General features: G+C 41.3%; 59 protein-coding genes (2 of these 59 running past the window's edge). 22 read left to right on the top strand and 37 right to left on the bottom strand.

Annotated elements, in window-relative coordinates:
- Positions 1–87, top strand: partial view of a LacI family DNA-binding transcriptional regulator gene (locus ACSLUK_RS07135; protein ID WP_448547853.1) — the 3' portion only. 936 nt of this gene lie to the left of the window's left edge; the window shows 87 of its 1,023 coding nt (coding positions 937–1,023); its start codon lies off the left edge, out of view; it ends in the stop codon at positions 85–87.
- A gap of 18 nt (positions 88–105) precedes the next feature.
- On the opposite strand, the gene ACSLUK_RS07130 is transcribed toward ACSLUK_RS07135, so the two are convergent.
- A complete protein-coding gene (locus tag ACSLUK_RS07130; RefSeq protein WP_448547852.1) occupies positions 106–1,293 on the bottom strand; it encodes a GGDEF domain-containing protein in 1,188 nt (395 codons plus the stop codon).
- Positions 1,294–1,376: 83 nt separating this feature from the next.
- A complete protein-coding gene (locus tag ACSLUK_RS07125) occupies positions 1,377–1,550 on the bottom strand; it encodes a hypothetical protein (protein ID WP_448547851.1) in 174 nt (57 codons plus the stop codon).
- Positions 1,551–1,782: 232 nt separating this feature from the next.
- On the opposite strand from ACSLUK_RS07125, the gene ACSLUK_RS07120 reads away from it, so the two are divergent.
- Together ACSLUK_RS07120 and fghA are read left to right on the top strand one after the other, a co-directional pair.
- Positions 1,783–2,913: an S-(hydroxymethyl)glutathione dehydrogenase/class III alcohol dehydrogenase gene (locus ACSLUK_RS07120; RefSeq protein WP_448547850.1), complete on the top strand. Its 1,131-nt coding sequence runs from the start codon at positions 1,783–1,785 to the stop codon at positions 2,911–2,913.
- 20 nt (positions 2,914–2,933) lie between these two features.
- A complete protein-coding gene (fghA, locus tag ACSLUK_RS07115) occupies positions 2,934–3,764 on the top strand; it encodes an S-formylglutathione hydrolase (RefSeq protein WP_448547849.1) in 831 nt (276 codons plus the stop codon).
- Positions 3,765–3,888: 124 nt separating this feature from the next.
- Here the strand turns inward: fghA and ACSLUK_RS07110 are convergent, their stop codons facing one another.
- From ACSLUK_RS07110 to ACSLUK_RS07100, 3 genes are all read right to left on the bottom strand, one after another.
- Positions 3,889–4,653, bottom strand: a complete 765-nt coding sequence (locus ACSLUK_RS07110) for a PEP-CTERM sorting domain-containing protein (RefSeq protein ID WP_448547848.1) — start codon at positions 4,651–4,653, stop codon at positions 3,889–3,891.
- Between the two features lie 272 nt (positions 4,654–4,925).
- Positions 4,926–5,177, bottom strand: a complete 252-nt coding sequence (locus tag ACSLUK_RS07105; RefSeq protein WP_448547847.1) for a hypothetical protein — start codon at positions 5,175–5,177, stop codon at positions 4,926–4,928.
- Between the two features lie 62 nt (positions 5,178–5,239).
- Positions 5,240–5,821, bottom strand: a complete 582-nt coding sequence (locus ACSLUK_RS07100; RefSeq protein ID WP_448547846.1) for a LysE family translocator — start codon at positions 5,819–5,821, stop codon at positions 5,240–5,242.
- Between the two features lie 174 nt (positions 5,822–5,995).
- Here ACSLUK_RS07100 and ACSLUK_RS07095 point away from each other — a divergent pair, with 174 nt between their 5' ends.
- On the top strand, positions 5,996–6,901 hold the full coding sequence (locus tag ACSLUK_RS07095; RefSeq protein ID WP_448547845.1) for a LysR family transcriptional regulator: 906 nt from the start codon (positions 5,996–5,998) through the stop codon (positions 6,899–6,901).
- A 24-nt stretch (positions 6,902–6,925) separates the two neighbouring features.
- On the opposite strand, the gene ACSLUK_RS07090 is transcribed toward ACSLUK_RS07095, so the two are convergent.
- From ACSLUK_RS07090 to ACSLUK_RS07060, 7 genes are all read right to left on the bottom strand, one after another.
- On the bottom strand, positions 6,926–8,548 hold the full coding sequence (locus tag ACSLUK_RS07090) for a methyl-accepting chemotaxis protein (protein ID WP_448547844.1): 1,623 nt from the start codon (positions 8,546–8,548) through the stop codon (positions 6,926–6,928).
- Positions 8,549–8,689: 141 nt separating this feature from the next.
- Positions 8,690–9,793: a porin gene (locus ACSLUK_RS07085; RefSeq protein ID WP_448547843.1), complete on the bottom strand. Its 1,104-nt coding sequence runs from the start codon at positions 9,791–9,793 to the stop codon at positions 8,690–8,692.
- Positions 9,794–9,803: 10 nt separating this feature from the next.
- Entirely contained in the window at positions 9,804–10,244 is a 441-nt protein-coding gene (locus ACSLUK_RS07080; RefSeq protein ID WP_448547842.1) for a type 2 periplasmic-binding domain-containing protein, read from the bottom strand.
- 214 nt (positions 10,245–10,458) lie between these two features.
- Positions 10,459–11,049 (bottom strand): HD domain-containing protein, encoded by a 591-nt coding sequence (locus ACSLUK_RS07075; protein ID WP_448547841.1) that lies wholly within the window; start codon positions 11,047–11,049, stop codon positions 10,459–10,461.
- Between the two features lie 28 nt (positions 11,050–11,077).
- Positions 11,078–11,215 carry a DUF7661 family protein gene (locus tag ACSLUK_RS07070; RefSeq protein ID WP_448547967.1) on the bottom strand — a complete coding sequence of 46 codons (138 nt, stop codon included), beginning with the start codon at positions 11,213–11,215 and terminating at the stop codon, positions 11,078–11,080.
- Between the two features lie 87 nt (positions 11,216–11,302).
- Positions 11,303–12,856, bottom strand: coding sequence for an MFS transporter (locus ACSLUK_RS07065; RefSeq protein ID WP_448547840.1), 1,554 nt, complete (start codon positions 12,854–12,856; stop codon positions 11,303–11,305).
- Positions 12,857–13,052: 196 nt separating this feature from the next.
- Positions 13,053–14,315: an MFS transporter gene (locus ACSLUK_RS07060; protein ID WP_448547839.1), complete on the bottom strand. Its 1,263-nt coding sequence runs from the start codon at positions 14,313–14,315 to the stop codon at positions 13,053–13,055.
- 172 nt (positions 14,316–14,487) lie between these two features.
- Here ACSLUK_RS07060 and recR point away from each other — a divergent pair, with 172 nt between their 5' ends.
- The 5 genes from recR to ACSLUK_RS07035 all read left to right on the top strand — a co-directional run bounded on the left by recR (position 14,488) and on the right by ACSLUK_RS07035 (position 21,540).
- Entirely contained in the window at positions 14,488–15,096 is a 609-nt protein-coding gene (gene recR, locus ACSLUK_RS07055) for a recombination mediator RecR (RefSeq protein WP_448547838.1), read from the top strand.
- Between the two features lie 177 nt (positions 15,097–15,273).
- The gene (gene htpG / locus ACSLUK_RS07050; protein ID WP_448547837.1) at positions 15,274–17,235 is read left to right on the top strand and encodes a molecular chaperone HtpG; all 1,962 of its coding nucleotides are present in this window, start codon (positions 15,274–15,276) and stop codon (positions 17,233–17,235) included.
- Between the two features lie 467 nt (positions 17,236–17,702).
- Positions 17,703–18,350, top strand: a complete 648-nt coding sequence (gene adk, locus ACSLUK_RS07045) for an adenylate kinase (protein WP_448547836.1) — start codon at positions 17,703–17,705, stop codon at positions 18,348–18,350.
- Between the two features lie 163 nt (positions 18,351–18,513).
- Positions 18,514–18,915: an MAPEG family protein gene (locus tag ACSLUK_RS07040; protein WP_448547835.1), complete on the top strand. Its 402-nt coding sequence runs from the start codon at positions 18,514–18,516 to the stop codon at positions 18,913–18,915.
- A gap of 600 nt (positions 18,916–19,515) precedes the next feature.
- The gene (locus ACSLUK_RS07035) at positions 19,516–21,540 is read left to right on the top strand and encodes a methyl-accepting chemotaxis protein (protein WP_448547834.1); all 2,025 of its coding nucleotides are present in this window, start codon (positions 19,516–19,518) and stop codon (positions 21,538–21,540) included.
- Positions 21,541–21,551: 11 nt separating this feature from the next.
- Here ACSLUK_RS07035 and ACSLUK_RS07030 read toward each other — a convergent pair whose 3' ends face one another.
- Positions 21,552–22,022: a GNAT family N-acetyltransferase gene (locus ACSLUK_RS07030; protein WP_448547833.1), complete on the bottom strand. Its 471-nt coding sequence runs from the start codon at positions 22,020–22,022 to the stop codon at positions 21,552–21,554.
- 73 nt (positions 22,023–22,095) lie between these two features.
- Positions 22,096–22,398: a DUF6559 family protein gene (locus ACSLUK_RS07025; protein ID WP_448547832.1), complete on the bottom strand. Its 303-nt coding sequence runs from the start codon at positions 22,396–22,398 to the stop codon at positions 22,096–22,098.
- 319 nt (positions 22,399–22,717) lie between these two features.
- Here ACSLUK_RS07025 and ACSLUK_RS07020 point away from each other — a divergent pair, with 319 nt between their 5' ends.
- Positions 22,718–23,044, top strand: a complete 327-nt coding sequence (locus ACSLUK_RS07020) for a hypothetical protein (RefSeq protein ID WP_448547831.1) — start codon at positions 22,718–22,720, stop codon at positions 23,042–23,044.
- On the opposite strand, the gene ACSLUK_RS07015 is transcribed toward ACSLUK_RS07020, so the two are convergent.
- The 21 genes from ACSLUK_RS07015 to hisG form a co-directional block, all read right to left on the bottom strand.
- Positions 23,036–24,739 (bottom strand): Na(+)/H(+) antiporter subunit D, encoded by a 1,704-nt coding sequence (locus ACSLUK_RS07015; protein ID WP_448547965.1) that lies wholly within the window; start codon positions 24,737–24,739, stop codon positions 23,036–23,038. The genes ACSLUK_RS07020 and ACSLUK_RS07015 overlap by 9 nt on opposite strands.
- Positions 24,732–25,016, bottom strand: a complete 285-nt coding sequence (locus ACSLUK_RS07010) for a hypothetical protein (RefSeq protein WP_448547830.1) — start codon at positions 25,014–25,016, stop codon at positions 24,732–24,734. The genes ACSLUK_RS07015 and ACSLUK_RS07010 overlap by 8 nt, the downstream gene beginning before the upstream one ends.
- 14 nt (positions 25,017–25,030) lie before the next feature.
- Positions 25,031–26,515, bottom strand: a complete 1,485-nt coding sequence (locus tag ACSLUK_RS07005; protein ID WP_448547829.1) for a proton-conducting transporter transmembrane domain-containing protein — start codon at positions 26,513–26,515, stop codon at positions 25,031–25,033.
- A complete protein-coding gene (locus ACSLUK_RS07000; RefSeq protein ID WP_448547828.1) occupies positions 26,515–27,996 on the bottom strand; it encodes a monovalent cation/H+ antiporter subunit D family protein in 1,482 nt (493 codons plus the stop codon). The genes ACSLUK_RS07005 and ACSLUK_RS07000 overlap by 1 nt, the downstream gene beginning before the upstream one ends.
- Positions 27,993–28,355: a cation:proton antiporter subunit C gene (locus ACSLUK_RS06995; protein ID WP_448547827.1), complete on the bottom strand. Its 363-nt coding sequence runs from the start codon at positions 28,353–28,355 to the stop codon at positions 27,993–27,995. Before ACSLUK_RS06995 ends, ACSLUK_RS07000 begins: the two co-directional genes overlap by 4 nt.
- Positions 28,352–29,332, bottom strand: a complete 981-nt coding sequence (locus ACSLUK_RS06990; protein ID WP_448547826.1) for a DUF4040 domain-containing protein — start codon at positions 29,330–29,332, stop codon at positions 28,352–28,354. The genes ACSLUK_RS06995 and ACSLUK_RS06990 overlap by 4 nt, the downstream gene beginning before the upstream one ends.
- Before the next feature lie 5 nt (positions 29,333–29,337).
- A complete protein-coding gene (mnhG, locus tag ACSLUK_RS06985) occupies positions 29,338–29,688 on the bottom strand; it encodes a monovalent cation/H(+) antiporter subunit G (protein ID WP_448547825.1) in 351 nt (116 codons plus the stop codon).
- Positions 29,681–29,959 (bottom strand): MrpF/PhaF family protein, encoded by a 279-nt coding sequence (locus ACSLUK_RS06980; RefSeq protein ID WP_448547824.1) that lies wholly within the window; start codon positions 29,957–29,959, stop codon positions 29,681–29,683. Before ACSLUK_RS06980 ends, mnhG begins: the two co-directional genes overlap by 8 nt.
- Entirely contained in the window at positions 29,953–30,429 is a 477-nt protein-coding gene (locus tag ACSLUK_RS06975; protein ID WP_448547822.1) for a Na+/H+ antiporter subunit E, read from the bottom strand. The genes ACSLUK_RS06980 and ACSLUK_RS06975 overlap by 7 nt, the downstream gene beginning before the upstream one ends.
- Positions 30,430–30,551: 122 nt before the next feature.
- The gene (locus tag ACSLUK_RS06970; protein ID WP_448547821.1) at positions 30,552–31,427 is read right to left on the bottom strand and encodes a universal stress protein; all 876 of its coding nucleotides are present in this window, start codon (positions 31,425–31,427) and stop codon (positions 30,552–30,554) included.
- 594 nt (positions 31,428–32,021) lie between these two features.
- Entirely contained in the window at positions 32,022–32,567 is a 546-nt protein-coding gene (locus tag ACSLUK_RS06965) for a nucleoside/nucleotide kinase family protein (protein WP_448547820.1), read from the bottom strand.
- Between the two features lie 126 nt (positions 32,568–32,693).
- Positions 32,694–33,560: an alpha/beta fold hydrolase gene (locus ACSLUK_RS06960; RefSeq protein WP_448547819.1), complete on the bottom strand. Its 867-nt coding sequence runs from the start codon at positions 33,558–33,560 to the stop codon at positions 32,694–32,696.
- 316 nt (positions 33,561–33,876) lie between these two features.
- The gene (locus ACSLUK_RS06955; RefSeq protein WP_448547818.1) at positions 33,877–34,596 is read right to left on the bottom strand and encodes a hypothetical protein; all 720 of its coding nucleotides are present in this window, start codon (positions 34,594–34,596) and stop codon (positions 33,877–33,879) included.
- Between the two features lie 201 nt (positions 34,597–34,797).
- Positions 34,798–35,430: a bifunctional phosphoribosyl-AMP cyclohydrolase/phosphoribosyl-ATP diphosphatase HisIE gene (gene hisIE / locus ACSLUK_RS06950; RefSeq protein WP_448547817.1), complete on the bottom strand. Its 633-nt coding sequence runs from the start codon at positions 35,428–35,430 to the stop codon at positions 34,798–34,800.
- Positions 35,427–36,200 carry an imidazole glycerol phosphate synthase subunit HisF gene (gene hisF / locus ACSLUK_RS06945; protein WP_448547816.1) on the bottom strand — a complete coding sequence of 258 codons (774 nt, stop codon included), beginning with the start codon at positions 36,198–36,200 and terminating at the stop codon, positions 35,427–35,429. Before hisF ends, hisIE begins: the two co-directional genes overlap by 4 nt.
- Positions 36,190–36,978, bottom strand: coding sequence for a 1-(5-phosphoribosyl)-5-[(5-phosphoribosylamino)methylideneamino]imidazole-4-carboxamide isomerase (gene hisA / locus ACSLUK_RS06940; protein ID WP_448547964.1), 789 nt, complete (start codon positions 36,976–36,978; stop codon positions 36,190–36,192). The genes hisF and hisA overlap by 11 nt, the downstream gene beginning before the upstream one ends.
- Before the next feature lie 70 nt (positions 36,979–37,048).
- Positions 37,049–37,678: an imidazole glycerol phosphate synthase subunit HisH gene (hisH, locus tag ACSLUK_RS06935; protein ID WP_448547815.1), complete on the bottom strand. Its 630-nt coding sequence runs from the start codon at positions 37,676–37,678 to the stop codon at positions 37,049–37,051.
- Positions 37,675–38,745: a bifunctional histidinol-phosphatase/imidazoleglycerol-phosphate dehydratase HisB gene (gene hisB / locus ACSLUK_RS06930; protein ID WP_448547814.1), complete on the bottom strand. Its 1,071-nt coding sequence runs from the start codon at positions 38,743–38,745 to the stop codon at positions 37,675–37,677. The genes hisH and hisB overlap by 4 nt, the downstream gene beginning before the upstream one ends.
- Before the next feature lies 1 nt (position 38,746).
- On the bottom strand, positions 38,747–39,862 hold the full coding sequence (gene hisC, locus ACSLUK_RS06925) for a histidinol-phosphate transaminase (RefSeq protein ID WP_448547813.1): 1,116 nt from the start codon (positions 39,860–39,862) through the stop codon (positions 38,747–38,749).
- Positions 39,862–41,163, bottom strand: coding sequence for a histidinol dehydrogenase (gene hisD / locus ACSLUK_RS06920; protein WP_448547812.1), 1,302 nt, complete (start codon positions 41,161–41,163; stop codon positions 39,862–39,864). Before hisD ends, hisC begins: the two co-directional genes overlap by 1 nt.
- A gap of 5 nt (positions 41,164–41,168) precedes the next feature.
- Positions 41,169–42,068 (bottom strand): ATP phosphoribosyltransferase, encoded by a 900-nt coding sequence (gene hisG / locus ACSLUK_RS06915; protein ID WP_448547811.1) that lies wholly within the window; start codon positions 42,066–42,068, stop codon positions 41,169–41,171.
- A 521-nt stretch (positions 42,069–42,589) separates the two neighbouring features.
- Here hisG and ACSLUK_RS06910 point away from each other — a divergent pair.
- From ACSLUK_RS06910 to fadD, 8 genes are all read left to right on the top strand, one after another.
- Complete coding sequence (locus tag ACSLUK_RS06910; protein ID WP_448547810.1) at positions 42,590–42,907, top strand: hypothetical protein; 318 nt, start codon at positions 42,590–42,592, stop codon at positions 42,905–42,907.
- A 67-nt stretch (positions 42,908–42,974) separates the two neighbouring features.
- The gene (yoaA, locus tag ACSLUK_RS06905) at positions 42,975–44,891 is read left to right on the top strand and encodes a DNA repair helicase YoaA (protein WP_448547809.1); all 1,917 of its coding nucleotides are present in this window, start codon (positions 42,975–42,977) and stop codon (positions 44,889–44,891) included.
- Positions 44,888–45,583 (top strand): tRNA (adenosine(37)-N6)-threonylcarbamoyltransferase complex dimerization subunit type 1 TsaB, encoded by a 696-nt coding sequence (gene tsaB, locus ACSLUK_RS06900; protein ID WP_448547808.1) that lies wholly within the window; start codon positions 44,888–44,890, stop codon positions 45,581–45,583. Before yoaA ends, tsaB begins: the two co-directional genes overlap by 4 nt.
- Positions 45,584–45,666: 83 nt before the next feature.
- Positions 45,667–46,083 carry a hypothetical protein gene (locus ACSLUK_RS06895; RefSeq protein WP_448547807.1) on the top strand — a complete coding sequence of 139 codons (417 nt, stop codon included), beginning with the start codon at positions 45,667–45,669 and terminating at the stop codon, positions 46,081–46,083.
- A gap of 9 nt (positions 46,084–46,092) precedes the next feature.
- A complete protein-coding gene (locus tag ACSLUK_RS06890; RefSeq protein WP_448547806.1) occupies positions 46,093–46,773 on the top strand; it encodes a M50 family metallopeptidase in 681 nt (226 codons plus the stop codon).
- A gap of 52 nt (positions 46,774–46,825) precedes the next feature.
- Positions 46,826–47,413 (top strand): Slp family lipoprotein, encoded by a 588-nt coding sequence (locus ACSLUK_RS06885; protein ID WP_448547805.1) that lies wholly within the window; start codon positions 46,826–46,828, stop codon positions 47,411–47,413.
- Positions 47,394–48,272 (top strand): alpha/beta fold hydrolase, encoded by an 879-nt coding sequence (locus ACSLUK_RS06880; RefSeq protein ID WP_448547804.1) that lies wholly within the window; start codon positions 47,394–47,396, stop codon positions 48,270–48,272. The genes ACSLUK_RS06885 and ACSLUK_RS06880 overlap by 20 nt, the downstream gene beginning before the upstream one ends.
- A 182-nt stretch (positions 48,273–48,454) precedes the next feature.
- Complete coding sequence (gene fadD / locus ACSLUK_RS06875; RefSeq protein ID WP_448547803.1) at positions 48,455–50,110, top strand: long-chain-fatty-acid--CoA ligase FadD; 1,656 nt, start codon at positions 48,455–48,457, stop codon at positions 50,108–50,110.
- Between the two features lie 82 nt (positions 50,111–50,192).
- On the opposite strand, the gene ACSLUK_RS06870 is transcribed toward fadD, so the two are convergent.
- Positions 50,193–50,930 (bottom strand): YciK family oxidoreductase, encoded by a 738-nt coding sequence (locus ACSLUK_RS06870; RefSeq protein ID WP_448547802.1) that lies wholly within the window; start codon positions 50,928–50,930, stop codon positions 50,193–50,195.
- A 291-nt stretch (positions 50,931–51,221) separates the two neighbouring features.
- Between ACSLUK_RS06870 and ACSLUK_RS06865 the strand changes: the two genes are divergently transcribed.
- The 3 genes from ACSLUK_RS06865 to ACSLUK_RS06855 all read left to right on the top strand — a co-directional run bounded on the left by ACSLUK_RS06865 (position 51,222) and on the right by ACSLUK_RS06855 (position 55,550).
- Positions 51,222–53,672, top strand: coding sequence for a VolA/Pla-1 family phospholipase (locus tag ACSLUK_RS06865; protein WP_448547801.1), 2,451 nt, complete (start codon positions 51,222–51,224; stop codon positions 53,670–53,672).
- A gap of 145 nt (positions 53,673–53,817) precedes the next feature.
- Positions 53,818–54,849, top strand: coding sequence for a protease SohB (gene sohB, locus ACSLUK_RS06860; protein ID WP_448547800.1), 1,032 nt, complete (start codon positions 53,818–53,820; stop codon positions 54,847–54,849).
- 23 nt (positions 54,850–54,872) lie between these two features.
- Positions 54,873–55,550 carry a class I SAM-dependent methyltransferase gene (locus ACSLUK_RS06855; protein WP_448547799.1) on the top strand — a complete coding sequence of 226 codons (678 nt, stop codon included), beginning with the start codon at positions 54,873–54,875 and terminating at the stop codon, positions 55,548–55,550.
- A 57-nt stretch (positions 55,551–55,607) separates the two neighbouring features.
- On the opposite strand, the gene ACSLUK_RS06850 is transcribed toward ACSLUK_RS06855, so the two are convergent.
- Complete coding sequence (locus ACSLUK_RS06850; RefSeq protein ID WP_448547798.1) at positions 55,608–56,957, bottom strand: dicarboxylate/amino acid:cation symporter; 1,350 nt, start codon at positions 56,955–56,957, stop codon at positions 55,608–55,610.
- 170 nt (positions 56,958–57,127) lie between these two features.
- Between ACSLUK_RS06850 and ACSLUK_RS06845 the strand changes: the two genes are divergently transcribed.
- Positions 57,128–57,671, top strand: the 5' portion of a protein-coding gene (locus tag ACSLUK_RS06845) for an Ig-like domain-containing protein (protein WP_448547797.1). Its footprint extends 1,634 nt past the window's final position; only the first 544 of its 2,178 coding nucleotides appear in the window; the start codon lies at positions 57,128–57,130; the stop codon falls past the right edge of the window.

Genomic DNA, 57,671 nt, shown 5'->3' with positions numbered 1-57,671 from the left:
AAATTGCTACAGTTAATTAATGGTGAGGAATGTACCACTGAACTCATGCCAACTAGTTTAGTGATCAGACAATCATGTGGAAGCTGATTGCAAGATAAATAATCATCAGCTATCTGCTATCGCGCTTATTTTGTGTTGCGCCACTTGTACTTGATTCTTACCATTTTCCTTGGCCTGATAGAGTGCTTCATCGGCATATTTTAGGTTCTGTTCAAGATTGTCTCGGCTATTAAATGTTGCAACACCAAAACTTGCAGTAAATTGTATTGGTTGATCATCAATTTTTATATTGAGTTTAGCGGTATGGTCACACATGCGTTGCGCCAAGGTTTGTCCACCTTCGATAGATGTTTGTGGCAACAATGCAATAAATTCTTCTCCACCGAATCTCGCCAGCAGGTCGTCTTCACGTGTTAATAATTTTAAAGATTGAGCGAATTCTGTTAAGACTTTGTCACCAGTATCGTGGCCATAAGTGTCATTGATTTTCTTAAAGTCATCAATATCACACATTATCAGTGACATAGGGAACTTATGTCGTTGTGCAGATTTAATTAAACTGTTCGCTTGTTCCATAAAAAATCGGCGATTGTATAGACTGGTTAGTGCGTCAGTAACTGAGTTTTTATAATGCATTTCAATTACATCGGAAAGTAACAGCGTTAATAGCGCGCCAAGTAAAGCAATACTTTGAATAGTTAATAAAATCAACAATGAAGACGTATAAACGAACGGTGTTTGAGTTAGCGCATAAGGAATAACCATTAGGGCGTTTAACACGCCTAAAGCGATGAAAACATACTTCGCTCGCACTTCGCCTGTTGTTGGTTGTAGCTGGTTTTTCGCAACATGTGGAATACAGAGCATATAGATGATAAACGTATTGAACAGTGCGTTCATTGCTCTAAGTACGAGTGAGTCATAGAGCATAAAGAATAAGTAACAATTACTCCAAGCAAGATAGCCTAGGTGTAAATAAACCCACTTGTCGGCGTAAATATGTTTGGTAGTTGTTCGTTTACGCCACATCAAGCCATAGCGAAGACAGTGAAATGAAAATCCGTAAAAAATATTGGCAAATGCAATAGATAATAATACAGGCATAAAAGGGCGAAATAGGTAAACGGCATAGGCAATTGCCATGAATGAAAATAAAGCTACAAAGTAGCGAATGACCACACGGTAGTCTTTTTCTATGCGCAGCGGGTTAAATATGAAAAATAGCGCACTTGCCACACATGACAGTGTGATGTTTAACAGGTATATAATGCTCTGAAACGACGCATTGTCCATTGAGAATTAGCCTAAATACCATATAAAAGAAAGCAATCCTTTAAGTATAGGCACTATTTTTAAGCAGAGTAATTTCTGGGCAATTAGCTCGAAACTCGTGGCGTAGATTCCGGCTGATGTTTGAGTTGATGCACTCTAAAAATAGCGTTGGAAAGTTCTAAGAGCTGTTTATATTCTACTAATTCTTCTTGAGTGATTTCTTGTACGGCTAATTTTTCATTAAGCAATGTAAGCCGTTCATGCAAATTTGAAGTCATCGGACGCATCCTGCTTTTTTTGATATTAGTGATAATTGTAGACGAAAACGTAAATTTTGCGCCTAATTTAATGGGGATAGAACTGCGATTCAGTGACGGTTTCCTCAAAAACAAGTTACTAAGATGAAAAATTGTGCAGTTACCACAATAAATACTGTGTTCAAACTAATTTGAGTATGCAATTTCAAGGAAGTTTGTTTTAATTAATACAACAAAAAAGTTAAGGAAAATCATGACTACTCAAGCTATTAAATCGAAAGCGGCGATCGCATGGGCGGCTAATCAGCCATTATCTATTGAAGAAATTGACGTAATGCCACCGAAAGCGGGCGAAGTACTGATTCGTGTTATTGCTAGTGGCGTGTGCCACACAGATGCTTTCACCTTATCGGGTGAAGACCCAGAAGGCATTTTTCCATGCATTTTAGGGCATGAAGGTGGCGGTATTGTTGAGCAAGTGGGAGAAGGTGTAACCAGTGTTCAGGTAGGCGACCACGTTATTCCGCTATACACGCCAGAGTGTGGTGAATGTAAGTTTTGTTTATCAGGTAAAACGAACTTATGCCAAAAAATTAGAGAAACCCAAGGTAAAGGGTTAATGCCTGACGGCACTACGCGCTTTTACAAAGACGGACAGCCAATTTATCACTACATGGGGTGTTCTACATTCTCTGAATATACGGTATTGCCCGAAATCTCACTGGCAAAGGTTAACGAAAAAGCACCGTTAGAAGAGGTGTGTTTGCTTGGTTGTGGTGTTACCACAGGCATGGGCGCGGTAATGAATACAGCCAAAGTCGAAGAGGGGGCAACAGTAGCCATTTTTGGCTTAGGTGGCATCGGCCTTTCAGCGGTGATTGGTGCGACCATGGCTAAAGCGTCGCGCATTATTGCCATTGATATTAACGAAAGTAAATTTGAACTCGCGAAAAAATTAGGAGCGACGGATTGTATTAATCCTAAGTTGTTCGACAAGCCGATTCAGGAAGTGATTGTTGAAATGACCGACGGCGGTGTTGATTATTCTTTTGAATGTATCGGCAATGTTGACGTAATGCGCTCAGCATTAGAGTGTTGTCACAAAGGATGGGGAGAGTCAGTAATCATTGGTGTTGCAGGCGCTGGGCAAGAAATTTCGACGCGTCCGTTTCAACTGGTTACCGGACGAGTATGGCGAGGCACTGCGTTTGGCGGCGTGAAAGGGCGTTCAGAATTACCCGACTATGTTGAGCGTTATTTAGAGGGTGAGTTCAAGCTGGATGATTTTATTACCCACACCATGAGCTTAGAGCATATAAACGACGCATTTGACTTGATGCATAAAGGTGAAAGTATTCGTTCTGTTATCCATTTTGATAAGTAACGATCACTTTGGGAAATAGCATGATAGAAATTATTAGCCAAAATAAAAGTTTCGGTGGTTGGCATAAGCGTTATCGCCATCAATCAGCTACGGTAAACTGTGATATGACGTTTGCGGTTTATTTACCGCCACAAGTTGAAGACGGTAAGAAACTGCCTGTGTTGTACTGGTTATCTGGGCTCACGTGTACTGACGAAAACTTTATGCAGAAGTCAGGTGTACAGCGCATTGCAGCAGAGTTAGGTATAGTCGTTGTTGCGCCGGATACCAGCCCTAGGGGCGAGCATGTGGCTAACGACGAGGGATATGACTTAGGACAAGGTGCTGGGTTTTATGTGAACGCTACCCAAGCTCCTTGGCAGCCACATTACCAAATGTACGATTACATTGTAAAAGAGCTACCCGATATCATTGAAGCCAACTTCTCCGTTTCTGATAAGCGAGCTATTTCTGGACACTCAATGGGGGGACATGGTGCGCTGACAATTGCTTTGCGAAATCCTGAGCGATTTACATCTGTTTCTGCATTTAGCCCAATATGCGCCCCTACGCAATGCCCTTGGGGAAAAAAAGCATTTTCAGCGTATTTCGGAAATAATGAAGAAACCTGGCGTCAATATGACGCGGTTGAGTTAATTAAACAGTCGCAAACTCAACTTCCTATGCTTATTGAGCAAGGTGGTAACGATGAGTTTTTGCAGCAACAGCTTAAACCTGAATTATTACTCGCTGCGGCGGAATCTGTTGGTTACCCGATTACTTATAATCAACATGACGGCTACGACCATAGCTATTATTTTATCGGAAGCTTTATCGACGCGCATTGCCGTTTTCATGCGAAGTATTTATAGCTCATACTTTCTCTGTAATACACGTTGAATAAACGGCCATTTATTTTGCGTGTATTGCTCTCTGTCGTTATGAAAACGCTCAGCTAAGGTACAGTTAAGCTGAGCGTTTCTAGTTATATTGATTTTACTGAATTTTGTTTCTGCGTGTTGCTAGCCCAGCTAGACTAAGCGCAAATATAGCTAATGTCGTAGGCTCAGGCACAGTCGTAACAACATTCGCAGCATAATGAATCATATTTTGTCTTAGTTCAAAGGCATTTGGCGTTTGGAAGTTTAAAGTCGTCATACCACCAAACATTACATATCCTTCTCCAACAAACATATCCCCTACAACAGTTGCAGCAGTAATGTCATCTACGATCAATGCATTAAGTTCAGTACCTGAAACGGTTGCATGCGCAAAGTAACTACCAGAAAAATTACCACCAGTTGCACCAAAAGGTCCATTGAAAATCTCATGATTAGGATCGACAGCATGAACATCATTGTCATAATTTGGATAGAGTAACGAAACACCAAACCCCATTGACATACCATCGCCTTCATTAGGTGCTGAATTAATGATTAATCGGCCGCCGCCGAACACCCAGTTTTCCATCGCTGCTTGGTTGGCGATGAGAAAAGCTTCAAGTTCATCAGCATTGCTATCTCCACCTTCCATAAAAATAAAGTCTGTGCTATCAGAAAATAGATTTGCAGCATTTGCTGTTTCATAGTTTTGTTCATTCCACATACCAGCACCAAAAACACCATCCATTGACGCTTCGTTGTTAGTTTGACCCCAAGGATTGCCAGTCGTTGAATCCATATAAACGATTCCCGCGCTTGCAAATCCACTAAGCGTTATTGCAATACTTGCAAAAGCTGCTTTTAACATTTTGTTATTCATTGTTATTTCCTTTGATATTACCCACACATGTTGGGCAGCAGTTTTAATTTCTGTTAGCGCTAAGCAATTATTGGACCATCCTTTTTTTTGTTATTGTTTACAGGGTGTTAATGCTGCTTTGATCGTTTTTCGTCTTTGGTTTGTAAAATAAATAGACACTTTATTTGCTTAAAGATCTTTTAGTTTGAAGATGTCTACTATGGATTGAAGCACAAAAAAATTCAGACTACGGATAAATTGCACTGTTAGCCAATTATGTTTTATTGCTTCCATTATCGTCTCCTTCCGATGATTTGCGCTTTTTTTTGTTCTTGTTTGGCTTTGTCGACATTTTCATATTGCGGTGGTGGAATCGGGAATAGCGATATTAGTGGAAAAAGCATTAAGAACAATACCGCTCCCTTCGACATCCGTTTCGCCTTACCAAACAATAAATTGGCCAATAGCAGGAAAATTACGATTAACATGCAAAGTAACAGCCAAATACCAACAGGTGATTGAAGATACTGATCAAATTCTGGCATTAACCTTCCTTGTTAATCTTAGGGTTTAATATGACAAATATGACCAGATTTATAATTATCAACTAAATGAGCAAAACAATAATCGCAACAAATGATAAAACAATCGCCATTGCTTTGTTAAACAGCGCCATTCGCTGCTCTTGTTTTAACAAATGCTGCAAAAGATTTCCTGCACCTGCCCAAGCAAGAATACAAGCGAAACAAATTAACAAGTAAATACCACAGAAAATTACGAGGTTAGCGAAAATATTTAATTCAAATGCAGAAACTGCGGCTGTGCTCGCCATCCATGCTTTGGGGTTGAGCCATTGCATGATAGCTCCTTGCCAGAATGTAGCATTGTACCGATTAGACAATGATACATTGCCAGAGGCATTAAATAGTAAATAGCTGACATACAGCATGAATACGATGCCAGAAACCTTCAGAACTATCATTAGGCTAGGAAGTAATGATGCAAGCTGACCAAAGCCAACGCCAACGAGAAAGAATAGAATAATAAAGCCAACGGATGCACCGGCAACAAATGGGACGCTTTTCGGCAATCCCTGATTGATACCTGATGACAGGGCAACTAAATTAACTGGCCCAGGTGAAAGCGACATTGAGAGCGCGTACAAACTCATGGCGAAATAGATACTCATAATAGTTTCCTCATCATAATCAGCAATTGAACTAACTTGTCGTTGTAAGCTTAATTTGCTTATCTTTGTTTTATAAGATGAGGTAATTGGATTTCTTTGTTCGATTGTTTGAGGTAATGTTGGGTGCTGAAAGGAAATGATGAAGCTTTGAATTTAGGCTAGATGGAATACAAAATGATTGATGACTTAAAACCGATGGCAGTTTTTGTAGAGACTATTGAACAAGGTTCGTTTCGCGGTGCCGCGGAAAAATTGGGACTATCGCCATCTGTGATCAGTCATCACATAAGCATGTTGGAAAAACGGTTGGATTGCACATTACTTTACCGCTCTACTAGAAAGCTATCTTTAACCGATGAAGGACATGTTTTGTTTGAGCATGCCCAACAAATGATGCAGTTTGCTAAAAGCGGGCTTAGTAAAGTTTCACCTAAAACGGATAATCCATTTGGTAAATTGACGCTGTCAGTACCGACCTTACTTGCTCGCTCCATATTTTCTAGCCACTTAGCAGACTTTATGGCTAAGTTCCCTAATATTACGCTGAATATTCAATGTACAGATGAACGTATCAATATCATTGAACATGGCATTGACGTAGCAGTTCGCTTGGGAACTATGCAAGATTCTTCGTTAAAAGCGCTGAAAGTGGGCGAAATTGCGCGCGTACTGGTTTGCGCTCCTGCACTCATAAAGCAGTTTGGCTCACCTACACACCCAACAGAGCTCAGCAATTGGCCATGGTTATCACTTGCTATGCTTAAAGATAGTCGTCGATTAATACGATACAAGGGCGATAGTACTCATGTGATTGATGAGTGCGAGGTGAGTTTTGTCGGAAAGCATACAATTAACAGCGTGGATTATTTGAGCCGTTTATGTGAGTGTGGCGCAGGAGTGGCGACGCCTCCATTGTTTATGGTGGACTCTCTAATTAGAGCAGGTGAATTGGTGCAATTGTTGCCAACATGGCAAGTTGCTCCTATTGACGTTCATTTGGTATGGCCGAACAATGCTTTGCCCACTAGTTTATCTCGTTTGTTCATCGATTTTATTAAAGCGAAACCAATGAATGTATAGCGACTAACGTATAGCTACTCGGGGCTATACGTCAAACTTCGAGGTTGCATCGAGCAGGCTATCAGAGTGTTTGTGCAGATTTTCAGCAACCTCGCGAATGTCAGCAAGTGCAGCTAACGTGTTCTCGAATGATTCGTGCATGCTAGTAACGTTATCAACGACCATTGTTGCAACATTGGTTTGCTGCTCAGTTGCGGTGGCAATTTGCGCATTCATGGTATTGATCGACAGGATTTGTTCAGATACTAGACTAATCGAACTGCCGGTTTGCTCTGCAGCTTCAGCGTTGTCTTTAGCCATATCTCTTGCTTTTGTCATCGCACCAACAGACTCGTTGGCACCCGACGTGAGTGCGGTTAGCAGTTCTCTAATTTCGTTAGTTGACTTGGCCGTTCTGGAAGCAAGTTCTCTTACTTCATCAGCAACCACCGCAAAACCACGACCTTGTTCACCAGCGCGTGCAGCCTCGATCGCCGCATTCAGTGCCAGTAAGTTAGTTTGCTCAGCGATTGAGGTAATTACATTTAGAATTTGGCTCACATTCTGAGTGTCGCTGGCGAGTTGATCGATAGTATTGGCTGCACTGTCGATTTCCTGACTTAGTGTCTGAGAAGTTGTCACCGATTGTTTAATTTGATTTAGGCTCTCTTCTACCTCACGTTCGGCAGCTTGTGCTGCTTCCGATGCGTTGATAGCGCTACTTGAAATGTCGCTAGCGCTGTGGCGCATTTCTTCCATTGACTGATGAACAACCTTGGCATCATTAGATTGCTGGTTGGTGGCGCGCTCCGCTTTTTCCATCCCTTGAACTAAACGTGTGGAATTTTCCATGAGAGGTTCGACAACGGCCATCACGCCCATTACGGACTCTCTAAGTAGGCTGATAAATGCATTGAAATGAATTGCCACTTGCCCAATTTCATCATTTGAGCGTACAGCTAGCTGCGAACTCAAATTTCCTTTTCCACTTGCGAGTTTTTCCAACGAGCCGGCGGCGTCACTAGCGGCGTTACCAATTGCTTTGGCGATAACGATTGCCAAGATTATTAGTCCAACCAGCATGATTGTACTTATGGTCAACATCAACACTAACGAGTTATGAGACCTTTCTTCGGTATTATTGATTAATTCTAAATAACGATTGTCAGACTTTTGTTGAATTGCAGTAAAGCGTTCAATTAATTCATCATATTTTGCTTGTTTGGTTTGTGCATCTTGTTGAATCTTCGAAAAGTCGGCAGTGCCGTCTATCATTGATTGAGCTATTTGACCGGCAATTTTTGCATAGTCGGTGAGCTTCTCTTGATCGTTGGATGCTCTTAAGCTACTGTCCAGCTGAGTCAATTGTTTTAAATTTGACTGAATTTCTGTAAGCGTTTCATTGGCTTTGTTTAAATATTCCTCGTCACCTAACGTAACCGCCTGGCCATAGAATTCATCTAGTTTTTCTATTAAAAATCGATTAATGGTTGAGGTTTTTACCGATTGGTAGCTCTTGGTTTTGAGTTCATTAAGCGCTTGTTCATTATCAATAATCGTGTTGTAGTTAATGATGGCAGCGACAACAAACGCAAATACGGCGAGTATGGTAATACCGTGTATTTTTGTGGTTATATTTAGATCATTCAGCACATTTTTGAACGCCATGTTAACATCCTCAGCTCGGCATAGTTTTTACTATTTGTTGTCTTCTTAATTGTTGTACAAAATCAGCAATTTGCTAGTTAAATCAATTGCAAAAGGAAGTAATCACCTATAACTCTGTGCATTACTTCCTTAAGGTACCTGTTAAAAAACGAAATCAACACCTAGGCTAATCGTTTCAGAATCACCATGGAAATCCCAGCCGTTCGGGCCACCTTGATCTTCAAACACATCATATTGCACTTTAAATGCGGCGGACGGTGAGAAGTTATAGCGAACGCCATAGCTGATGAGATAATGCTGCTCAAAATCATCGCCGGAAATTCGTTCTTGATCTGCTTTGGAATAGCTAATATATGGCTGAAAGTCGTCAATGTTATACACGGCTGAAACAATAAATGTTGGCCAAGTGTCTTCAACATCATCATGCCTTTCAACATAGTTGTATTCGAAAAGTATTGTGAATGGGTTCAGGTCGAGCGAACCACCTACACCATAGAAAGTTTGAGACGTTCTTAAACCCTGACGAATTTCACCGGTATCAGTTCTAAAATCACGGTCTAGGAGATGTTGCATATAAACAAACCGAACATCGAATATATCACCGGATATATTCCAATTTATCCCTGTTATATGGCGCCAATCTTCGTTTACCGCAACCACATCGCTGCCGAAAAAACCTTGTTCGGCATAAAATCCCATTTCTTTGTTATCATCGGAATACTCATTTCCATAGTAGACGGTGATGTTGTTTGAATAGTCGCCTAGGCTAAAGTTACGAGAGACATGGATGCCGTTAAACTGAACAATTTGCCACCAGTACAAGTTTGAAGGTGGGCGCATCCAAGGATAGGCATAACCTACGTCATAAAACTCTGAATAGTAGTACATCGGAATATTACGTCGACCAAGCATAATGGTCCAATCATTATCTGTTTCATAGGTAAGATAATACCAACTAAACTCGGGTTCAAAGTCGTCAGAACCTTTGCTGGATAATTGACCTGTAAACCTGAGTTTTTCGTCAATGTCAGCTGTCATTTGAATGGCAATCATTGATTCCGGTTTAAACGTTACTTTGTCTTCGTATTGGCCTACTTCAAAAAAATCTGCAGTAAAGCGTTCACCTTCATTGAGCCCCATCCCGGCAACGATGGAACCGTACCCACTAAAATTAACCTCTGCGTTAACAGCTGGCGCAAGTGTAAGTGCTAGTGCTGACACTAACATCAAATTGGTAAGTTTCATGAGTTGACTCCTAGAATGTGGCGATGACTTTGACTGCGTCTGTTACAGCACTCGATTCGACATACCCTATGGTGTCTTTATTTTCAGAGACGGTGGAGACAATTTCTGAACTAGAATCGATTTCTTTTGGAGGGGTACCTTTGCCGGTAAACACTAATTTAGACCAGTGCGCATTCATTTGGCTGCTAGAGCGTCCGATAACGTTCTTGTTAAATTCATCCCTTACAGGAGAGCCTTTAGCGGCATTGAGCAATAACGCCGTTCTACCGTTATCGAACTTTTTAGATTTGCCCAAATACAGTTTACTTATCGCCTTTTTATCTAGGTTTGCGTTATTGTCTTTATGCACAATTACGGATACTTCGGCCAATGAGAGGAATGACCAAGACTGCAATGCGATAAATGTACACAAAGTTAAAAGTAGATTTTTCTTACTTTGAAAGTGTTTCATATGCATTACCTGTTTTTCGAATAATTTTTAGTGTGAGTTGGACTACCACTTAAATAGTAGACAAAAAATAGCAACTTACAAAAATATTACAGGCGATAGTTAGCGGTGAGGGCAATCGGGAAACTTGCAGATGGGTTCTTGTTAGTTCTTGAAGTGGGAGAGTTTTGAAAATTGATAGGTTGTTTCAAGCCTCTCCATACATTCCATACGCGAATTAAACGTCAACCAACCACTTATTTTTAGTGGCAATATCAATTTGTTCAGCAACGTAGCGCCATAAACTTTCAGACAAGCCTTTAACGTACTTATTTCGTGCGAGTACTTGAGATTTAGTAACTTTATGTTTAGCCCAGCTACCACCTTCATTCGCCATATTTTGAATCAAAGGTAAAATGCGATCAACCGCTTTGGCAAATTGGGCATCGTGTGTCTTGCATTCTTCAAATTCCAGCCACAAAGATAAAAAGTGTTGATATTGGGCGTCGGGCAGTAAACCGAAAATACGATGAGCCGCGGCAAGTTCGATTTCGTGTTGTTGCTCGAGTTGGTTTACTTCTGCAAATGCAAAGGTGTCACCAGCGTCAATTTCAACAATGTCATGAATCAGCAGCATTTTCACGGCACGATTAATATCAATGTTATGCTCGACATGCTCTACTAAAACGTGTGCCGCAAGTGCAATTTGCCAGCTGTGTTCGGCACTATTTTCAAAGCGATTATTGTCGGTTTTGATGAGAGCTTTTCGATAAACTGACTTAAGTTTGTCAAGTTCGAGAATGAAAGAGAGTTGTTTATTTAAGTCCATAATAGATAATTTTAAGCGGGCGACATTGCTAATTAATTTTGAAAACACTAGGAAACTTTTCACTGGCCCATTCGTGAAAAATATCGTCTAAGTATGACGCTAATTGATTCTCTGCTAGATCTGACGGAATGACCACATCGTAAACACGTTCAAGCTTGCCAAAAATGTTACATAGAGGTATTGGTATTTCTTAAAAGTGCTAACCTGCTATGCAGACTAGCACTAACTTTAGTTTGTTTCTATCGATAAATGTCTATGTTGCAGAAACAGGGGTTTTTGGCTGGTTTGTTTGCTCATGTTCTTTTACACGGAGTGTTAATATGCCCGCGAAAATCATGCTTACACCGCCAACAATCAAGGCGTAAATTGGCTGGTTGTCGAATACCTTAGTAATTAGTAAACCTAAAATACTTGCTGCCAGTATTTGTGGTAAAACAATAAAGAAATTAAAAATACCCACATACAAGCCCATCTTGTTTGGCGGTAGCGCATTAGCCAAAAGGGCATACGGGACAGATAGTATAGAAGCCCACGCAAAGCCAACGCCTATCATCGAAATTACTAAGTAAGTCGGATCTTTCACGAAGATAAATGAGATAAAACCAGCGCCACCAAGTAATAAGTTAATCATGTGAGCGATGCGCAAATTAAATGCCTTAACTATAATAGGGATGCAAATGGCAGCGACAATAGAAGTAAGATTGTAGGTAGAAAATAATACACCAACCCAGTCGGCACCTTGGTTGTATAGTTCAGACGTTACATCGGAGCTACCATAATGGAAATCTGTGATGGCGGCTGTTGTATAGGTCCACATGCCAAAAAACGGAAACCACGAAAAGAATTGCACAAACGCGAGCTGTTTCATGGTGTCAGGCATGGCAAACAAGTCATTGATTACTACGGCAAAGCCATGTTCGTGTTTGTTTTTTTGTTGTAGATATCCGGCGAAAAGTTGGCACAACCCGAAGGCAATTAAACCACCCGTTAAAATAAATAAACTTTGGTCGAGTTTGTCAATCAACAGATAGACAACACCTGATGTAGCCACGCCAGCGGCTAACCAAGCAAATCCATGACGAAAATATTTACTGGTTGGACGAATAGGTCTTTCTTCAGTGTGGCATGTCGGGTCTTCAAATTGGTTGAATTGTGCAAGCTCTTGTGGGGAATACTCTTTAGTGCGAAAGACTGTCCAAAGTACGGCTAACAAAAATATAACCCCACCAATATAGAACGCAAAACTGACTGAATCAGGTAATTCGCCAGGCGCAGCGGTATTGCTTATATCAAACCAATTGGTCATCATCCAAGGTAATGCAGAGGCTACCACTGAACCAACGCCTATGAAGAAACATTGCATGGCATAACCAGTCGCTCGCTGTTTAGGAGGCAACATGTCGCCTACAAAAGCGCGAAACGGCTCCATTGAAACGTTGATTGACGCATCCATAATCCATAACATACCAGCGGCAATCCACAATGTTGGTGAATTTGGCATTATAAATAAAGAAAGGCTGGCTGCGATCGCTCCCCAAAGAAAATACGGACGGCGACGGCCTAAACGATTCCATGTTTTGTCACTAAAATAGCCAATAATAGGTTGTACAACTAACCCTGTAATTGGCGCAGCAACCATGAGAATTGCCATGTTGCCATAGTCAGCACCGAGTGTTTGAAATATGCGACCTATGTTGGCATTTTGTAAGGCAAAGCCGAACTGAATACCCAGAAAGCCAAAACACATATTCCAAATTTGCCAAAAATTCAGGGTAGGCTTTTGCTTAGGTTGAAGTGAGCTTTGCATTATAGAAAGATCCTGCTGGTGATAAATGTTGTAATTTTAATTATAGTTTTGTTGTCACATGGGAAATGCCGATGTGTTATTTTGGACTTTGTCTGCTTGAAAACAGACTAAGCCAAGCATTCGATTATATTAATCATAGGTAACAGGCATTCACAACATTATGCATACGTATTCAGCTCTACCTAGCACCTAGCACCTAGCACTTAGCCACTTCGCGATTGGTGCGCCTAATGTAATACCAGGAAACCATCGACAATATCACAATAAAGGGGATGCTGGACAACACAACCCCATGCCAACCTGCTTTGAATAATACCCATCCTGCAAGCAATGAAGCGAGTGCTTGTGCGCCGAAAATAATGAAGTCATTCACTGCCTGCACTTTGTGTTTTTCGTGCGGTTCATAACTTTGCGGCAATAAAGAAGTGCCTGTCAAAAATAGGAAATTCCAACCTACGCCAAGGAATAATAGTGCCCACCAATAATGGACGACTTGCTCGCCTGAAAATGCGATTACCGCAACAATTCCGTAAACGATGGTACCGAAAATCAGTAAGAAATTCAGACCAAAACGCTTAACAAGAAAAGCGGTAAACAATGATGGAATAAACATCGCAGCAATGTGACTTTGAATGACCCATTTGGTGTCATGTAAACTGTGACCGTGAAGATGGTGCATGCTCAGCGGGGTAGCTGTCATTAGATAGCTCATCAATGCAAATCCTATTGCAGCTGAAGCAATGGCAACCAAGAAAATAGGTTGTTTCATCAAAGTGAGCAAAGGGCGTGCATTACCTGATGCTTCCTGTAAATGTGTTGCAGGGTTTTTGAACTTTAGCATGACCAGCATTGCTAAAATATTCATTGCAGCGAGTACGGCAAAAGCTCCGGTATATCCTTGAGGAGAACTTATCCAGTCTTTGGCTGTTACCGCAATTTCAGGCCCCAAAAATGCTGAAAAGATACCGCTGAGCATTAATATCGACAGTGCTTTTGGGATATCGTTTGCGTCATGCAAGCTGTCGATGGCTGCAAATCGTAATTGCTGTACAAAGGCAGTACAGGCGCCTAATAGTAAGCTCGCAATCGAAAACATAACAAAGTTCAATGTTTGCGTTGCAATACAAGCAACAATACTACCGACAAATCCAATGAAAAAACCAATTAGTGTACTGTTTTTTCGACCAAGTTTTTTGGCGGTGAGTGCTGCTGGCACCGCGGTAAGTGCTACACCCAAAATCATTGCGGTAACTGGTAGAGTTGCTAGAGACTGGTCGTCAACCATGGAGGTGCTCAAAATTCCCCCAATAAAAACGATGACGGGGCCAGCTGCCATTACAAACGGCTGTGCCAAGAATATTAGCCAAATGTTTAACGGCAGCTTAAATAACTTTGATAATACGATGGTAGCTGCGATGAGAAGGGTGAAGGTAATAATGATATTTGACAGCAATGGCATTTTCCTATTTTTCTTATTTACTCGTCGTGCGTCGAGCAGTGAGAATTGTAAAGTGTATCATGACCAATCAGTATTGTTTGTTTTTTGTCATTTAGATTAAAAACGTTCTCTTTTAACGTAATAAAATATAGTGATACACTGGCGATACCTTAGTGTAGTTAACCCAATCAAGATGAAATTTAGTCCTTTAGTACAAGAATTGATCAACGCATTCAAAGTATTGCCAGGCGTAGGCGCAAAATCTGCACAACGTATGGCATTTCATTTACTTGAGCGTAATAGGCAAGGTGGCAGTAAACTGGCAACAGCATTAAAACATGCGATGGAACACATTGGGCACTGTCAGCAATGTCGCAACTTTACTGAAGAAGACACATGTGAAGTATGTGCTAGCCCAAAACGTCAGCAAACGGCTCAGTTGTGTGTTGTTGAAAGTCCAGCGGATGTTATCGCGATAGAGCAAACGGGCGAATTTATTGGACGATATTTTGTACTCATGGGGCACTTGTCGCCAATTGACGGTATCGGTCCCAGTGAACTCGGGCTTGATATATTGGAACAGCAGCTTGCATCTCAATCGTTAAATGAGGTGATATTAGCAACCAATCCCACGGTTGAAGGTGAGGCGACTGCGCACTATATCGCAGAACTTGCACGCAAATATCAAGTAGATGTATCACGCATTGCGCATGGCGTGCCTGTTGGCGGTGAATTAGAGTTTGTTGATGGTAATACCCTTTCTCATGCACTGAGTGGTAGAAAGCATATCAGTTTTGATTGAGTTATCTCACTCAATGTAGTTGTTATTGAAATGACGGCAATGTGATTTTTTTGCAATGCTGTCTTGAAAACCTTCCGAGTACCCCCACTTAATAATCAATTAGACAGGTTAACAAACGTATTGTGTGGGTTAGCCAGTAGTTAAACAAAGTAATTAGTAAAGTAGGAGATGTTTCAGATGGCTGAGACTGGTCAAAAACAAGTTCATGGTTTTCAAACTGAAGTAAAGCAGTTACTTCAACTAATGATTCATTCTTTGTATTCCAATAAAGAAATTTTCTTACGTGAATTAGTATCTAATGCCGCTGACGCCTCAGACAAGCTTCGCTTCAAGGCATTATCAAATGCAGATTTGTATGAAGGTGATGGCGAACTACGTGTACGCATTAGCGCTGACAAAGAAAACAACACCGTAACCATTTCAGATAATGGTATAGGTATGACTCACGATCAAATCGTTGAGCACTTAGGTACTATCGCAAAATCAGGAACGGCGGAGTTTTTCTCTAAACTTTCTGGCGATCAGGCATCAGACTCTCAATTAATTGGTCAATTTGGTGTTGGCTTTTATTCAGCGTTTATCGTTGCTGATACTGTCACCGTTCGTTCGCGTGCTGCAGGTGTACCGGCGAGTGAAGGCGTTGAGTGGAGTTCAGCTGGTGAAGGTGAGTTCACGACCTCAACGATCGAAAAAGCGAATCGCGGAACTGACATTATTCTCCATCTAAAAGAAGATGAAAAAGAGTTTGCTGATGAATGGCGCTTAAAGTCTATTGTTACTAAATACTCTGATCACATTTCAGTACCTGTTGAAATGTTAACGCCTGAAGTACCTGCTGTTGAAGCTGTTGAAGAAGTTAAAGATGACGAAGGCAACGTAGTGACTCCTGCTATTGAAGCGCGAGATGCAATTCCAGCTAAATGGGAAGCCGTGAACAAAGCAACAGCACTATGGACACGTGAAAAATCTGAAGTTTCAGATGAAGAGTACAACGAATTCTACAAGCATGTGTCGCACGACTTCACAGATCCACTACTATGGGCACACAACAAAGTAGAAGGTAAAACTGAGTATACGAGTCTATTATATATTCCTTCTAAAGCACCGTTTGACATGTATAACCGTGATAAACAGCACGGCCTGAAATTATATGTGCAACGCGTATTTATTATGGATGATGCAGAACAATTCATGCCAACGTATCTTCGTTTTGTTAAGGGATTATTGGATTCGAACGATTTACCACTAAACGTTTCGCGTGAAATCTTACAAGACAACAAAGTTACACAAGCTATTCGTAAAGGTTGTACTAAGCGTGTACTTACGATGCTTGAACGTCTTGGCAAAAATGATAAAGAGAAGTATCAAATTTTCTGGAATGAGTTTGGTCAAGTACTTAAAGAAGGGCCTGCTGAAGATTTCGCCAATAAGGAACAAGTGGCTAAGCTAATGCGCTTTGCTTCAACTCATGAAGATTCTTCTGTGCAAAATGTATCGCTTGAAGAGTACATTGAGCGCATGAAAGAAGGGCAGGACAAGATTTATTATGTAGTAGCAGATAGCTTTGAAGCTGCTAAAAATAGCCCTCACTTGGAAATATTCCGTAAGAAAGGCATCGAAGTTTTACTAATGTCTGATCGTATTGATGAGTGGTTAGTGAGCCATCTAACTGAGTTTGATGGTAAACAACTTCAGTCTGTGACGCGTGGTGGCTTAGACTTAGGTGACATGGAAGATGAAGAATCTAAAGAAGCAAAAGAAAAGTTAGAGCAAGAATTTGATTCTGTGGTATCACGCATCAAAACTGCACTTGAAGGTAAAGTTAAAGATGTAAAACTTTCACAGCGCCTCACTGATTCTCCAGCTTGTATTGTGACTGATGAGCACGACATGAGCAGCCAAATGATGAAGTTGATGCAATCTGTTGGTCAGGAAGTACCTGAAACATTGCCAATTTTTGAAATTAACGCTGAACACGATCTTGTTAAGCGTGTGGCAGATGAGCAGGATGATGAGCAATTCAAACAATGGACAGAAGTCTTGTTTGAACAAGCAATGTTGGCTGAGCGCGGAAGCTTGAAAGATCCGGCGAGCTTTGTTGCTAAGTTGAATAAACTCATGTTGAATCTAACTAAGTAAAATTGATTCTAAACAATTTATGATAAAAAGGAGCCAAATGGCTCCTTTTTTCGTATTTGCATAGTTTTGCTACTTGTTTGCCCTGTTACGAAAATGTATAGTGTGGGCTTTTATACCAATCCGTATAAAGAATTACACTCTTAGAATGACATGGGCGACATTAGAATAAACGAAATAAGTGTAGATATAGTTGCTCTACATTAAGCTTATTTTGTGCAGTTATCATGTTGGCCATGCATTCCCAAAGGGCGAGTTTTAAAGGCTTATATGCTGCGTAATTGATTTTATGAAGGTTCCTACATGGATGTAGATTATTAGAGCAACGCAGGACGCAGTTGCCGAGAACAACCATTCTTTGCAATCAATGCCTTGCCTCTAAGCCTTTAAATTCTCGCTAAGTGAGCAATTTCTTATACGGATTGGTATTTCTGACATGCAATTTATTTCTTTATATAGGGTTACACTATATGCGCATTATTTTATTAGGTGCTCCGGGTGCTGGTAAGGGAACTCAAGCACAATTTTTAATGGCTAAATTCGGCATTCCTCAAATTTCTACTGGCGATATGCTGCGTGCAGCGATTAAGGCGGGTACTGAGCTAGGAAAAAAAGCAAAAGAAGTAATGGACGCTGGCCAATTAGTTTCTGATGAACTAATTATTGGTCTGGTGAAAGAGCGCATTGCACAAGATGATTGTAAAGCGGGTTTCTTGTTAGACGGTTTTCCTCGCACAATCCCACAAGCGGATGCAATGAAAGAAAATGGCGTTGATGTTGATAGCGTAATTGAATTTGATGTGCCTGATGAAGTAATTGTTGAGCGCATGGCTGGTCGTCGTGTGCACTCTGGTTCAGGCCGAGTTTACCATGTTGTATATAATCCACCTAAAGTTGAAGGTAAGGATGATGAAACAGGTGAAGATCTTTCTATCCGTCCTGATGACGAAGAAGCAACTGTTCGTAAGCGTTTAGGTATCTACCACGAACAAACCAAACCATTAGTTGATTATTACCAGGCTGAAGCTAAAGCGGGTAACTGTAACTATGTCACAATTGATGGCACACAACCAGTAGAGCAAGTAAGTCAAATCTTGGCGGATAAGCTAGAAGGCTAATTTGCTGGAACAGTATTAATAAGAGCCCGTATTATTACGGGCTTTTTTGTATGTTTTAAATTAAATTACGAAATGACACTTATACTCTTTAATCTTTCGCTTTTAACACTACAAAAGTTAGTCGCTTTAATTGAATAATGTGGTGAAGTCTTAGGGGAAGTATATGAATTCATTAAATATCACAGGTTTTTATCTCGGTCTGTTAGCGCTGCTTTATTTAGCTCTGACGGCAAACATCATTCGTTATCGTTTAAAGTTTCAGGTTGGTATTGGATCAAATGGTAACCAAACTCTCGCTAAAGCAATTAGAGTGCATGCTAATTTCATTGAATATACGCCGATAGCATTGTTGTTACTTGCTTGCTATGAATTTAACGGTGGCAGCGAAGCCATGGTTCATGCATTAGGCGCGGCTTTCTTTGTAGGTAGGGTGTTGCATGTCAAAGGGCTTTCAAGTTCAATTGGCGTCACGAAAGAACGACAACTGGGTATGTTATCAAGCTTTCTAGTGATTGCGACGCTGTCAGCACTTCTAATTTTTCAGTTTGTTTTAAGTAACTTCTAAACACAATCCTTTCTTTTTGGTATTACGCTGCGCTAGCCTCATATTTAGCGCAGCGTAATACCAAGTGAAATAAATATTTGACCAGTTCAGAGCTATGTCAGGGAAGTTAGAACAAAGCAAATTGATGCAGTTGTAGTCATTCTCCATCAAAGAAATTTGTGAAGTTATCACTTTCCTGACAAGCTCCCAAGGGCGAGTTTAAAAGGCTTATATGCGGCGTTATTGATTTTAACAAGGGAACAACCATTCTTTGCAATCAATGCCTTGCCTCTAAGCCTTTTAACTCTCGCTGAATGATCAAATATTTAATTCAATTGGTATAAATCGCAGTTTCGTTTAAAACTCACACAGAAAATTCAATTTCTATTTTCTTAGTATATTGCTATTCCGATTCGCTTAAGAGTCTTTAATTCTCGCTGAATGATCAAATATTTAATTCAATTGGTATAACCTATTGCAAAGTATCAGTTTTTGTTTATAAACTATTATTTTGTTATTGTACATTTGTTCAGAGTGTTGTTTTCAAAACACTTCCTTGAAGCAGAAAATTCGCAAAGAGCCAGATAAAAGCTATAAATATATAAGGCGGTTTAAGTAACTATGATGAAATTAAATGTAGCAAGTAAAATCATTCTGGGTTTTAGCACTGTACTGGTATTTTATATCGTCGCCAGCATTATCTCTGTAAACATACTTAGTGGGATTGATGGCGCTGCAAAGCAAGTTAATGAGTATGCCTCACCCGCTCAAGATCACAGTATTGCGATTGAAATTTCTTTATTAAAGCAAGCCAATATTTCTTCAAATATTCCCGTTACTAAAACGCTCGAACAATTAACGCTTTTGCGCACAGAGTTTGGTCAAATAGAAGCAGAATTACTTAAAAATCGTCAGGCATTGCCACCATTGCTGTCAAGTGATAATGCCGTTAATCAACTTACGCAATTTGATCAGAAATACCAAGATTATCTAACGCAGGTGCAATCAATGTTTGCTTTGAAAGAAGCATACATTGCACAAACACAACAAACGAAAAATGAACATGCGCATTTTGTAGAGGCTCTCAATGTGTTGGAAGAAGCGTTAATAGAGCTTTCTTATATAGAAGATGAAGACAATGAGTCGCTTATTGAACAAATTTCATCTGTTTCCGTACAAATTGAAGGTTATATTATTAGCTTGAGAGATTCGCTGTCAGAAGTTGTAACGTTGAGTAAATCCAGTGCTGTTGTAGAGTTGCAAGAAACTATAGGGTTGGGACTGACCAATACCGAACAGTTATTCGTTTATCTGGGAAGACTAGTTGAAGGGCATAGTAGTGAGCCGATGTTGGTGGAAATTAGACAGCAATATGAAGACATAACTAGAAGGTTGCAGACCGAAAATAATTTGTTTTCGCTGCATTTGTCGGCTCTTAATTCATTAGACCAATTATCAGATACCGCAGAGATGCAACGTACAAGCTCTATTCAGTCTGTTGAAGCCATTGAAGCATTGGCTGCCTTAGTTAAGCAGCGATATGTCAGTGAGCAAGAAAAAATTATTGAGCATGTTGCACAGGGGACTACCATTACGATTGCAGTTGTCATTGTGATCTTTATATTAGGTGGGCTTATCGCATTTTTTACTATTCGTGCAATGGTATTGCCTTTAGCGCGGGTAAATAGTGCGTTATCTAAACTTGCTAAGGGTGATTTAACAAATAAAGTTAATGTTACAACGAATGATGAATACGGACTGCTGGCCAAAAATGTTAATCAGGTGGTCGATGATTTAAAGGCATTGATTGGAGAAATTAGTCAAAATGCCCATGAACTAAATAGCAATGCCACACAATCAAATATAGAGATTTCAGAAGTTGCTTCGTCATTGAATAAACAAAAGGATCAAATTGCGAATATCGCGATGATCACGACGCAATTACGAGAAACCGCAGATAACGTGTTAACTAAAGCGCATAATGCAGAGCAAGAAACATCAACCGCTCAACATCAAAGTACTGAATTAGAATCAATAGCTAATGTTTCTAGCGAGCGTATCGATAGTTTAGCCAATATGCTCGACGATACTAACAGCCTAATGGCAACGTTAAAGGCAGAAGCCAATAACATTGGTGGGATACTCGACACCATTCAGGCCATTGCCGACCAAACCAATCTGCTGGCGTTAAATGCAGCAATTGAAGCTGCACGCGCAGGTGAATCGGGTAGAGGGTTTGCCGTTGTTGCAGATGAAGTCAGAATGCTGGCTAGCCGAACGCAAGAATCTATAGCGGAAATTCACGGCATGATAACTACATTACAAAAATATACTGAAGCAGCGGTTACTGATATCGACAAAGGCAAACAGGAAGCGGATGTCTGCCAGCAATACACTGCGCAGTTATTGGATACCTTAACCCTAATAAACCAAGCGATTGACACTATTCACGCCAATAGCAGTGAAATTGCGCAAGAAGCGACACAACAAAACAGTTTAAGTGATCGTATAAGCGAGAGTATCTTGCAGGTTGAAAATCTTAGTCAGGAAAGTGCTGACAAGTCAGAAGCGACCATTGCACATAGTCAACAAGTTGCTAAATTATCCAGTAAGTTGGAAAAATCTGTCGATCAGTTTTCTTTATAGCTCAACACACCTTAACCTGAGGTGGATTGGTAACACATGCCAATATGTGGAATGCCGTCTTCTAAGTACTCGTCAGTGACTTGGGCAAAGTTATGTTGGTTATAAAATTTTGCCAGATGTGCCTGTGCTGAAATTTTAATAGGTTGCGCTGGAAAATATTGCTGACAGGCAACTAGTGCCTCTTTCATGATTTCATGCGCGATGCCTCGACCCCGGAATTTGTCAGCAATTGCGACTCTGCCGATAGAGATATAGTCGTCATAGGTCAATCCTTTAGGAAGAATACGCAAATAGGCTACTAGCTCATCAGCATCGTAACTAAAAAGGTGAAGCGTGTCAGGATGACGGTCATGATCATCTAGATCTGGATAATAACAAGTTTGCTCTACAACAAAAACATCGATGCGTAACTTGAGCACATCGTAGAGCTCGTTAATCGTTAGATCCGAAAATTTGCATAGTTTCCATTGAGTAGTAGACATTAATAACAACCTCTATCGTGACTAAAAGAGCCAAAAGAGCATATTACTGCTTATTTCAATGTACCCGCAAGTGCTAACAGAAATGGTGTAAAACTTTTAGGTATCCGTGGTAACGTTTCGAGTCCAAGTAGCTAATAATATCGCGTGTATATTGTTCAATATTGATATGAGGAAACTCTTGTTGTGCAATTTTGTGTAGCGACTGATGTTGGCAAAATAGGATGTAGCCAAGTAACAAAAACTCTGGAGAAAAGTTGCATTGAAAAACCGTTGCTCGTATTTGCGAAGGGCTATAATAGTCCTGTATTCCGTAGCGTTTTTCTAATGTTGGTAACAGCTTGTTGCCATATTTTTTGATCGACCAATATTTGAACATAGCTAGTCCTTAGCACGAAATCCTATCCTTGTTGGGGCATGCATGTTACCGATGAATTTTGTACAGATCAAGTATTTTTTGTACAAAAAGTGCGCAATTTATTTGTTGGGAATTTTCATTGGATCACGGGCAACAAAGAAACCGGCCTGAGGTTAAGCTTGCTCAACCGTACCTTGCTGTCTAAGAATATATAGCCCAGTCGGAACGCCATTTCCTAGTAGATACTGCGATAAACTGTCTTGAATCATGGATATCTTAAAAAGTCATCATTTGACAACATTACCACAACTCTTATAGTTGAATAAGCGTAGCGAATTAAATGCCTGATTCAATAATGCCGATATCGAAAGATGAACGTATCTTTACTGTATTTCTACAACGATTCAATCGATTCTTCTTGCCTACTTTGCGAATGCTTAAAGACAAGGTTGAGCGAGGTGAGGAGCTGGAACAGTCGGAACTTGAATTCCTTGAGCAGGTATTTAGCGCAACGCACGATATTTTGCCAAAAATAATCACTAATCGAAAATACTATCGAATCTTTATTGGGGCGATTCGATATTATAACGATATTACTAATCAGGCACTGGCTAACGCAAAAGCTAATTCAAGTGATTCCAGCGTATCAAATGACTCTTCAAGTTAGATACTTGCCAAAATAACTGAGTGTTAAATAGCAGGCGAGCAATATCGCAATCCACAAGGTCATGTTACTCACCGTTTGTGCGCGCGCTAATTTGCCATGTGGCCGGAGGTAGGTTCTTATCACTTCAAGCAAGTGTCGTAGTTTAGCCAACAACAGCGCTGAATACAGTCGGTGAACTTTGACGACTCGGTCCGTTATTGTTGTCCAAAGGGAAGGCAGGAAACGACGGTATAGCCAATCAACATCTAAATTGGTTGAACGTAACTCCGGTGGATAAATGCCTTTTATGTTTAACCATGCAAATGCTAGTGCCGCAAAGCACAATAGCTGAGTTTGCGCGAGAACATGTGATACATCATATGGGCTGTAATCAAGGTCAAAGGGTAAGAATTGATAGAGCAAGTTGGGGTAACTACCAATAGCTAGGCATAATGTTGCTGCAAAAAACATGGCGAGTAACATATTTACCGGTGGTTCGCTTGTTCGGATCCCAGAGTCATGGCCGAAAAAGGCAAAGTAAGGAATTTTAATTCCAGCATGATGAAAAACGCCAGCAGAAGCAAACAGTAGTGCCAGCCATATGCCCCCGTAGCCTTGTTCCATTACTGCGGTCATTACCATCGATTTACTTACAAACCCGTTAAACAATGGAAATGCCGATATTGATGCTGCACCTATAATGCAGAGAACAGTGGTTTTCGGCATAGTCTTGTATAGTCCACCTAATTCGGAACCATTAATTCGTCCTGTCATGTGGAGTACTGCACCCATTGACATGAACAAGAGTCCTTTAAATAGAATGTCATTTACGGCATGTGAAACTGCACCGTTAATAGCCAGCTCAGTACCAACGCCTATGCCAACCACCATAAAGCCAAGTTGGTTGATTAAACTGAATGCCAATACACGCCTGAGGTCGTTTTCGATAACGGCGTAAAAAATCGGAAAACAGGTCATTACGGCACCGATATAGATAAGCAACTCTGTACCGGGAAAACCTCTCGCAAGTGCGTACACCGCAACTTTCGTTGTTAATGCGCTTAACAGTACGGTTCCTGTAACCGTTGCTTCAGGATATGCATCAGTTAACCAAGTGTGCAGCATAGGGAACGCACATTTTATTCCAAAGGCAATAAATATCAGCGTAGTGCCTGCATCATGCAAAGACATTTGCGTAAACTGTATGGTGTCATGTTGGTACCAATATAGAACTGTGCCGATAAGCAATAATAAACCTGATATGAATTGATAAACAAAATAGCGAAAACCACTGGCAAATGCTCTTGTGGAACGGCGAGCCCAAATAAGGAAAACCGAGCTTATCGCCATCAACTCCCAAAAAATAAATAACGTGATTAAGTCACCAGCGAATATTGCTCCAAGTGCGGCTGCTACATAAACAAGGGTCGCTAGTTGTTGCATCTTGTCACGAATATGCAGGGCATAAATGATAGCAAGCAATGCAGCAATATGGATGATGTAACCAAACACAAGGCTAAGTTTGTCAATATGCATGGGTGTAAGTTGCAGTGAAAATAGCGTGATCTCCCAGTGCGTTGCAGCGCTGATATTCCATAAATTCACTGCGCCCCAAATAGGCGTAAGTAACATCAAAGCGTGTGTCAATCTGCCTCGTGTAAATAAGGCAATAACGGCAACTATAATAAAGGGCACAAACGGCGGCACTTCAATCATCGACATGTTCTTGCCTACTATTTTTGTTCTTACTAGCGTAATAGTGTTCAGAGCGCATAATAATTTTTCGCATCCACTTAGCAACAATCACCAGCACAACACAGCCGATAAAACCATAAATCGGATAAAAACCGGGTAATGCATCAAACGGGTGACTGACATGTCTGTGTACGATAAAGTCCATCGCAAAAAGCAATGCACAAATCAGATACAACAAGTAGATGACGCGTTTTACGTTTTGTTTATCATCAAAAAAATACGCCTTTTCTTTCTTCACGCTGCCCCCTAAACTTATCGACTTAATGAACTAGGCGTAATCTTGCTTGCCAGTTCATACATAGGTTGAGGAAATAGAAAAAGTAAAAAACACAAACAGGTACAAGTGATTATGGCAATAAGCATTGGAATAGGTGCCTCGATGTCACCGCCCATTGTTAGTGGCTGTGTTGGTGTTTTGAAAAATGCTGTTAACGGTATGACGAGCAAGTAAAAAATGTTCATTAGTGAACTTAACGCGAGTATTGCTAATAATAGCCACTGATTAGCTTCGGTGGTCGCAAGTAACAACCACCACTTACTCCAAGCTCCTGCTAATGGCGGTAGCCCAATAATAGATAGACTGGCGATTAGAAATGCGGACATTGTGATTGGCATTTGTTGTCCTAGGCCTGCGAGTTCACTTACTTTTGTTTTGCCTGTGACAATGATTATTGCACCAGCACAGAAGAAAAGTGTAATTTTGCTAAACCCGTGAATAACCATATGCATTGCACTGCCTATAATGCCCGCTTTATTTGCGAGCAAAGCGCCTACCGTAATATAACTCAATTGACTCACGGTAGAGTATGCAAGGCGCTTTTTAAGGTTGTCTTGCCTCAGCGCTACCAACGAGGCAATGAGCACAGATAATCCGGCTAAATACAGCAGGAGCTGTGTAGTTGGCAGTGTGGCAATGAGGTTTTCGCCAAAAATGAATACACACACTTTGAGTACGGCAAATACGCCACCTTTGACAACCGCAACTGCATGCAACAGGGCACTGACAGGTGTTGGTGCAACCATAGCTGCAGGAAGCCAGCGATGAAACGGCATTAAAGCGGCCTTGCCAATGCCTAGCAAAAACAACGGAAGTAGAATCGCGATAACCTTTAAATCAGACGAGTAAGCTGCTAATAATCCTCCAGATTCAAAAGAGACTCTTCCACTGATAAGCCATGTGCCTATCATCGCGGGTAAGAAAAACAGAAATGAAGTGAATAGCAATACTGCAATGTAAGTTCGCCCACCAAGTTTAGCTTTCTGGTTACGTGCATGGGTGACAAGCGGATAAGTGGACAGTGTTAGCAGCTCATAGAAAACGTACAAAGTAAATAAATTTGCAGCGAAGGCGATACCGACAACCGTGGTCATAGTTAACGCAGAAAACTGATAAAATCGGGTTTGATTTTTCTCATGGTGATAACGCATATAGCCAATTGAATAAATGCTCGTAATGAACCAGAGCAAACTACTCATCAGCGCAAACAGCAGTCCCAACGGTTCAACTGAAAAGCTGATCGTGAGTTGCGGCAAAATTGTCAGCCATACTAAAGTTTGTTGGTGGCTAAAATCGAGACTTGAATACAAGAACACACAAATAATAAACAGGCCTGCACTGGCGAGTAGTGTTACTGCTTCGCGAATGTTTGGCCTGTGTTTAAATAACGGAAGTATCAATGCAGCGATCGCGGGCAGCAAAATGGCCAATTGAATGCAAATTAACTCATTAGTTTGCATTACATCGCACTCCCAAGCAGAGAATGTGTAGCTAGATCCGCAATGCTTAGTGTAAAACGCACATCAATACCAAAATATAGGTTAGCAAGTGTTAATAGCCATACGGGTATAAGCAAATGTACAGGGGCTTCTTTTATTTGCTTATTTGGCTCATGAGCGGCTTGTAAATAGGCGACCTCGAAGATTCGCCAAACGTAAACTGCAGCAAGCAATGACCCAATAACAATGACTAACGCTACAGGCCACCACCCATTTTCAAGGCTGGCAACGATCATGTACCACTTGCTAATAAACCCAACGGTGAGCGGAATACCGATTAAACTTAGCCCGCCAATGACGATGGCAGCGAATGTCCATGGCATTTGTTTACCTAATCCCGCGAATTGCTTTATTTCCATGCTACCTACTCGGTACATAACTGCGGCAAGAGCTAAAAATAACGCACCTTTCATCAGCGCGTGATTAAAGACATGAACTAATGTGGCGAGTAAGCCACTATGGGTATTAAACCCAAGAGTGAGAATCATGTATCCGATTTGAGCGACACTAGAATAGGCCAGCAGATGTTTGGCATTTTGTTGATAAATCGCCATGGTTGACGCGAGTAAAATACCGGCGATGCCAAGTGTCATTAAGATATTTTGTAACGGTAATGCTGAAAATGAAAAATCTTGGCCAAATATGCCAAAAATGAAGCGCAACAATATGTAAATGGCCACTTTCGTCGCTGTCGCTGCTAAAAAAGCGCTTGCGATAGACGGGGCAAATGCATAAGCATTGGGCAACCACCAATGTAGTGGAAACAACGCAAGCTTAAGGCAAACGCCCACAATAACAAATGAGAATGCAGTAAACAGTGTTCTTGACTGGGAAAACTCGGCTAAACGTACTGATAAATCATGCATATTTAATGTACCAGTGAGCATGTACATCAAACCTATACCAATCAAGATGAAAGTTGCCCCTAGTGTTCCAACCAAGAGATAGCTAAATGCAGCGGTCAATGCACGCCTGTCTTTGCCCATCGCGATAAGGGTGTAGGATGCGAGGGCAGAGATTTCGATGAAAATGAAAAGATTAAAAACGTCACCTGTGGCGATAATACCGAGCATGCCTGTTAGACATAATAGATAGGTAACATAGAATAGTGGCTGTCTTGGTTTGCTGAGTTCTGAACTATTTACGTTCCACGAAGCTAAAATAATAATACTGCTAATTGATGTTACTATCGTTAGCAAATATGCGCCTAGCACATCAATTCGATACTCAATGCCGATTGGCGCTTGCCAATCACCTAGCGCGTAAACAACAGGACCATGTATTGTCACTTGTTGCAATAAAAGCAATGCGATTACTGTGCAAATAGCGCTAATAGTTAGGGTAAATAACCATGTCAATTTGGCATGTCGTAGCAACAGACATAATGGCGCTGCAATTAAAGGAATGACAACTTGTAATATTGCCAGCTGGTTGCCCATCATTGCGCATCCATATCATGAATTTCGTCTTCCTCAATCGTGTCATATGCGCGTTTAATTCGAATAATTAATGACAGCGCTAACGCTGTAGTTGAAATGCCAACGACGATTGCGGTGAGTATCATTACGTGAGGCAGGGGGTTAGAAAAAACTAAGTCTGTTTGATTAACTTCTTCGCTTAATACTGGCGCGGTCGCGCCAATGATATTGGCCATACTGATATACAGTATAAATACAGAAGTTTGAAAAATGGTTAGTCCAATAACTTTCTTAACGAGATTACCTTGTGCAATAAGAATATACAGGCCACTCATCATGAGAACCATTACTGCCCAGTAATTAAACGAGTCAGCAATGTTCATGCTGGCCTCCTGATGTTGAGCATATAACCTGTAAATGAGATGAATAATAGAAATAACACTGATGCGACAGTAATACCCACTCCCAGTTCAACTAACAGAATGCCAAGGTGTTGGCCATGTATTGGATTGTTCGCAAGCACATTGTAATTAAGATAGTTATGTTGCTGGAGCATAGAGATTATTCCTGTGCCGGCAAATAACAGGACGCCGAGTGCGGCAAAGAAATTCAACCAATTTAGGCTAGTTATGGTGAGAGCTGCTTGCAGGCCAAATATTAAGGTATAAAGAATTAAGGCCGAAGCAAAAATCGCACCCGCCTGAAAGCCTCCTCCTGGGCCGAAATCACTGTGAAACTGTACATACATCGCATATAACATGATAAACGGAATGAGCATTTTCGATACAATTCTAAGAATACGGTGTGCGGTCATTGGGGAAACTAGTGTATTAGTTGCGCTGTTATTTTTGATTGCAGTTGATGAAGTGCTCAGTAACGAAATCACACCAATACCAGCGGTAAAGATGACAACCAGTTCACCCAAAGTATCGAACCCTCGATAGCTAGCTAATACACTGCTGACAAGGTTCGCTACACCAGTTTCACTGTATGATTCATTGATGTAATAAGACGCGACGTGCTGATGCGCAGGAGAAGCAGCGGAACCGAACGGTGGTAAATCAACCGTGCCGTATACCAGTAATGCACCGGTAAAAAAGACAATGACAAATGCTAGAATTGGTTTTTGACGGGATTTTTTTTCCGTACGCCCTGTAAATGAAAGTGTTGATAGCATCAGTAAAATTGAAATAGCGATACCAACGGCCGCTTCAGTCAGTGCTACATCAACCGCGTCCATTAGCGCAAAAAAACTTGCGCTGAGCAGGCCATACACACTCATCAAAATGATAGATGCAAATAAGTCACGCAGGCTTATAATGACAAAAACAGTCATCAGCAAAAATCCCAAAATGACCATGTGAATTAGCGGTTCGATGTGCCTTCTCCTTCACTGCTTTTGGGGTTTGTGTTGGTGGTTTTTCTACTTGCGGGAATACGCTTTAGTGCCGTATTAGCTAATACGTAACTAATCGTTGGGCTAGTGAGTAATGTAAACAGTAAGATGAGTACTAATTTACCTAGTGAATTTCCCCAGCCACCTAGTAACATCAATCCAATCAGAATCAATCCTGTACCTAATGTATCGACAACGCCCGTAGCATGCATGCGTGTGTATAGATCTGGAAAATAAAACAATCCGATGCTTGCCACTAAGCTGCATAATATTCCGAGTACAATGAATGAAATAGCTAAGAAATGGAGGACGTCAATCATAGTCATTTCTCTTTATTTCAGTGGATTCTCGGTGCTCAAAATAACGTAATACCCCCACGATGCTGATAAAGTTTAGCAGGGCGTAAATCATGGCAATATCGAGGAAAAAGTGGCGCTCATAGACAAATGCGAGCGTTGCCATTAACAGCACTGTTTTTGTACCGAGCAGGTTAACGGCGAGTATACGATCGTAGAGAGTTGGCCCTTTGAATGCGCGTACCAAGGCGATAAGCATGATTAGCATGATGATAGTAATTGCTGCCACTAACATTTGCCTTCCAGCCTTTTAACTCTAAGCGCAAGTTCATTGTTTTGTAATTGAGCCGCTAATCGTTGTGATAGCGCGTGCACTGTTACCGAGTTCTTTGTCAGCTTTAAACAAAGCGTACCGGGCACTAACGTAATTGAATTAGCAAAGATGACTTTGCATAAATCTTCGTTAAAGTTTGTTTCTATAGTAATGGTAACTGGCTCAATAGGCTTGCGACGGAATACAATTTTTTTAAGGACATAACAACTCGCGATGACAATTTCCTTAAGCAGCCATAAATAGAATGGCAGAAGGCGAGCAGCTATATGTAGTGGTAATGATTCTTTGTCTAGTAGCTTGAGTTTTTCGACCATTAGTAATACGAACAACACAGATGCAACACCGAGCGATAAGAGCAGTGCATTATTGGCCGATGAGTTAATCAACCAAAAAGCACTGAGTAATATAAATAAACTGATTCGATGTCGCATTGTATTGCCTAAATATTTCGTTATGGTTAATGATCCCCAAGGCTGTATGACTAAGGGTGAATTGCCGAAATTGAAAATTCGGACAAAAGAATAGTCGCTTGGTTATAAATCCAGAAAACCGATTATGTCGTAGGCGGTTTAGGGAGTTTTACAATGAGGCAATCCGTTCGAATATGATGTAATACTTTTTCTGCAGTATTACCCAGAAAGAAACCGCTTAATCCTTCCCGACCTACGCAGCCCATAATGACCAGATCACTATGTAATTCGTCGGCCATATGTGGAATGATTTTATCGGGTGCTCCAGCTGCGACGTGACTTGTTGTATCAGGCATGTCGTATTGTTCAAGAAAATCATCGAGCTCTTCTTTGGCTTCAGGTGCTTGCTCAATTTCTACATCGTGTTTATCTACAATATCTAGCGCAAGTAACGGTTTGGCGATAGGAATACAATAAAGCGCGTGTAGTGCGGTATGTGTAGCGCCCGACCATATGCTTCCCCATTTCAGTGTTAGCTCATTGAGTTGGTAATGATGGGCGTCAGGTTCAGATAAATCTAACGCCATTAAAATATTGGCTTGGCTTTTCCATTTTTCATGGCTAGCAATAAGAATAGGGCAATGTAAGTGGCGAATTAATTTCCAGTCGGTAGGGGTATGGAAGAATGATTCTGTGCGATGACCCCCTTTAATGACAAGATCAATTTTCGGAATATTCATCTGACATCGCTCTACCAGCCATTCATCAATATCTTCTTTCAACACTATTTTGCTGCTTACTTTTATGTCTGGCTGAAAAACATCACTAATAACTGTTTGGATATTTTGCGCTGCATTTTCCATGAATTCTGTGATAGTGCCATCCGACTCGGTATCGTAATGGACAAATTTAACGATCTCCAAACTGGCGGAAATGTCGACAGCAATATCGCGCGCCTTTTCGAGCGAAAGGAAATCGTCGTCTTCTATGTCTGCAATCACTAACACGTGCATATTCATCGAGCTCACCCCAGAGATTACCAAAGCTATCAAAAATTATAGCTCAGCGTGGTGATTTTGCGGGGTTTTCGGAGCTTAAAAGTGAGGTAAGTACCGGTTTTTCTATGTGACAAATGTGCAAAACAAAAGTAGATAGAGTGAGTTACGAATAATCTGTTAGTTTTCGAAACTACAACCAATTACTGTGTTTAACTGTTCCAAAGTTAGCACTTCTAAGGGGGGATTGTCGTGTATTTACGTTATTAGGCTGTAGAAAAGTGCATTGCTACAAAATACTGACCTGAGTGTCCAAAAACTAAAAACTAATAAAGTGAGAAATTAAGCAAGCATCAACCTATTGGCAATATTTTTCACTGCATTAGCAGACTTACCATCCATCTCTTTAGCCTTGAAGATAATCAATGTTTGTCAACACTCAACCTTTTAATCAGAATACTCTTCAGCAAGAGCCAAATGATTACATCTATAATGCTTGCTGAAACCAATGCTTAATGTTGTTAGGTGGTTCAATTGTATGTTCCACATTATCTACTGAGAACTCGGCAGTATTTCATCCTTGAGCTGTAAACAAAGAGGGCTTAATTTTAAGGGGGGTTAGTGTGCAACATTTTGCAGCCAATTTTCAATACAATCAGCTGTACTTTCAATGCTTTGAACTTCTGTAATGATAAGGTCACTACTTTTTCTAACTTGCTCTGTTGCCTTGATATAAATATCCCTAAAATGATCGTCATACATCGATAAATATCGAGGAATAGAGGTGAGGGAGTCGCTCGAAGGATGATTCAAATTTCTCATAATTACACGTGACAGGCATACTTCCATTGGCATATCGAGTAAAACAACGTAGTCGACTAATGACGACATAGGCAGTCGACATCTTCCAAAAGGCTCTTCAACAAAGATGAACGGCGCAGTAGCGCTTGCTTTTAAATGCTCAAGTGCGTCTTTCATTTTAGGCGTTTTAATTGCTGATACATTGGCTCCGTTTTGGAGCCATGCCTTCATATCTTTTGGATAGGTGTTATCGTCTGTATGCTCATCAAAAAGTAAATAGGGACAAAAAAGCCGCTGAGCCAATAATTTAACTACTGATGTTTTGCCACAACCTGAGACACCACTTATTGCAACGACTTTCATTGAATTACTTTCTATATCTGCACTTTTGTTTTAGACGTCTTATTTCAACATAACTCGCGCAGTAGGCAAAATTTATTTGTTAATTTACGTTTATTCGTTAATCTACGTTTATTCGTTAACCTACGTTTATTCGTTAACTAAGGCTTTGATACTTTTAATCACGAGGTCTCTATCTGCAATATGCAGGTGGTGTTTTTCTGACGCTGAATAGACAACGCGGCTATTTGTAGAAAGCCCTTTAAAGTAGTCTTCTGCACCTGCGTAAAGTGTATCCATTGGTTGAGCAATTTCATCAGGTACAAAGGGAGGATCGTATCGTTCATCTGTTGATTTAGCACGAACGACTATAATTGGTTTGTTGCCGAAGTTTGTTGCTTTTGCAAGTATCTTATAGCTCTTCATGTGATCAACTTTCTCAGGTACTCGTGGAAATAGCGGATCGTGAACACTCTGCTCAAATGCATGATAGCGTTTTAAGTTTTCATCGGCGGTTGCAAAGTTCTCTGGCCACCTTGAGCCCATAGTATAAAAATATCCTAATGGGGGCGGATCAATGAGCACAGCGCCTTTAACCTCATTAGGGTACAAGTTATTGTATGCAGTGATGATATAAGAAGCGTATGAGCCACCTGCAAAGTAATAGGGGGCATCCACTTTTGCGGCTTGTAACAAATTTCTTAATCTGGTTACCATATCATTTACTGTGAACGGCACTTCACCTTGTTCGCTTTTACCTAAGCCAGCTCTATCATATAAACAAATACTGTAATTGTTTTTGAGTTCATTGATATTCTCTAACCAAACGCCATCTGACCCAGAGCGACCAAACCCTTGTTCAAGAATGAGTTTTGGTTTGTCATTATCAAAGCATTCAAGATAGAGCTTAAATCCGCCAACATCATACAACCCTGACTTTGTTGGCTTGATATCAGGCGACGCGGCTAATGTACCTAAGCTTATCAAGTACATTAGTATCCATAATTTGATTTTCATGCTGACTCCTTGCTCATACGTTAAGTTCTTCACTGTATGACGAGAATAATTGTGGCTTGGTATTAATGGCCGAGCATTTGGTTACTTTAAACATTTGAACTAATCTGAAATTAATCACTAGTAAGAAACGTTTCGTACTAAACGATACTTGGTTTTGATTTGTTAAGCTACTGATATTTTTGATTTATCGATTAGTACTAAGAATTGATTGTGACAAGTACAATAAGTAGCAGACTAACTGAAGACACCCTATTCGCATAGTGGGGACTTCTGATGTTTCCATTTGTTTGTCACAATCTAATCTATTCAAAGTGAACTAGTTGAAGCTATACTTATCTCGACCGATTAACACAGTAATTGTGCCATCGTTAATTTCACTGCTAAATGATAACAGCGCATTTTCATCTCTCCATTGCTCACCCTTTAGCGCTTTTGAGAATAAAGTGCCCAGTTGGGTGGCATTGTTTTCATTTGCTGTAAGTTTCATTTCACAGACGGTAGATTTGCAAATTAACTCTTGAATATCAAAGTGACTATTTTCATCGCGCGCAACGAAGTCTCGGATGTTGGCTTCATATTGATATGCCCAACTGCCATCAATATCTTCTTCATCAAAACGCTTATGAATTTTGCTTTGAATATCTGCGACACTTTCACCATTCTTGATTCTTCTGGCTAATCTTAGTAATTCTTCAGTACTTGATTTTTCCTCAAATACAGCGGCTTCTGTGGTGTCTACTTGCTCTTGTGGCTCTGGGGTTGCTAAATTTTTTGTTAATAAAGCCTGACTTTTCAATCTTATTATTTCTTCATTTAAAGTATCTACTAGTGCTTGGTTTTGTTGCAATGTCTGTTGAGAACGAGATAATTCGGCTTTAAGAGTTTCAATATCTGAGTTTAATTGGCGATGTAATTCAGATAGGCTTGCATAGTTACTATTCTGTTGTATGTTCGTTTTATTTAAACTGAATGCTGTGGCGCCTAAAATTACTGCTGTAACACTCAACGCACTAATTAACAAATTAGATGATTTCACTGAAGTTCCTTTTGTCTTTATGTTTATGAAAACTATTAGCTGTTTATCCTAAATTAGTATGACAATATCCGATAAAGTTCAAACTGAATTAACATTAATTTAACGGTTTTAGGAGCTTAGCAATTATCGCAAAGTGCAGCAATGCATTAGAGTAAAAAAAAGACACCCACAGGTGTCTTTACTTAACATATAAGCCGACGACTATTGCGAACGCTTGCTATGGCGCTGCTGTAATACGGCCATGACTTCGCGCAGGTCGATGTCTTTGTCACGTAGTAATACCAGCGTGTGATAGAACAAATCAGCGCACTCGCCAAGTAGGTCTTCTTTGGTTTCAGCTACTGCTGCAAGTGCTACTTCTACGCCTTCTTCACCAACTTTTTGTGCGATTTTAGTGGTACCTTTGGCAAATAACTGTGCTGTGTAGCTACTTTCTTGCGTGGCATTTGATTGACGGCTGGCGATGATTTGCTCCAGCTCACTCAAGAAATTCTGCTCAGTGAGATTTTGCTCGGGAAAGCAAGATGCTGTTCCTAGGTGGCATGCAGGGCCAATAGGTGAACACGCCAGTAATAAGCTATCTTGGTCACAGTCAGCAAGTATTTGTTGTACATATAAAAAGTTGCCGGATGTTTCACCCTTTTCCCAAAGGCGGTTTTTTGAGCGACTAAAAAACGTTGCTTTTCCCGTCGACAAGGTTTGTGCAAGCGATGCTTCAGACATATAACCTTGCATAAGTACCGCACCCGTTGTGGCGTGCTGGATGATGGCTGGCAGCAAACCGTCCATCTTTTGCCACGCTAATGACGTGATGTTCTCAGCTGTAATTATCATGGTCTAATATTCACTCCTGCGTCGATTAAACGTGCTTTAAGGTCTTTAATCTCAATAATTTGTTTATGAAATACGCTGGCCGCTAGCGCACCGTCAACATCTGCTACATTAAATACGTCAATGAAATGCGCTATCGTGCCCGCACCACCTGAAGCGATTAACGGAATTTGGCAGATACTTCTGATTTTTCGCAATTGCTCAATGTCGTAGCCTTTTCGAACACCGTCTTGGTTCATGCAATTGAGTACAATTTCTCCTGCACCCATAGCCTGTACTTTTTTTACCCAGTCTTCAGTGGTCCACTGGGTTTTGGTGGTTCGACTTTCATCACCGGTAAATTGGTACACTTCGTATTGTTTACTCGATGTTTGATAAAAACTGTCGATTCCCACAACGACACATTGCTGGCCAAATTTATCAGCGAGCCTTGAAATGAGTGTTGGATCGCTCAATGCCGGTGAATTAATGCTGATTTTATCTGCGCCCATTTTTAAAATTTGCTGTGCATCTTGTTCCGTTTTTATTCCTCCCGCTACGCAAAAAGGAATGTCGATGACCTGAGCAATTTTGGCGACCCATGATTTATCGACCACGCGCTGGTCAGAGCTGGCGGTAATGTCATAAAACACCAGTTCATCTGCGCCTTCGTCAGCGTAGCGTTTTGCTAACGGCACAATGTCGCCTATAACTTCGTGATTACGAAACTTAACGCCTTTTACCACTTGACCGTCACGCACATCAAGACAGGGAATTATTCGCTTAGCTAACACAGTCTGCTCCTTGTTGCTTGGATTTTTGGGCGCCACTTTGTTCTTTGTTTTGCCAAAGAGCGATAGCTTGTTCGAGCGTGAATTTACCTTCCAGTAGTGAACGACCTAAAATTACGCCTGCAACGCCCGTTTCTGTTAACGCTGCAATGTCATCAAGTGAACCGATACCACCGGAAGCTTGCCATTCAATATCAGGGTACGCCTGACACAACTCGCGATACATTTCTACGTTTGTCCCTTTTAGGGTGCCATCTTTACTAATATCTGTGCATAACACGTGTTTAACACCCACATCGAGATATTCGTCGAGTAGTGACTCTAGTGTTACACCGCTATCGCTGATCCACCCGTGTGTTGGTAAGGTTTTATTGCCGTTTGCGTCAATTTTAGTATCAAGGGCGAGCACTATGCGTTCTGCACCGTATTTCAAAATCCATTGCTTAACCAACTCAGGCTGTTTTATTGCTAAACTGCCAATCACAGCGCGATCAGCGCCTAGCGTGAAAAGCTGTTGTAGGTCTTTCTCATTGCGGATTCCTCCTCCAACCTGAATGGTAAGGGAAGGGTGTCTAACCAGTGTCGAAAGCAGTTCAATTTGACGGCTATTACTATCTTTTGCCCCATCAAGGTCAACAAAGTGCATAACGGTGGCACCCGCTTTGGCGTAGACCTGTTGGCGCTCCAGTGCAGTATATTGGTAATTGGTTTTTTGATCGTAGTCGCCTTGATATAGCCTGACTACTTCGCCGTTGATTAAGTCAATCGCTGGGATCATCATCATCTTGTTCTCTAGTTTGTTCAATTTGAGCATCGTTTCATTAGTGATTACTCAAGATTGAGGAAATTTATTACATCGTTAAGAAGTTTCGAATAATTCGCTGGCCAACTTGGCTTGAGCGCTCCGGATGAAACTGACAGCCAACAAAGTTATCTTTAGCAATTACCGCAGAAAATGGCTTGCCATAGTCGCAAGACGCAATGGTGAACTCGCTTACAGGCACACCATAACTATGTACAAAATAAACATAATCTTGCTCGGTTAAGCCGTCGAGTACCGGATGCGACTTAATATTGACGAGATTATTCCAGCCCATGTGCGGTAACCGTAGTCCTGCGCTGTCTAGATGAATTACATCAACAGGAATGATATTCAGGCACGCTATCGTTTCTGCGTTTTCTTCAAGCGCGTTCCCTTCCTGTGAGTTTGCTGCCATGAGTTGCATGCCTAAACAAAAGCCCAAAACAGGTTGTGTAAGCTGCTGTAAGGTTTCAACTAAGCCTTTGTTGCGAATATTTTTCATAGCGTGCTGTGCGGTGCCAACACCGGGAAAAATGACTTTGTCAGCGCTTTTAATCTTCTGTGCATCATCGGTAATGGTTGCCTGAAACCCTAGTCGTTCAACGGCATACCAAACAGATGACAAATTGGCACAGCCAGTATCAACAATTACGATTGTAGCCAGTTTTTCGTTACTCATAATGCACCCTTTGAACTTGGTAGTTCGTTGCCTTGTACCGCAACAGCTTGCCTTAGTGCGCGCCCAAATACCTTGAATAGGCTCTCAACCTGATGGTGACAATTGCCTGCAGTGGTTGATAAGTGCAGTGTGATTGCCATGGCGTCGGCAAGCGAGCGGAAAAAGTGCTCAACCATTTGCGTCGACATTTTACCGACCATGTTGTCGGTAAAATTGGCGTCAAATGCCAGCCATGGTCGACCCGATAAGTCGATAGCACACTCAGCTCGACATTCGTCCATTGGCAATACAAAGCCAAATCGTCCAATACCTCGCTTTTCACCCAGCGCTTGTTTTAACGCTTCACCGAGTGCAAGTGCGGTATCTTCGACACTGTGGTGCTCATCAATGTGATAGTCACCATCTACTTTGCAGGTAAGGCTAATGCCACCGTGCGTAGCGATTTGTTCCAGCATGTGATCAAAAAACCCAAGGCCAGTGTTTATGTGAATGTCGCCTGATTTATCCAAGTTAACGGCCACGCTGATATCGGTTTCTTTCGTTGTGCGTACTACATTGGCAGTTCTTGGTCGTAGAAGCAGTTCATCGGCAATGGCAAGCCAATTGTTTTCACTCCTGTTATACAAAATGCCTTTAATGCCCATGTTTTGTGCCAGTTGAATATCGGTTTGACGGTCGCCAATGACATAGGAGTTAGCAAAGTCGATTTTACCGGACTGTAAATAGTCACTCACCAATCCCAGTTTGGGCTTGCGGCAGCTACAATTGTCACGTTCAAAGTGCGGACAAAGTAGTACTTCGTCAAAATTAACACCTTGTGAATCAAATAACGTCATCATGGCGTTATGCGGTAGCTCGAAATCAGCTTGTGGGTAGCTGTCGGTACCTAGACCGTCTTGGTTTGAAACTATGACTAAGCGATATCCAGCTTCCTGAAATCTAAGTAGCACCGGAATAACATTGGGCTCAAATACCAGTTTTTCTAATGAATCTACTTGTTTATCTACCACAGGTTCCTCAATTAACGTACCGTCTCTGTCGATGAATAAAATACGCTGGCGTTTCATATTAAACCTTTTCCTCGTTCAATTGATTCGCCATTACTTTGTTTTTCATGGCGTTACTGATAATTTCTTTAACAATGTTCAACTCTTGCGATGAACCAATACTAATGCGCAGACAATTTGCCAATTGCTGTTGTTTGGATTGATCCCTAATAAGTACATCCTGATCCTTGAGCGTATCAAACAAGTAATCTTTATACGCTGTGCGAAATAAAACAAAATTCGCATTGCTATCAAAAACTTGTTCACACCAGGGCTGGGATCGTAACCATTCGCTTAACGATGCTCTGAGAGTATTACTTTCTTGCACGCGACCTTGCATCTGCATAATCGACTCTACACTCAACGCATTGGCCGCAATTTGAGCAACTGGCGCAGGTACAGGGTAGGGAGCAATAACCTTTGACAATAATTCAATTGTGCTTGGGTTTGCGAGGGTGAAACCACAGCGAAGCCCTGCTAATGCGAATGCCTTTGATAGCGTGCGTAAAACGATGAGATTGTCGTATATGCTTAACCATTTTGTCGCGGAATTTTCTGGGGCGAACTCAATGTAGGCCTCATCTACCACAACCATCGCTTTGTCGGCAAAAAGCTCAATAACGGCTTTTACATCTTGTTCTTGTAACAGGTTACCTGTGGGGTTGCCTGGCGAACAAAGAAACACAACCTTAACTTCATCTTGATACGAGCTAATATCATCAACATTGAGTTGATTGTTTACTAGCGGCGACTCTTTCACCATTGCACCGTGGTTTTCAGCGCTGATGGCATACATACCGTACGTTGGTGGACACACTAAAATGCTGTCTTGATAGGCTCGACAAAAGGTGCGGATGATCAATTCTATGCCTTCGTCTGCACCGCGTGTTGCCAAAATATTTTCAGCAGGTAGTGTGCAATACTGGCTATAGCCCGCTATAAGCTCCGTCGGCTGAAAATCAGGATAACGATTGATACAACTGCCATTAAGTTGATAAACACCTGAGCCTGACGCTTCATTGGCGTTCAACCAAACTTTGCTTTCAAATTCGCCACTGCCGGCATACAAACGACGAGCTGATTGATATGGCACCATGTTATTTAGTTCTGGACGAGCTAATTTATTGGCAACAGACATTATTGTTCCTCCAATCGAATAGTTACAGCACGTTTGTGGGCATCTAATCCTTCAGCATCAGCAAGTTCGGTTATGCAGGCTGCAATGCCTTGTAATCCCTCACGAGAAAGCCGTTGTACCGTGAATCGGCGCGAGAAATCGGCTAACGATAAACTGCTCACTACCTTTGAATAACCATATGTAGGCAACACATGATTGGTGCCACTGGCGTAATCACCAGCAGACTCTGGCGAGTAGGCACCAACAAACACTGACCCTGCATTACGTATGCGGGTTAACAGTAGCTCGTCATTGTCGGTTTGCAAGATCAGGTGTTCTGGGCCGTAACGGTTGGAAACTTGTGCTGCTTGAGCGATATCGGCGGCTAGAATAAGTCGGCTTTGTCGCAGTGCTTGTTGGGCAATGCTCGCGCGCGATAACTGCTTTAACTGCTGTTGAATTTCTTTTTCTACAGAGACAAGCAGACTGCGACTATCTGATATTAAAACAACCTGACTGTCCGCACCGTGCTCGGCTTGCGAAAGTAGATCTGCGGCGACAAACCTTGCATTAGCATTGGCATCAGCGATGACCAAAACTTCTGATGGGCCTGCTGGCATGTCGATAGCAAATCCTGTCACTTGTTGCGCCAATTGTTTTTTGGCTTCAGTGACGTAACGATTCCCTGGCCCAAATATTTTGTTCACTGGTTTTATCGATTGCGTACCATAGGCGAGGGCTGCGCATGCTTGCGCACCACCAATGCGGTAAATTTCATCGATACCGCAAAGGTCAGCAGCTACAAGTACTTCGTCTGCTAGATTGCCGTTACTATCAGGTGGGCAAACTAAAACTTTACGTTGACAATTAACTAGCTGCGCCGGAACACCCAGCATTAATACGGTTGATGGTAATGGTGCGCTACCTGCTGGAATATATAATCCAACACTTTCAATGGCTTCGCTTCTTAGTTCACATTGAATGCCAGGTGAAGTTTCAACACTGATGTTGTTAAACTGTTGTGCCTGATGAAAGCGCTGTATTTGTGCATAAGCAGTTTCAATTGCAGCGAGTCGCTCAGCCGAAATATTGCGTTTTGCCTGTTCGATTTTTTCTTGTGGTACTTCGAGTGTTGGAAGTACAACATTATCGAAATTCTCAGTGAGTTCGAATAATGCTTCGTCACCCTTTTCTTTAACGCGATTGATGATGTTTTTAACTTGGGTTGAAAGCAGCTCACTTTCTTCAATCGCAGGGCGTCTTAACGCGCGTGCTTGATCCAGTGCGCTTAATTCATTCCATTCTATGATGGGGAGTGTCATCGTGGCTACCCCATCATTTTTTCAATTGGCATTACAAGGATAGAATTACAACCTAAGGCATTGAGTGCTTCCATGGTTTCCCAGAAAAACGTTTCGGTAGCTACAACGTGTACTGCTACAATGTCATCACGCCCAGCAAGCGGTAAAATGGTCGGGGTTTCTTTTCCTGGCATAAGTGCACTAACTTCAGCAATTTTATCCTTAGGAGCGTGTAGCATGATGTATTTGCTTTCTTGCGCCTTCATGACTCCTTGAATTCGTGGCAATAGCGTGTCTAGAATCGCTTGCTTCTCTTTAGAAATGGTCGAAGTAGACTGAATAAGTGAGGCATTCGATCTGAAAATCACTTCAACTTCTTTCAGGCCATTGGCTTCTAGTGTGGCTCCGGTTGATACTAAGTCGCAAATGCCATCAGCCAAACCAACTCTAGGCGCTACTTCAACTGAGCCTTTCAATAAACAAAAATCAACATTGATACCATTTTCCCCTGCAAATCGTTTCAGTAACTGCGGGTAAGTCGTCGCGAAGCGTAAGCCGTTTAAACTGTCTAATCCGGTGTAGTTGAATTCTTCTGGCATTACCAATGATAGGCGACAACCACCAAAATTCAGGCCAGATGTTTTTACGTACTCAGAAGGGCTACCTAAGCGTTTTCTTTCAAGTGCGGTTTCTTCGAGCGTGTTGTCGCCCACAATGCCTAAGTCACAAACGCCATCCATTACAAGCCCCGGAATGTCACTGCTGCGTACTCGCATGATGTCAATCGGCATGTTGGTCACGTGTGCAAGTAAGCGACGATCAGATACGTTGAGTTTTAATCCGCAGCGCTTAAGTAGCTGTTGAGTATCGTCACTTAAGCGTCCTGATTTTTGCATAGCAATGCGTAAGCGTGGTTCTGTATTCATAAATTTTCCTATTAATCTCAATAAATTTGTTTCCATTGGGGCAAATAAAAACCCCTGAAAGTGTGAACGCTTTCAGGGGTTGGAAAATGTAACTTATTATTCATCGTATCCACTGAAAGGTTCATTGCCCCTCAGTGAAATACTGAGCAGCTATTTCATATGGTGATGATGATGTAAGGTTGTGCTCAGTATGTTGTTCATGCTTATCTCGCTGCGTGTCTAGTTACGGTTTAGATTGATACAAGGCAATTTGCCAAAACAAGACTATCTATTAAATCCTGTATTCGATACATAGAATTTATCAAGTTGTATAGTCAAGTTGTAATTAAAACTGAACAAACGGTTTTGTTGTTTGTTTGTTTCTTGTTTTTCAATGGTGTTTACATTATCGCGGTTTTATTGTAATCGCAAGCGATGAGTTAACAATTTTTTATACAATTTCGGTCTAAGGTTATAAAGATTTTCGGTTTTATACCGATAATTAAGATATGTATGTGTGCAGTTTTAACTAGGATTGTTGAATGGATATTTTTACGACACAGCTAACACGTGTAGTGCCAGTGCCTATTAAACCAGAAAAGTTGCGGGTTAAAGCGCCTGCCAAAGAAGGAGAAGTGCGTCAGGTAAATAAAGAAAGAAACCCAATTACTGAACTTTCGTATATAGCCGAACGTGAACAAAAAGAAATTTACGAGAAAGATGGTGACCGTCAATCGTCAGGTCAGAAACAAGATAAATTGTCGGATGAACAAACATCGAAAGATTCAGCGAGTCAAAATAAAGAAGCGAAAAAAGATGAAGATGACGAGGATGTACACCACCTTGACATCTATGTTTAACAATTAACACTTTGAAAAAATACAACGCCCCCTATAATAGCGCTACATTTTCTTAATTTGCTTATCTATGACTCCTGTTGAAACGGCTTTTTCTACGTCGGGTATATTGTCAAAAATTATCGAAGGATACGCACCTCGCCAGCCGCAGGTGGATATGGCAATAGAAGTGGAACTTGCGATCGAGCAAAAACATACCCTAGTCGTTGAAGCGGGTACAGGAACAGGAAAAACATTCGCTTATTTGGTTCCTGCTTTGTTGTCAGACAAACGCGTCATTGTGTCAACAGGAACCAAGAACCTACAAGAGCAGTTGTTTCATAAAGATCTTCCTATATTGTTAAAAGCAATGGCAAGTAACGCTCAGGTTGCTTTGCTAAAAGGACGTGCAAATTATTTATGCCAATATCGCCTGGACTTGTATAGGCAGACTCGAGGACAACTTGACGCAGAAATGCTCGCCGATTTTGTCAAAATTCAAACGTGGGCTACGAGTACTTTATCTGGTGACATAGGTGAGCTGGTAAATGTAGCAGAAGGTTCTGCAATATTCCCTTTCGTAACCAGCACAGTTGATAACTGCCTTGCCAAAGATTGTCCTAACATTGAAGAATGTTTTCTAGTTAATGCGCGAAAAAAAGCAATAGACGCTGATGTAGTCGTCGTAAACCACCATTTGTTTTTTGCTGATATGGCGCTTAAAGACACGGGCTTTGGAGAACTTATCCCCGCTGCAGATGTGGTTATTTTTGATGAAGCGCATCAAATACCTGATATTGCCAGTGAATACTTTGGTGAAGCATTTTCAAGTAGACAACTATTAGACTTGTGCTCTGATGTTATTCAGCTATTTAAAACAAGCCTAACTGATGTCAAGCAACTCGGCTTAGCTGCAGAGAAGTTACAGCGTACGACACAAGAATTTCGCTTATTATTCCCTCATGATCCAGAACGCGGTAACTGGCGTGAAAAATTCAGTATTTCGGTATTCAGTAAGCAATTTGCTCTACTTAAGACTGAACTCGATTTTTTATATCAGGTGATTAAGCTGTGTGTCGGGCGCAGTGAAGCAATAGACAGTTGTTTTGAACGTACACTCACGCTATTAGCAAAGTACGAGCTAATGGCGAATGTTGATATTGACGGTATTAGCTTTTGGTACGAAACCACTAGACGTCATGTGGTATTACACCAAACGCCGTTAAGTGTGGCCGATAAATTTAGTCAATATATTGCAGACTCTGATGCGGGCTGGATATTCACATCAGCAACGCTTGCGGTAAATAGTGAGTTTGAACATTTTTCTAGCCAATTAGGATTGTCGAATACCACAGAACTATTGCTAGAAAGTCCATTTGATTATGTAAACCAATCTCAACTCGTTATTCCTCGATATTTACCTGCTGCCAATGATAAACTTCGTGCGCAATCTCTGGCTGATATTGCTCAGCCGTTAATTGAAGCGAGCGAGGGGGCATGTTTTATGTTATTCACCAGTTATCGCATGTTGAATCAAGTTGCAGAGATATTATCGGATCGTTTAACGAGACGGATACTCATTCAAGGGACAATGGGTAAACGAATGTTGCTTGAAGAGTTTGTTTCAGATGAGCAAGCGGTGTTGTTGGCTACGTCGAGCTTTTGGGAAGGTGTTGATGTAAGAGGCGACAAGCTAACTTGTGTTATCATTGACAAACTGCCGTTTGCTTCGCCAGATGAGCCATTGTTACAAGCTCGCTGTGAAGATGCTAGACGCCAAGGCTTAGACCCATTTGCTGAAATTCAGCTGCCGCAAGCGGTAATTACCTTAAAGCAAGGTGTAGGGCGGTTAATTCGTGATGTAAACGACCAAGGGGTGATGGTGATTTGTGATGACAGGCTCGTGAATCGCCCTTATGGTCAAGTATTTTTAAAGAGCTTACCTGATATGCGTAGAACGCGAAATGTAAGTGCAGCTGCAAAGTTTTTAGAAGAGAGATTAAAGTGAAGTATTTAGCAATAGATGCCTCTACCGAAGCTTGTTCCGTGGCATTGAGTGTTGACGGGCATGTAACACATGAATTTGAGCATTGTCCTCAATCTCATAGTTTAGTTTTACTGCCAATGGTAGATCGTGTTCTTAAACAAGCTAAGGTAAGTTTGTCGGAACTCGATGGTATTATTTATGGCCGAGGGCCAGGCAGCTTTACGGGCGTACGTATTGGCATTGGCGTGGTTCAGGGCTTGGCTTTTGCAGCAAATTTACGTTTGGTTGGTGTTTCGACCATGCAAGCCATGGCACAACAAGCCTATAGTGAACATGGTCAAACAAGTGTACTTGCTGCGATCGATGCGCGAATGTCAGAAGTATATACGTGCTTATTTCAAGTAGATGCTGATGGTGTAATGCAACCAGTAACGCAAGAGCAAGTTTTACCGCCTGAACAAGTATCACCAACACTACCAGAAGGTGTTAGTAGTGCATATGCTGTTGGCACGGGCTTTGATGCCTATGCAGATGTGTTGTCGGCACTTAAAGCACAATCTGAATCACCTCAAGTGCTCTATCCAAATGCTAAGGCTATGTTGCCATGCGGCATGGCGTTATTTGAACAAGGTGAAAGTTTAGCGCCAGAAGATGCACAGCCAACGTACGTGAGAGATACTGTTTCGTGGAAAAAATTACCCGGTAGGGAATAATAATTTTCAGCTATAATTACTTTATATTTTGTACTCTATATTTTGTACTTTGTAAATTGTTTGTTTTTTGATAGATTGTTCGTATGCAAATTAATCCTTCTCTACCGCCGGAGTTTGGTCAACAGTCGCTGAATGCTCCGCAGAATGTTAATAATACATCGCAGGTAAACAACCTGCGTGAGCGCGATCGTGTTCAGCAAGGGCAGCGTGCGGAGCGAGATCAAGGCAGAGAAAATGCAAACTCGTCAGCTCGGCAGGAACGATTTGATGTTGACCAACAAAGTCTGGCGCTAGTTGAACAAGAGCAGCAGCGTCGTGCTAATCAGCAAGAGTTACCTCAACAATCATCGCGCGAAAATGAAACAGTTGAGCGCACACAAACGGTTTACGACCAACCTTCACAACAAAACCTATCTGCAGTTTCTGTGTATCAATCGGTGGGTGACCTCGCTCAGCGTGCAAGCATCCAACAGGCATTTGGTGTCGACTTATACGCATAAGCTATTTCAATGACTGAGCTTTCTTCGAATGGATTCATGCACAAATATCGCTTCTGGCTAGTATTCATACTGGCGGCTGCTTTATTGCAGGTGCCTATTATTTCTATTCCGTTCAAATGGTTTGAAAGTTATTTTCACGAAATCAGCCATGGCTTGGCAGCAATTGCAACGGGTGGAGCCATTGTAAAGATTGAATTGTTTCCAAATGGTGCCGGATTGTGTACTACGATGGGCGGTTCTCGCTTCTTCACTAGTTTTATGGGATATGCGGGGGCAGCAATTTGGGGAACGTTACTATATGCCTCTGCCAGCTATCATCAAAGGATGGCACAAGTTGTACATGTGTTAGTTGCTGGCTTATTAGTCTGTTCTTTACTATTTTGGGTACGCGATGTACTCACGTTTGTTATCGTAGCGATTTTGCTTAGCATTGTGCTGCTAAAGTTTAAGTATTCCCATGCCGCGTACTTACAGTTTAGTATGCAATTATTAGGCGCCTTAGTGCTTATCAATAGCTTGTACAGCCCATGGTATTTATTGGCTTACGAGCAGCAAGGTGATAGTGCCACTTTGGCAAATTTGACATTGATACCAGAACTAATTTGGATTGCTATTTGGTTTAGCATTGGCGTAGCAAGCATGGTATTTTTAGCGAAAAATGATCGTGCTAAACAATCAAGCAGCATGTAGAACAATTCAGCCATGCTGCAAATTTAATAATTATTAGTTTAGAGAGCAATATATGCGAATTATTCAGATAGCAGTTGTCGCTATTTTAGTTGGGCTTACAGCCTGTTCAACGCTTCCCGATAAGTTACAAACAGTAGAAGGGGAAACACTTGCTCTATATGCGCAAACCGATTCACAGTACCACAAAAACCTTGGTAAACAAGCACGTTGGGGCGGGGTTATTGCTGACGTTACTAACCTAAAAGATAAAACGATGCTTGAAATTGTCTATTTCCCGCTGGCAAGTTCTGGCAGACCCAAAGTGAAAAATGAAACTGAAGGGCGATTCAGAGCCTATTTCAATGGCTTTCTTGATCCAATGGTATATAAGAAAGGTAAAAGCGTAACAGTGTTGGGACGCGTACAAGAAAAAGTCAGTGGTACCATAGGAGAGCATGAGTACCAATACCCTGTTCTGGCATCAACTTATGTGCATCTCTGGAAAGAAATTCAGCAAGTCGATGTTAGAATTCAGCATCAGCCATTGTGGTTTTCGCCATATCATTGGCATCACCCATATCCTTATGTCAGAACGCCGGTAATTATTAAGTCTTCAGGTCAAACAAAAGGCAGCAAGAATAGTGACAAAGCTATCAAATAGCATTACTGAATATGCTGTTAAGCCTTATCGTATTGACCTAGGCGGCTATACAATTAGCGGCATTGAGAGTGGGAATAGTAATGCGCCCACGCTGGTATGCTTGCATGGCTGGTTAGACAATGCTGCTAGCTTTTTGCCTTTGGTGCCTTGGTTAAGTGACTTTCATGTGATAGCGATTGACTGGCCTGGCCATGGCTTATCTGATCATCGTAGCCATGATGCACACTATCATTTTTTAGACTATGTTTATGATTTATTGCAGTTATGGCAAGTAAATCAATGGTCTGAAGTGCATATTGTTGGCCATTCTATGGGAGGTATGATCGCTACCGCGTTTGCCTCGGCTTTCCCTGAGAAAGTGGCCTCACTAACCTTAATCGATGCATTAGGCTTTATATCATCAGATGAAAAGCAAGCAACCGCTCAGTTAAGAAAAGGGCTATTGAGTCGACTCAAAGTGAATGAGAAAAGTACTTCATCCCCCATAGAATTAGCATCGGCAGTACAGGCAAGAGTTCAGGTGTCAGATTTATCCTATGAGCATGCGAAACTGATCATTGAGCGAGGTTTAAAACCTGTTGAGAACGGGTATGTTTGGCGGTCGGATAAACGGCTCAGGACGATCTCGCCATATCGTTTATCACCATTGCAAGCCGATCAAATATTTGATGATTTAGCGAAACCCACTCAGCTGCTATATGGCAATAAAGGGATGTCATTTGTTTCGGAAGCTATTGCACGATATCGTTCAAAAAATGAGCTGGTGGCGATACATGAACTACAAGGGGGGCATCACGTACATATGGAACAACCACAAAAGTGCGCTGAATTGATCCAGACATTTATTAACGGAAAATAGCTGGTTTTTCGCCCGAAAAATGCAATGATGTACGAAATAACTAGACATGTTGCTTATATTCAAGTAAAAAACCTGATTCAAACAAGTGTTTAAAAATAAAGCGCGCAATTTTACGCAAAAGTAAAATGTATAACATAGAATAAATAGGTGCTTTATTAAGTTCAGTAGATAGGAGACGAATCGTGCAGAAAATTTGGCTGGAAAAGAGTTATCCACCTGGCGTACCCCATGAAATAGATCCCGACAAGTACTCTTCGTTAGTTGATATGTTTAATAAATATGTTGGTATTTACGCAAACCGACCAGCATTTATTAATATGGGCGCAGAAATTACTTTTACTGAACTTGAACAGCAAGCCAAAGCTTTTGCCGCCTATTTACAACAAGAGTTAGGTTTATCTAAGGGTGACAAATTCGCCATTATGGTGCCTAACTGTCTGCAGTATCCTATCGCATTATTTGGTGCGCTTTTAGCGGGTTTAACAGTCGTAAATGTTAATCCACTTTATACTGCGCGTGAACTTGAGCATCAATTGAAAGATTCTGGTGCGAAAGGCATGTTGATCATTGAAAACTTTGCTCACACCTTAGAACAAGTGATTGATAAAACGCCGGTAGAACACGTGATATTAACCTCGTTAGGTGACCGTCTTGGTACACTCAAAGGTACGCTCGTTAATTGTGTCGTTAAATACGTTAAAAAGATGGTGCCGTCGTTTTCATTAAAAAATACGGTGAGATTCAACGCTGTTGTTGCTAAAGGTAGCACGATGCCTTACACACCAGTGTTGTTAACGGGTGAAGACTTAGCGTTCTTACAATATACAGGTGGAACAACTGGCGTATCAAAAGGGGCCATGCTGACTCACCGAAATATGGTCGCTAATCTTGAACAAGCAAAAGCCGCCATTAAACCGCAATTAGAAGAAGGTAAGGAGCTAGTTGTAACCGCACTACCGCTTTACCACATTTTCGCACTTACCGCGAACTGTCTGACCTTTTTAACTTTAGGCGGCTCCAATTTACTTATCACGAATCCGCGAGACATGCCTGGATTTGTAAAAGAGTTGAACAAATATAAGTTTACGGCAATTACGGGGGTGAATACGCTATTCAACGGCCTATTAAACACACCTGGTTTTAGTGATTTAGACTTTAGCAATTTGAAGGTCGCCTTAGGTGGTGGCATGGCCGTACAACGACCAGTTGCTGAAAAGTGGGAGCAAGTAACAAAATCTCGCCTACTAGAAGGATACGGGTTAACTGAATGTGCACCACTTGTGACCTTATGTCCTTATAATCAAACACATTACAGTGGTAGCATTGGTTTACCTGCTTCTTCAACCGACATTAAAATAGTGGATGAAGATGGTCAGGAAGTACCTGTAGGCGAATCAGGGGAGATGTGGGTGAAAGGTCCACAAGTAATGAAAGGCTATTACAATCGTCCTGAAGCAACTGATGAAATATTGAAGGACGGCTGGTTGGCAACGGGCGATATAGCTTGTATGGATGAAAATGGCTTTTTCCGTATCGTAGATCGCAAGAAAGATATGATCATAGTGTCAGGTTTTAATGTGTTTCCAAATGAGATTGAAGAAGTCGCAGTTACACATCCTGGTGTTTTAGAAGCTGCGGCTGTTGGTGTACCACATGAAATTAGTGGCGAAGAAGTGAAATTATTTGTTGTCAAAAAAGACGACAGTATAACCGACAAGGACATCATTGCTCACTGTCGTGAAGGACTAACTAATTATAAGGTGCCAAAACACGTGGAGTTTCGAGCTGAGCTACCTAAAACTAATGTAGGTAAAATTCTGCGAAGAGAGCTACGATAAGCAAAATTGACATAATTTATCCATAAAAAACGCCAGCAACATGCTGGCGTTTTCATTTCATAACTGTAATACCAATTGAATTTTACTGCGCTTTAAGCACCTGCCCATTCACTGACAGGCTATCGTCTGTCATTAAATAGACATACAGCGGCATGATATCTTTAGCGGTTGCAATGGTTGACTTATCTTCACCTGGATAAGCTTTTGCACGCATTGGTGTATTAGTAGCGCCCGGATTGATAGCATTGCTTCTTAAATTACTGTTCTCATATTCGTCAGCGATAATTTGCATCATGCCTTCGGTAGCGAATTTAGACACGCTATACGGTCCCCAAAATGCACGACCTTTATTGCCGACACCTGAAGACGTAAAAACTAGCGAGCCATTGCCAGAAGCGGTAAGAGCAGGGATTAATGCCTGCGCTAACAAGAATTGTGCTTTAGCATTGACTTGCATTACGTCATCCCATATTTGTTCATGGATTTGCGTAAATGGGGTTAACTCTCCTAGCATTGAGGCATTAAGCAGGGCACCATCTAGTCGACCAAATTGACTCATGATCGTTGATACCATATCAATGTAGTTTTGCTTAGTTGCGCCTTTATGATCTAACGGCACAATGGCTGGTTCTGGAGAACCTTGCGCGAGAATTTCATCGTAAACACGTTCCAATTTATCGACTGTTTTACCCAATAATATAACGGTTGCGCCTAATTCGGCGTAGGTTAAAGCGGCTTGTCGGCCAATACCATCTCCGGCACCGGTAACTAAGATGACTTTATCGTTTAAAACATTGGGGGTAATAGCGTAATCGAACATAGACTTATCTGAGCTGCAAAAAATTAACGGTATTCTACTCTGGCGAGGAAAGACTGACGAGGAAAAATTGCCAATAACAGCTACATTGACGATTTTTTTTCCTTTATTCGAAAAAAGCGCTAGCGAAAACCTGATTCTTGCGGTAACTTTAACTGGTCTAACTTGTTTTATTTTGATGTGTTAATAATTCATCTATTTCGAGAATTATTTTGAAGTAGATAATAAAAAAAGTATGTAACGTATTGACAAGTAAAATATAAAAATAAAAAGACTAGTCTATGGGGAGATATAATGAAAAAGCTAGTTCTTGGTTTAGCTGTTGCATCTGCGCTCGGATTATCCGCGTGTGACAGTGAAAGCGTAAAAGATGTTAAAGAAAGTGTCGCCGAAAACGGCCCTGCGGTAACAGCGTCATCGCGGGTTGTTTTTGATCCTTCCAATGGTGTGTTATCCGTTCCAAATGATTTGTTATTTTTAGGAACCACAGACGGCACTTTAAATCTACCTGTAGATGATCCTTCGAATGAAGCAGATCCATTTGTTGCATTGAGTGCATTAGATGGCTGGTCAACAGTTAATCCTTTTGTCATCGAACTATCATTTCCTGATGGTCGTACTTTAGATGGGGACTCGGTATTCAATCCTGAATCAGTGCGTGTTTTTGAAGCTATCATGGGCGGCGATACCAGTGATGCTGATTGTGCCTCACTTGAACGTGGTTTAGCGTGTAAGATTGTAAGAGAGCTAACCTACATTAGTGAATTTGCAACGCAAAAGTCTGGTGACAGTGTCGCTGTTGTACCTACTGCACCGTTAAAACCAAAAACAACCTACATTTTGGTCATGACGGACAAGCTAAAAGATAGCTCTGGTAAATCAGTTGCACCATCAACTACCTATGAACTTGTTAAACAAGACATTACAACCAACCCATTGGCAACTGAATCTCAGCTCGCGCTACAAGGATTGGTTAATAGCTTTGAAAGCGCGGTAGCTGGTGAAGGTGTTGACAAATCGACAATTATTTACAGCATGGCGATGACAACACAGTCGACTTCTGATGTGTTGATGACCTATAAATCTCTTTTAGCGGGTAATTTAGCATTAGGTCAATTCCCTGCAATTGGCGTTGCTGACACTGGTTTATCTGTAGCAGACGCATTAGCGGGACAAATTCCTGCAGAAGCAGTTCCATTGTATTCTGCGGCAAATTTAATGGCGGGTACAATTGAATTGCCATATTACTTAGGTGTTCCTTCACCTGCTAACCCTATGGCTCCGGTAAATGAATGGTGGACTAGCCAGTGTGATTCAGGCGCGATGCTTGCCGCACTTGCTGCAGCTAATCCAGGAGCAATTCCAGCAGATCCTGTCAGTGTTTCAGACGCAAAATGTATGGCTGTATCTCAAGCAGCTAATTTGCCAGCACCAGGGCTACGTGATTTACGTGGTGTAATCGATTTAGATACAGAGCGCAATTTGACGCGTTATAGTCCTGTACCTGAAGCTACCGTAGAAAACATGACTATTCATGTTCAAATGACTACGCCTGATATTAACTGGGTCAATGCAGTGCGTGCAGCTCAGCCGGAACTAGGTTTACCACAAATTACCGAAATGCCTGAAAATGGCTGGCCTGTAGTTATCCTTCAGCATGGTATTACGTCTAAGAAAGAAGACATGTTACCTATGACTGGCTTGTTGTCTTTGTACGGCATGGCAACGGTTGCTATAAACCACCCATTACACGGTGATCCATCGTTAGGACCAACGGCTGGCAGTCGCGGTTTTGACTTGAATGGTGACGGCGTTGACGATATTAATGCATCAACAGTTTCTGCAACGCATTACATGAATCTAGCGTCATTATTGACGACGCGTGATAACCTAAGACAAAGTACTGCTGATATGGTTGGCTTGCGTTTCGGTCTTAACTTTTTAGGGGGTGTTGATAGTGATGGCAACCCAATTAAAGTAGATAGTTCGCAAGTGCATTTCCTTGGCCATTCATTAGGGGCTATTACAGGGATTAATTTTATGGCGTTAACGAATACGTCTCTAGATCCTGCGGTTGACCCAATGTTTAAAGTACAGACTAACTCGTTGGCAATGCCTGGTATTATGGTTGCTAACTTCTTATTTGAATCGGGTGCGTTTGGTAACCTGATCAAAGCTAATTTAACCTACAATGCGGTAGAGTCGTTTAAGGCGTTAGTTGATACGAATTTCCCTCAAGGTGCTACGGAAGAGCAATTGGTTGCAACATACTTGGCGTTCTATGCAAGTTTAGATGATGCAACTAAAGCACAAATTGATGGTATCTTCAGCCAATTTGCATTTGCTGCACAAACGGTAACCGACTCAGGTGATCCAATTAACTACACGTCAATGATGCGCGCAACACAAACGCCAACGCATTTAATTGAAGTAGTAGGAGATGGTGCTGACAACCTTTCTGATCAAGTGATTCCTAACAGTGTTGCTACTGCGCCACTGGCTGGTACAGAAGGGGCAATTGCATTGCTTGGATTATCTGGTGTAAGTGAAACGACTCAAGGTTCTGGTGCCGTTAGATTTACTAAAGGTCATCATGGTTCGATCCTAGATCCAAGACCAAATGACGCCGCTCCTGATCCGATGGCGACTGGCGCAGCGACTTTAGAAATGCAATCACAAGTAACTGGATTCTTCGCTTCAATGGGGCAGTTGATCCAAGTGACAAATACTGACGTTGTACAGTAAATTAACCAAAACGAATTAAAGCCCTCATCTGAGGGCTTTTTTTATGGTAATTTATCCCCACATTGGTAAATATTAAGCGCAACCAACTTAGAGTTGTTTGACAGTAAACCAGTCAGCTGGTTTTGAATTCATTCAGGAGAGACTTTTGGAATTTTTATACGAGTATGGAATATTCCTTGCCAAAGCCGTAACGATTGTTGCTGCGGTAGGGGCTATTATCGCAATCATTACTGTTTCAGCCAGCCGTCAAGCGCATAAAAAAGGTGATTTGGAGATTACCGACTTATCGGAAGAGTTTGAGCACACAAAACAACAAATTACAGATTACTTGCTGACAAAAGAGCAATTAAAAGAAATAGAGAAAGAAGAAAAGAAAAAGGCAAAAGCTGCTAAAAAGAAAAAGGGCGAAAGCAAAGACGAAGACAACAAGCGCCTTTTCGTTGTGGATTTTAAAGGCAGTATTGATGCAAAAGAGGTTGCATCGCTTCGAGAAGAAATTAGTGCCATTTTGTCTGTTGCCAATGAGAAAGATGAAGTATTGGTTCGTTTAGAAACTGGTGGCGGCATGGTACATGGATATGGTTTGGCTTCATCTCAACTCGATCGCGTGCGCCAAGCTGGGGTTCCTCTAACGATCGCAGTGGATAAAGTTGCCGCTAGCGGTGGTTATATGATGGCATGTGTAGGTAATAAAATCATTAGTGCACCTTTTGCTATTTTAGGCTCTATCGGTGTCATCGCACAGATCCCTAACTTCAACAAAATTTTAAAGAAAAATGACGTTGATTTTGAAATGTTAACAGCTGGAGAGTACAAACGTACATTAACTATGTTTGGTGAGAATACTGATAAGGGGCGCCAAAAGTTTATGGAAGAGTTAGAACAAACCCATGAGCTTTTTAAAGAATTTATCAATGAGCGCAGGCCTGAGTTAGATATTACAAAGGTAGCTACTGGCGAAACATGGTTTGGTACTAAAGCATTAGAAATGGGCTTAGTTGATAAAATTCAAACGAGCGATGATTACCTTCACGGAGCAGACGAAAATACGAAAATTTTGGCTGTTAAATATGTGACTAAAAAAGGCCTGGCAGAAAAACTATCGTCAGCTGCAACTATGTCGATTGAAAATGTAATTGGCAAATTGTGGCAGAATAACCGAATTTTTCCGAGTTAATTCATACAGAACACATATAGTAAATGAAACAGAATTTTTGGCATGCAGTATGGGAAAGGGATAGTATTGGATTTCATCAAGATGCAGTACATCCATTCCTTGTTAAACACAGCGCTAGTTTATTTAATCAGTCGTTGGGAAGCTTAAACAACTCAGTACATTGTGAAAATATATTAGTGCCGCTATGTGGAAAGTCGTTAGACATTGTTTGGTTGGCTCAGTACTTCAATGTGATTGGGACTGAGTTGAGTGATATAGCTTGTCGAGATTTTTTCAAAGAGCACCAATTGACGCCAAATGTTTTACCATCGCCACCGCATACACTTTATCAGTTTGAGAACATCACGTTATGGCAAGGTGATCATTTCAAATTACCGATGGGGCAATTGCCAAAACTTGATTGGATATACGATCGAGCGGCACTCATTGCTCTACCTAAAGAAATGCAAATAGACTATGTGAAGCACCTACTCACTTTTATTGATGCAGGTGCTAGTTTATTATTAGTTTCCTTAGAATTCCCTCAAAATCAGCTTGAGGGGCCTCCATTTCCTGTATTTAAGGATGATGTGAACCCATTGTTTAGTGGATATAGCATTGAAGAACTCGACCAACACGAACTACCAGATAAGCAATTCGCTCGACGTCGTTTTGATGTGGACTACTTAATTGAACGACTGTATTTGATTAAGAAACTCTAAAAAATGGATAATAAAAAAGGCGCTGATGCGCCTTTCTTGTTTGCTAGAAAAAGCAACTTACTCACTTTTCTCATGCTTCAAATTATGAAAATCAATTTCTTCGATGTCTTTTCCGGCGTTTTCATCAAGAAAAACTTCTTTGTCAAACTGACCTTCCGTTTTACCTACGATTAATGTCACCATACTATCACCTGTTACGTTGACTGCTGTTCGCGTCATATCTAATAAGCGGTCGACACCGATAATCAGCGCAATACCTTCTACAGGCAAACCTACCTGATTAAGTACCATGGCCAGCATGATAAGCCCTACGCCGGGTACTCCTGCAGTACCAATAGATGCTAATGTCGCCGTAAGAATAACAGTAAGGTAATCAGATACTGATAAATCAACATTGAATACTTGCGCGATGAATACCGTGGCAACACCTTGCATAATGGCTGTGCCATCCATGTTAATGGTGGCACCCAATGGGACGGTAAAAGACGCAATAGAGTTTTTAACACCAAGCTTTTTGGTAGCGGTTTCTAAGGTGACAGGAATCGTCGCGTTACTACTTGCTGTAGAAAAAGCAAAAAGCATGGCATCTCGCATTTTTCTTAAGAATAAGATTGGGTTCAATCCTGCAAATATACGTAGCAGTATTGAGTAAGTTATTGTGCCATGAAGAATCAGGGCAACAAATACTACTAGGAAGTACACAATCAAATTGCCGAACGTGCTTAACGATAAATCAGTAAATAGGCTGGCTAATAGACAAAATACACCGTATGGCGCTAGGTTCATCAAAATAGTAACAAGGCGCATTACTACTTCGTTTAGGTCTGAAAATAAACTAGCAACACGTTCACCGGCTTTGCCTGATAGAGCGATTGCAATACCAAACAAAATAGCAAATACAATCACTTGTAACATGTTACCGTTTGCAAACGCAGCAAATGGGTTACTTGGGAACATTTGAATGAGTACTTGCGCAAGCGATGGTGCTTCTCGGCTTTCGAATGCGGTATCAGTGGGCATATTAACGCCTTCACCTGGACCTACTAGCAATGCTAATGTCATCGCGAATGTGATAGCTATTGCGGTTGTAATCAGATACAAACCGATAGACTTACCACCGATTCTTCCCAGCTTAGTGGTGTCTTGCAGTGAGCAAATACCACAAACTAGAGAAACAAATACGAGCGGTACCACAAGCATTCTAAGTGACGCAATGAAAATCTGGCCAATAACTTCAAATACGCCATCAACAAAGAATCCACGCATTGAAAAATCAAATAAACCAAGCGGGATGATAAAGTCGCCACCGTTTGGCATAAGCAATTGCAACAATGTGCCAATTGCAATACCGGCAATCATGCCAATAACAATTTTAGTTGTAAGACTGGTTTGTTTATTTTTTGTCATATAATTATTGTAGTTTGGGGAGTTTTTTGACTTCCTGATAGGGTAACAGCAATTAATCGGATTAAAAACCTATCAATACAGGGTTTTTTGCATTTGATAGTGACCTTTTTCAAATTTATCGGTTAATATGAATATGTTGACTACAAAAAAAGATCAGGGAGATGCTAAATATGGCGCTACTTCAACGCTTCAGTTTTATACTGCTTTTCGCAACTTTAATCGGTTGTGGTGGCGGTGATGGTGGTCTGAGTGATGGTGGGGGTGACGACGGCGGAACTGTAGATACCCCGATCGTAATCAGTCTCTCAATTTCAGATACTAATGTTACAGAGTTGTCACCTGCGACGATTACTGCAACTGTTAGCCAAGGTACAACCGCTTTAGAGGGGCTACTTGTTACCTTTTCAATAGATAATAGTAGTTTGGGTTTTTTCACACCTGAGGCTGGCACTGCCAGAACGAATAGTGATGGTGTAGCCAGTATAGTGTTAAATGCTGGCGAGCAAGCGGGTGCTGGACAAGTCACCGCGTCGTTGGGTTCAGGCGAATCGGCAAGTATCACGTTTGATAGTCAAGGTGTAACCGATGCTGTTGTTCGCATAGGTAGTGGCGACCCTTTTGTTGAAGGCGTTGCAGGAATTAGCTTATCGCAAATATCAGCCGGTGGTACGTCAGTTGTTTCAGTGTCAATCGTTGATGAACAAGGTGCGTTCT

It is taken from the genome of Thalassotalea fusca (genome assembly GCF_053485835.1).
Note: the sequence above shows the minus strand (reverse complement) of the source record. Positions and strands in the feature narration are given on the sequence as shown.

What these genes read in the sequence shown, in the direction of transcription:
- ACSLUK_RS07030 (WP_448547833.1), bottom strand. Translation starts at nt 22,022, where the DNA reads ATGTCTACTACTCAATGGAAACTATGCAAATTTTCGGATCTAACGATT.
- ACSLUK_RS07040 (WP_448547835.1), top strand. Translation starts at nt 18,514, where the DNA reads ATGAATTCATTAAATATCACAGGTTTTTATCTCGGTCTGTTAGCGCTG.
- recR (WP_448547838.1), top strand. Translation starts at nt 14,488, where the DNA reads ATGAAATTTAGTCCTTTAGTACAAGAATTGATCAACGCATTCAAAGTA.
- ACSLUK_RS07095 (WP_448547845.1), top strand. Translation starts at nt 5,996, where the DNA reads ATGATTGATGACTTAAAACCGATGGCAGTTTTTGTAGAGACTATTGAA.
- ACSLUK_RS07060 (WP_448547839.1), bottom strand. Translation starts at nt 14,315, where the DNA reads ATGCCATTGCTGTCAAATATCATTATTACCTTCACCCTTCTCATCGCA.
- ACSLUK_RS07035 (WP_448547834.1), top strand. Translation starts at nt 19,516, where the DNA reads ATGATGAAATTAAATGTAGCAAGTAAAATCATTCTGGGTTTTAGCACT.
- ACSLUK_RS07125 (WP_448547851.1), bottom strand. Translation starts at nt 1,550, where the DNA reads ATGACTTCAAATTTGCATGAACGGCTTACATTGCTTAATGAAAAATTA.
- hisA (WP_448547964.1), bottom strand. Translation starts at nt 36,978, where the DNA reads ATGATGATCCCAGCGATTGACTTAATCAACGGCGAAGTAGTCAGGCTA.
- hisIE (WP_448547817.1), bottom strand. Translation starts at nt 35,430, where the DNA reads ATGATAATTACAGCTGAGAACATCACGTCATTAGCGTGGCAAAAGATG.
- ACSLUK_RS07085 (WP_448547843.1), bottom strand. Translation starts at nt 9,793, where the DNA reads ATGAAACTTACCAATTTGATGTTAGTGTCAGCACTAGCACTTACACTT.
- ACSLUK_RS06960 (WP_448547819.1), bottom strand. Translation starts at nt 33,560, where the DNA reads ATGAAAATCAAATTATGGATACTAATGTACTTGATAAGCTTAGGTACA.
- ACSLUK_RS07100 (WP_448547846.1), bottom strand. Translation starts at nt 5,821, where the DNA reads ATGAGTATCTATTTCGCCATGAGTTTGTACGCGCTCTCAATGTCGCTT.
- ACSLUK_RS07000 (WP_448547828.1), bottom strand. Translation starts at nt 27,996, where the DNA reads ATGATGGGCAACCAGCTGGCAATATTACAAGTTGTCATTCCTTTAATT.
- ACSLUK_RS06970 (WP_448547821.1), bottom strand. Translation starts at nt 31,427, where the DNA reads ATGAATATGCACGTGTTAGTGATTGCAGACATAGAAGACGACGATTTC.
- ACSLUK_RS06975 (WP_448547822.1), bottom strand. Translation starts at nt 30,429, where the DNA reads ATGCGACATCGAATCAGTTTATTTATATTACTCAGTGCTTTTTGGTTG.
- ACSLUK_RS07105 (WP_448547847.1), bottom strand. Translation starts at nt 5,177, where the DNA reads ATGCCAGAATTTGATCAGTATCTTCAATCACCTGTTGGTATTTGGCTG.
- ACSLUK_RS07025 (WP_448547832.1), bottom strand. Translation starts at nt 22,398, where the DNA reads ATGTTCAAATATTGGTCGATCAAAAAATATGGCAACAAGCTGTTACCA.
- ACSLUK_RS07130 (WP_448547852.1), bottom strand. Translation starts at nt 1,293, where the DNA reads ATGGACAATGCGTCGTTTCAGAGCATTATATACCTGTTAAACATCACA.
- ACSLUK_RS06965 (WP_448547820.1), bottom strand. Translation starts at nt 32,567, where the DNA reads ATGAAAGTCGTTGCAATAAGTGGTGTCTCAGGTTGTGGCAAAACATCA.
- ACSLUK_RS06850 (WP_448547798.1), bottom strand. Translation starts at nt 56,957, where the DNA reads ATGACAAAAAATAAACAAACCAGTCTTACAACTAAAATTGTTATTGGC.
- ACSLUK_RS06980 (WP_448547824.1), bottom strand. Translation starts at nt 29,959, where the DNA reads ATGTTAGTGGCAGCAATTACTATCATCATGCTAATCATGCTTATCGCC.
- hisG (WP_448547811.1), bottom strand. Translation starts at nt 42,068, where the DNA reads ATGAATACAGAACCACGCTTACGCATTGCTATGCAAAAATCAGGACGC.
- ACSLUK_RS07090 (WP_448547844.1), bottom strand. Translation starts at nt 8,548, where the DNA reads ATGGCGTTCAAAAATGTGCTGAATGATCTAAATATAACCACAAAAATA.
- hisC (WP_448547813.1), bottom strand. Translation starts at nt 39,862, where the DNA reads ATGTCTGTTGCCAATAAATTAGCTCGTCCAGAACTAAATAACATGGTG.
- ACSLUK_RS06890 (WP_448547806.1), top strand. Translation starts at nt 46,093, where the DNA reads ATGACTGAGCTTTCTTCGAATGGATTCATGCACAAATATCGCTTCTGG.
- ACSLUK_RS07110 (WP_448547848.1), bottom strand. Translation starts at nt 4,653, where the DNA reads ATGAATAACAAAATGTTAAAAGCAGCTTTTGCAAGTATTGCAATAACG.
- htpG (WP_448547837.1), top strand. Translation starts at nt 15,274, where the DNA reads ATGGCTGAGACTGGTCAAAAACAAGTTCATGGTTTTCAAACTGAAGTA.
- ACSLUK_RS06885 (WP_448547805.1), top strand. Translation starts at nt 46,826, where the DNA reads ATGCGAATTATTCAGATAGCAGTTGTCGCTATTTTAGTTGGGCTTACA.
- ACSLUK_RS06855 (WP_448547799.1), top strand. Translation starts at nt 54,873, where the DNA reads ATGAAACAGAATTTTTGGCATGCAGTATGGGAAAGGGATAGTATTGGA.
- mnhG (WP_448547825.1), bottom strand. Translation starts at nt 29,688, where the DNA reads ATGATTGACGTCCTCCATTTCTTAGCTATTTCATTCATTGTACTCGGA.
- ACSLUK_RS06990 (WP_448547826.1), bottom strand. Translation starts at nt 29,332, where the DNA reads ATGGTCATTTTGGGATTTTTGCTGATGACTGTTTTTGTCATTATAAGC.
- ACSLUK_RS07075 (WP_448547841.1), bottom strand. Translation starts at nt 11,049, where the DNA reads ATGGACTTAAATAAACAACTCTCTTTCATTCTCGAACTTGACAAACTT.
- ACSLUK_RS07120 (WP_448547850.1), top strand. Translation starts at nt 1,783, where the DNA reads ATGACTACTCAAGCTATTAAATCGAAAGCGGCGATCGCATGGGCGGCT.
- ACSLUK_RS07065 (WP_448547840.1), bottom strand. Translation starts at nt 12,856, where the DNA reads ATGCAAAGCTCACTTCAACCTAAGCAAAAGCCTACCCTGAATTTTTGG.
- ACSLUK_RS07020 (WP_448547831.1), top strand. Translation starts at nt 22,718, where the DNA reads ATGCCTGATTCAATAATGCCGATATCGAAAGATGAACGTATCTTTACT.
- hisB (WP_448547814.1), bottom strand. Translation starts at nt 38,745, where the DNA reads ATGAAACGCCAGCGTATTTTATTCATCGACAGAGACGGTACGTTAATT.
- ACSLUK_RS07015 (WP_448547965.1), bottom strand. Translation starts at nt 24,739, where the DNA reads ATGATTGAAGTGCCGCCGTTTGTGCCCTTTATTATAGTTGCCGTTATT.
- ACSLUK_RS06995 (WP_448547827.1), bottom strand. Translation starts at nt 28,355, where the DNA reads ATGAACATTGCTGACTCGTTTAATTACTGGGCAGTAATGGTTCTCATG.
- hisD (WP_448547812.1), bottom strand. Translation starts at nt 41,163, where the DNA reads ATGACACTCCCCATCATAGAATGGAATGAATTAAGCGCACTGGATCAA.
- ACSLUK_RS06865 (WP_448547801.1), top strand. Translation starts at nt 51,222, where the DNA reads ATGAAAAAGCTAGTTCTTGGTTTAGCTGTTGCATCTGCGCTCGGATTA.
- yoaA (WP_448547809.1), top strand. Translation starts at nt 42,975, where the DNA reads ATGACTCCTGTTGAAACGGCTTTTTCTACGTCGGGTATATTGTCAAAA.
- ACSLUK_RS06910 (WP_448547810.1), top strand. Translation starts at nt 42,590, where the DNA reads ATGGATATTTTTACGACACAGCTAACACGTGTAGTGCCAGTGCCTATT.
- adk (WP_448547836.1), top strand. Translation starts at nt 17,703, where the DNA reads ATGCGCATTATTTTATTAGGTGCTCCGGGTGCTGGTAAGGGAACTCAA.
- ACSLUK_RS07080 (WP_448547842.1), bottom strand. Translation starts at nt 10,244, where the DNA reads ATGAAACACTTTCAAAGTAAGAAAAATCTACTTTTAACTTTGTGTACA.
- ACSLUK_RS07005 (WP_448547829.1), bottom strand. Translation starts at nt 26,515, where the DNA reads ATGCAAACTAATGAGTTAATTTGCATTCAATTGGCCATTTTGCTGCCC.
- fghA (WP_448547849.1), top strand. Translation starts at nt 2,934, where the DNA reads ATGATAGAAATTATTAGCCAAAATAAAAGTTTCGGTGGTTGGCATAAG.
- hisH (WP_448547815.1), bottom strand. Translation starts at nt 37,678, where the DNA reads ATGAGTAACGAAAAACTGGCTACAATCGTAATTGTTGATACTGGCTGT.
- ACSLUK_RS06870 (WP_448547802.1), bottom strand. Translation starts at nt 50,930, where the DNA reads ATGTTCGATTACGCTATTACCCCCAATGTTTTAAACGATAAAGTCATC.
- ACSLUK_RS06895 (WP_448547807.1), top strand. Translation starts at nt 45,667, where the DNA reads ATGCAAATTAATCCTTCTCTACCGCCGGAGTTTGGTCAACAGTCGCTG.